This is a genomic window from Streptomyces sp. NPDC085944 (genome assembly GCF_040686295.1).
Lineage (GTDB): Bacteria > Actinomycetota > Actinomycetes > Streptomycetales > Streptomycetaceae > Streptomyces > Streptomyces salinarius.
Genome location: NZ_JBFBJX010000027.1, coordinates 1 through 57671, shown reverse-complemented (window position 1 = coordinate 57671; position 57671 = coordinate 1). Strand labels below are relative to the sequence as shown.

The 57671-nt window shown below is 72.0% G+C and carries 34 protein-coding genes and 4 pseudogenes (1 of these 38 running past the window's edge); 23 read left to right on the top strand and 15 right to left on the bottom strand.

Features of this window, described 5'->3' with window-relative positions:
• The 8 genes and pseudogenes from AB0P07_RS34130 to AB0P07_RS34095 form a co-directional block, all read left to right on the top strand.
• Window positions 1-398, top strand: partial view of an aminotransferase class III-fold pyridoxal phosphate-dependent enzyme gene (locus AB0P07_RS34130; RefSeq protein ID WP_365557664.1) — the end only. 922 nt of this gene lie to the left of the window's left edge; 398 of the gene's 1320 nt are visible here — the last part of the coding sequence; its start codon lies beyond the left edge, outside the window; it ends in the stop codon at window positions 396-398.
• Entirely contained in the window at window positions 398-1792 is a 1395-nt protein-coding gene (locus tag AB0P07_RS34125) for an amidase family protein (protein WP_365557662.1), read from the top strand. Before AB0P07_RS34130 ends, AB0P07_RS34125 begins: the two co-directional genes overlap by 1 nt.
• A 53-nt stretch (window positions 1793-1845) precedes the next feature.
• On the top strand, window positions 1846-2679 hold the full coding sequence (locus tag AB0P07_RS34120) for an arylamine N-acetyltransferase (protein ID WP_365557660.1): 834 nt from the start codon (window positions 1846-1848) through the stop codon (window positions 2677-2679).
• Between the two features lie 4 nt (window positions 2680-2683).
• A complete protein-coding gene (locus tag AB0P07_RS34115; RefSeq protein ID WP_365557657.1) occupies window positions 2684-3961 on the top strand; it encodes a pyridoxal phosphate-dependent aminotransferase in 1278 nt (425 codons plus the stop codon).
• Window positions 3962-4225: 264 nt separating this feature from the next.
• Window positions 4226-4438: pseudogene (locus tag AB0P07_RS34110) on the top strand (transposase family protein); the annotation flags it as partial.
• 156 nt (window positions 4439-4594) lie between these two features.
• Window positions 4595-5810: pseudogene (locus AB0P07_RS34105) on the top strand (IS256 family transposase).
• Between the two features lie 42 nt (window positions 5811-5852).
• Window positions 5853-6185 (top strand): annotated as a pseudogene (locus tag AB0P07_RS34100) (DUF1877 family protein); the annotation flags it as partial.
• Window positions 6186-6188: 3 nt separating this feature from the next.
• Window positions 6189-6545 carry a hypothetical protein gene (locus AB0P07_RS34095; protein WP_365557655.1) on the top strand — a complete coding sequence of 119 codons (357 nt, stop codon included), beginning with the start codon at window positions 6189-6191 and terminating at the stop codon, window positions 6543-6545.
• Here the strand turns inward: AB0P07_RS34095 and AB0P07_RS34090 are convergent.
• On the bottom strand, window positions 6535-8040 hold the full coding sequence (locus AB0P07_RS34090; protein WP_365557653.1) for an FAD-dependent monooxygenase: 1506 nt from the start codon (window positions 8038-8040) through the stop codon (window positions 6535-6537). The genes AB0P07_RS34095 and AB0P07_RS34090 overlap by 11 nt on opposite strands.
• A gap of 76 nt (window positions 8041-8116) precedes the next feature.
• Window positions 8117-8728 (bottom strand): TetR family transcriptional regulator, encoded by a 612-nt coding sequence (locus AB0P07_RS34085; RefSeq protein ID WP_365557650.1) that lies wholly within the window; start codon window positions 8726-8728, stop codon window positions 8117-8119.
• 308 nt (window positions 8729-9036) lie between these two features.
• On the opposite strand from AB0P07_RS34085, the gene AB0P07_RS34080 reads away from it, so the two are divergent.
• The 3 genes and pseudogenes from AB0P07_RS34080 (at window position 9037) to AB0P07_RS34070 (ending at window position 12765) form a co-directional block, all read left to right on the top strand.
• Window positions 9037-9186 (top strand): hypothetical protein, encoded by a 150-nt coding sequence (locus tag AB0P07_RS34080; RefSeq protein WP_365557647.1) that lies wholly within the window; start codon window positions 9037-9039, stop codon window positions 9184-9186.
• A 121-nt stretch (window positions 9187-9307) separates the two neighbouring features.
• Window positions 9308-9536: pseudogene (locus tag AB0P07_RS34075) on the top strand (RICIN domain-containing protein); the annotation flags it as partial.
• Window positions 9537-9630: 94 nt separating this feature from the next.
• Entirely contained in the window at window positions 9631-12765 is a 3135-nt protein-coding gene (locus tag AB0P07_RS34070) for a discoidin domain-containing protein (protein ID WP_365557644.1), read from the top strand.
• A 53-nt stretch (window positions 12766-12818) separates the two neighbouring features.
• Here AB0P07_RS34070 and AB0P07_RS34065 read toward each other — a convergent pair whose 3' ends face one another.
• Entirely contained in the window at window positions 12819-13982 is a 1164-nt protein-coding gene (locus tag AB0P07_RS34065; protein ID WP_365557641.1) for a saccharopine dehydrogenase NADP-binding domain-containing protein, read from the bottom strand.
• A 54-nt stretch (window positions 13983-14036) separates the two neighbouring features.
• On the opposite strand from AB0P07_RS34065, the gene AB0P07_RS34060 reads away from it, so the two are divergent.
• The gene (locus tag AB0P07_RS34060) at window positions 14037-14603 is read left to right on the top strand and encodes a helix-turn-helix domain-containing protein (protein WP_365557638.1); all 567 of its coding nucleotides are present in this window, start codon (window positions 14037-14039) and stop codon (window positions 14601-14603) included.
• Between the two features lie 291 nt (window positions 14604-14894).
• Here AB0P07_RS34060 and AB0P07_RS34055 read toward each other — a convergent pair whose 3' ends face one another.
• On the bottom strand, window positions 14895-15746 hold the full coding sequence (locus AB0P07_RS34055) for a helix-turn-helix transcriptional regulator (protein ID WP_365557636.1): 852 nt from the start codon (window positions 15744-15746) through the stop codon (window positions 14895-14897).
• Between the two features lie 85 nt (window positions 15747-15831).
• On the opposite strand from AB0P07_RS34055, the gene AB0P07_RS34050 reads away from it, so the two are divergent.
• Window positions 15832-16626, top strand: coding sequence for an SDR family oxidoreductase (locus tag AB0P07_RS34050; RefSeq protein ID WP_365557633.1), 795 nt, complete (start codon window positions 15832-15834; stop codon window positions 16624-16626).
• 687 nt (window positions 16627-17313) lie between these two features.
• Here AB0P07_RS34050 and AB0P07_RS34045 read toward each other — a convergent pair.
• From AB0P07_RS34045 to AB0P07_RS34035, 3 genes are all read right to left on the bottom strand, one after another.
• Window positions 17314-20100: an AAA family ATPase gene (locus tag AB0P07_RS34045; protein WP_365557630.1), complete on the bottom strand. Its 2787-nt coding sequence runs from the start codon at window positions 20098-20100 to the stop codon at window positions 17314-17316.
• A 568-nt stretch (window positions 20101-20668) separates the two neighbouring features.
• Window positions 20669-21085, bottom strand: coding sequence for a molybdopterin-dependent oxidoreductase (locus AB0P07_RS34040; protein WP_365557627.1), 417 nt, complete (start codon window positions 21083-21085; stop codon window positions 20669-20671).
• Window positions 21086-21201: 116 nt separating this feature from the next.
• Complete coding sequence (locus tag AB0P07_RS34035) at window positions 21202-22179, bottom strand: alpha/beta hydrolase (protein ID WP_365557624.1); 978 nt, start codon at window positions 22177-22179, stop codon at window positions 21202-21204.
• 1157 nt (window positions 22180-23336) lie between these two features.
• Between AB0P07_RS34035 and AB0P07_RS34030 the strand changes: the two genes are divergently transcribed.
• Window positions 23337-25331: a hypothetical protein gene (locus tag AB0P07_RS34030; protein ID WP_365557621.1), complete on the top strand. Its 1995-nt coding sequence runs from the start codon at window positions 23337-23339 to the stop codon at window positions 25329-25331.
• A 93-nt stretch (window positions 25332-25424) separates the two neighbouring features.
• Here the strand turns inward: AB0P07_RS34030 and AB0P07_RS34025 are convergent, their stop codons facing one another.
• On the bottom strand, window positions 25425-25559 hold the full coding sequence (locus AB0P07_RS34025; protein WP_365557619.1) for a hypothetical protein: 135 nt from the start codon (window positions 25557-25559) through the stop codon (window positions 25425-25427).
• A 440-nt stretch (window positions 25560-25999) separates the two neighbouring features.
• Between AB0P07_RS34025 and AB0P07_RS34020 the strand changes: the two genes are divergently transcribed.
• From AB0P07_RS34020 to AB0P07_RS34010, 3 genes are all read left to right on the top strand, one after another.
• A complete protein-coding gene (locus AB0P07_RS34020) occupies window positions 26000-26215 on the top strand; it encodes a hypothetical protein (RefSeq protein ID WP_365557617.1) in 216 nt (71 codons plus the stop codon).
• A gap of 395 nt (window positions 26216-26610) precedes the next feature.
• Window positions 26611-28389, top strand: coding sequence for a GAF domain-containing SpoIIE family protein phosphatase (locus AB0P07_RS34015; RefSeq protein WP_365557615.1), 1779 nt, complete (start codon window positions 26611-26613; stop codon window positions 28387-28389).
• Window positions 28386-28856: a response regulator gene (locus tag AB0P07_RS34010; protein WP_365557612.1), complete on the top strand. Its 471-nt coding sequence runs from the start codon at window positions 28386-28388 to the stop codon at window positions 28854-28856. Before AB0P07_RS34015 ends, AB0P07_RS34010 begins: the two co-directional genes overlap by 4 nt.
• Here the strand turns inward: AB0P07_RS34010 and AB0P07_RS34005 are convergent.
• The 5 genes from AB0P07_RS34005 to AB0P07_RS33985 form a co-directional block, all read right to left on the bottom strand.
• Window positions 28814-31123 carry an ATP-binding protein gene (locus AB0P07_RS34005; RefSeq protein ID WP_365557610.1) on the bottom strand — a complete coding sequence of 770 codons (2310 nt, stop codon included), beginning with the start codon at window positions 31121-31123 and terminating at the stop codon, window positions 28814-28816. The genes AB0P07_RS34010 and AB0P07_RS34005 overlap by 43 nt on opposite strands.
• 187 nt (window positions 31124-31310) lie before the next feature.
• Window positions 31311-32408, bottom strand: coding sequence for a PP2C family protein-serine/threonine phosphatase (locus AB0P07_RS34000; protein WP_365557607.1), 1098 nt, complete (start codon window positions 32406-32408; stop codon window positions 31311-31313).
• A 958-nt stretch (window positions 32409-33366) separates the two neighbouring features.
• Entirely contained in the window at window positions 33367-33888 is a 522-nt protein-coding gene (locus AB0P07_RS33995) for a hypothetical protein (RefSeq protein ID WP_365557605.1), read from the bottom strand.
• Window positions 33889-34070: 182 nt separating this feature from the next.
• Window positions 34071-34946 carry an ABC transporter permease gene (locus AB0P07_RS33990; RefSeq protein WP_365557602.1) on the bottom strand — a complete coding sequence of 292 codons (876 nt, stop codon included), beginning with the start codon at window positions 34944-34946 and terminating at the stop codon, window positions 34071-34073.
• Entirely contained in the window at window positions 34943-35557 is a 615-nt protein-coding gene (locus AB0P07_RS33985; RefSeq protein WP_365557600.1) for an ABC transporter ATP-binding protein, read from the bottom strand. Before AB0P07_RS33985 ends, AB0P07_RS33990 begins: the two co-directional genes overlap by 4 nt.
• A 260-nt stretch (window positions 35558-35817) precedes the next feature.
• Between AB0P07_RS33985 and AB0P07_RS33980 the strand changes: the two genes are divergently transcribed.
• Window positions 35818-37179, top strand: a complete 1362-nt coding sequence (locus tag AB0P07_RS33980; protein WP_365557597.1) for an NAD(P)-binding domain-containing protein — start codon at window positions 35818-35820, stop codon at window positions 37177-37179.
• Window positions 37180-37267: 88 nt separating this feature from the next.
• Here AB0P07_RS33980 and AB0P07_RS33975 read toward each other — a convergent pair whose 3' ends face one another.
• Window positions 37268-38611, bottom strand: coding sequence for a hypothetical protein (locus AB0P07_RS33975; protein WP_365557695.1), 1344 nt, complete (start codon window positions 38609-38611; stop codon window positions 37268-37270).
• Window positions 38612-39393: 782 nt separating this feature from the next.
• On the opposite strand from AB0P07_RS33975, the gene AB0P07_RS33970 reads away from it, so the two are divergent.
• The 5 genes from AB0P07_RS33970 (at window position 39394) to AB0P07_RS33950 (ending at window position 55928) form a co-directional block, all read left to right on the top strand.
• Window positions 39394-40602: an SDR family oxidoreductase gene (locus AB0P07_RS33970; protein WP_365557595.1), complete on the top strand. Its 1209-nt coding sequence runs from the start codon at window positions 39394-39396 to the stop codon at window positions 40600-40602.
• Between the two features lie 67 nt (window positions 40603-40669).
• Window positions 40670-42253, top strand: a complete 1584-nt coding sequence (locus tag AB0P07_RS33965; RefSeq protein ID WP_365557592.1) for a PfaD family polyunsaturated fatty acid/polyketide biosynthesis protein — start codon at window positions 40670-40672, stop codon at window positions 42251-42253.
• A 53-nt stretch (window positions 42254-42306) separates the two neighbouring features.
• Window positions 42307-48516 (top strand): SDR family oxidoreductase, encoded by a 6210-nt coding sequence (locus tag AB0P07_RS33960; RefSeq protein ID WP_365557589.1) that lies wholly within the window; start codon window positions 42307-42309, stop codon window positions 48514-48516.
• A 46-nt stretch (window positions 48517-48562) separates the two neighbouring features.
• Complete coding sequence (locus AB0P07_RS33955) at window positions 48563-55291, top strand: beta-ketoacyl synthase N-terminal-like domain-containing protein (RefSeq protein WP_365557586.1); 6729 nt, start codon at window positions 48563-48565, stop codon at window positions 55289-55291.
• A gap of 322 nt (window positions 55292-55613) precedes the next feature.
• Complete coding sequence (locus AB0P07_RS33950) at window positions 55614-55928, top strand: hypothetical protein (RefSeq protein ID WP_365557583.1); 315 nt, start codon at window positions 55614-55616, stop codon at window positions 55926-55928.
• A gap of 252 nt (window positions 55929-56180) precedes the next feature.
• On the opposite strand, the gene AB0P07_RS33945 is transcribed toward AB0P07_RS33950, so the two are convergent.
• On the bottom strand, window positions 56181-57383 hold the full coding sequence (locus tag AB0P07_RS33945) for an IS110 family transposase (protein WP_365557581.1): 1203 nt from the start codon (window positions 57381-57383) through the stop codon (window positions 56181-56183).
• Window positions 57384-57671: the final 288 nt, after the last annotated feature.

Below are 57671 nucleotides of genomic sequence, written 5' to 3'. Positions count from 1 at the left end.
GCCTCGGTGCACGACTCCGCCGCGGCCTCGACACAGCCGCCCGTCGCGCCGGGGTCTTGGGACGGAGCGTCGGCGAGGGAGGCATGAGTTACTTCCACTTCGGAGCCAGGCCGCCCGAGAACGCCGCCGATACAGCGGCCGCCCGCCAGGGCAGGAGCCGGCTGCGAGCACTCGTACATCTGCACCTTCTCAACGAGGGGTTCCTGACGGCCCGACACGGACTGATGTGCCAGCACATCGTGACGACACCCTCGGTGGTGGACGCGTTCGTCGAGGCGTTCGCCTCGACGCTGCGACTCCTGCGTCCCTACCTGGCCGAGAACCACCCCGAACTTCTCACCGATGCCCCGACGGTTGCGGCCGCGGCGGCACCCACTTTGACCGTCGAGGACACCTGATGACGGCATCGCACCTGTGGACACTGAGTCAAGCGCGCGCCGCCCTCGGCAGAGGAGCGATCGACGCCGTCGAGTACAGCGCGCGGCTGACAGAGCGCAAGACCCGGCTGGCCGGACTGTGCGCATTCGTGGGTGACGCCGCGGCACGGCCGCGCGCCACGCCGCCTGCGGCCGGGCCACTGGGCGGCATGCCTCTCGCCGTCAAGGACAACATCGACGTGGCGGGCGTCCCCACGACGGCGTGCACCCCCGCCCTGCGCCACCACACACCGGAACGTGACTCCGCCGTGTGGGGGCGCTGCGCCGAGGCCGGTGCGGTGCTGATGGGGAAGACGACCCTGCATGAACTGGCCTACGGAGTGACCGGCGCGCACCCCTGCGGACTCACTGCGCGCAACCCGGTGGCCCCTGACAGGCTCGCGGGCGGGAGCAGCTCCGGCACCGCGGCGGCCGTGGCTGCCGGCGTCGTCCCGGCCGGACTGGGTACGGACACCGGGGGGTCCATCCGCATCCCGGCAGCCCTCTGCGGAGTCGTCGGGTTCCGCCCCAGCACGGGTCGCTACCCGCATCAGGGGGTCGTCCGCATCTCGCCCACTCGGGACACTGTTGGTGTCATGGCCCGCAGCGTGGAGGACGTTCAACTGCTGGACGCGGTCCTCAGCGGTGTCCCCCCGCTGCCCGACCCACCTCCTTCGGCGCCGCCGGTCCTCGCGCTGCCCCGGACGACAGCCTGGACGGAGCTCGACCCGGAGGTGGCCCGCGTGATGCGGGCGGCGTGCGACTCTCTGCGGGCCGCCGGGTGGTCCCTGCGGGAACTGCCGGAACCGGTGTACGACACGGGCGAGCTCATGGAAGCCGCCACCGCGGTCCCGCTTGCGGATACTCCGGCGGCCTTGACTGCGTACCTGCGCCACCATGGTTCCCCACTGACGGGTGAGGCGGTGATCGAGGAGATCGCCTCGCCGGACGTACGGGCCCTCCTGACGCCGCTCCTCACTGGTCATGTGGTCGGGCCCGACCAGTACCACGCGGCGCGACACGTGGCCCGTCGCACGGCCGCCTCCGCTCTGCGCGCGCTCCGGCTCAGCGAGGCGTCGGCGTTCATGTCCCCCACCACGATCACGCCTGCACCTCCCCTCGGGACCGGTCGATGGATGGTGTGCGGGGATCGCCGCGTCCCGACCTTCACCACGTACATCCGCAACACCGCTGCCGCCGCTGTCTGGGGGTGGCCCTCGCTGACGCTGCCGGCCGGGTACACCTCACGCGGTCTCCCCGTCGGGCTGCTGCTGGACGCACCGCGCCACCATGACCGGCAGCTGCTGGCTCTCGGCCGCCGGTGCGCGCGGCACCTGCCGCCTTTTCCCCGTCCTCCGGAACCGGAGATCACATGACGCACATCTCTTCGCACCACACCGTGCCCGCTTCAACATGGGGCGCCGAGCGGTTGGAGTTCGGCGCCTACGCCCGTCGCGTAGGGCTGCCCGGTCTCGGGTCTGCCACCGAGGCCGGACGGAGCTGTCCGACCTCACACGACCTGCGTGAACTGCACCGTGCTCACTTGGCCGCGATTCCCTTCGACAACATCGACCTCGTGCTGGGCACACCCGTGAGCCTGGAACCCGAGGCAATCGTCGACAAACTGTGCCGGCGCCCACGCGGAGGCTGCTGTCACGAGCACAACCTGCTGTTCGGCCTCGTGCTTGAGAGCCTGGGACTACCCGTCGAGCGCCTGGCGGCCCGCGTCCTGCTCGGCGGCACGGGTCCCCGCCCCCGCACCCACATGCTGCTCAAGACGCGGATCGGAACGGAGGAGTGGCTCTGCGACGTCGGCTTCGGCTCCGACGGCTTCCTCGAGCCCCTGCCGGCCAGGAACGAGGCGGAGGTGACACAGTACGGCCGACGCTTCCGGGTCAAGGCTCACGATCACTTTGTCTGGAGCATCGACGTCCTGACGCGAGGCGAGTGGGTGCGGCTCTACGAGTTCACTCACGAACCACGACCGCCGATGGACTTCACCGTCGCCCACCACTTCCTCAGCACGCACCCAAGGTCGATGCTGCGCAGGGCTCCGCTCCTGCAACGGCTCAGGCCCGGCTCCTGTTTCCACCTTCACGGCGACCGTCTCCGCCGCGTCACACCGTCGGGGCAGGTCACCGAGCGGGTGACCGAAGCGTCCCTCCCCGGTGTCCTCGACGAATTCGGCATCGTGCTGAGCCCTGCCGAGCTTACGAGGCTGACCTCATGGTTCACCCCGCCCGCAGCGACGGAAATGCGATAACGGCGTGGAACCCACACGATCGGTCCTGGACAGCGGGGCTCTTCCCAACGACCACGAGGACGCCCGTCTCATCCGGCTGTACGAGGAGCAGGGTGGAGAGGTCCGGGACCTCATCTACCTGAGCCTGGGTGAGACGTGGACGGCCGTCGCCCCGGGGCTGGCGGCGTCACTCGCCGAACCGCTGCCCGCCCACGCACACGGCTACACCCTGTCTCCCTACGGTCTGCCGACCCTGCGCGACGGCCTGCGCGCCTACATAACTCGCACCCATCAGCTGCCCGGAACCGGGGCTGCTCCGTACGACGTGGCCGTCAGCCAGAGCGGCACACGGGCGGCCATGTCCGACTTCGGCCGCCTGCTGCTCAGCGACGGCGCGACCTCCGACGGCGCACCGACGGCTCTCGCCCCCGCACCCGGGTGGGACTACAGCGGCGTGCTGACCCCGCTCGGCTACCAAATGCGCTTCTACACGCTCGACCCGGCCCAAGGCTGGCAGCCCGACCCCGAGGAGGTCGCGTCCCTGCTGAGGTGTGCGGGACGCGGCTGCCTACTCGTCCTCAACCCTCAGCACAACCCGACGGGCACCAACTGGGCTGCTGACAGAGTCGAAAGCATCATCGGCGCGGCTGCTGCGCACCATGCGGCCGTTTTGCTGGACGACGCCTACTACGCTCTCCACACGCCTGGTGAACAGCCCACCAACGCTCTGCGGATCCTGGTGGAGGAGATGCCGCGAACCAGCGCTCCCTGGCTCGCCACCAGAACGCTGGGCAAACAGTTCCACTGCAACGGCTGGGGACTGGGTGCCCTCACCTCCCGGCCGGACGTCCTGGCCGACTTGGCCCGCTTCACGCAGGAGCGTTCCTACGGCTGTGCGCTGCCTCTGCAGGCCGCCATGGCGGCCTGGCTGAGGAAGGAGGAAGCGGACGCGTTCCTCAGGGGACTGCGGCGCGGATACGCCGCGGCTCGACAGCAGGTCGCCGACCGGCTCCGTCGCGACCTGGGGTTTCCGCCTGACGCCGTGCACGTCGGGACGTGCAGCGCCTACCTCAGGTTCCGGGTACCGGCTCGCTTCGTGCGCGACGGTTCGGAAGCACACTACCGCCGACTGTGCGTGGCCACCGGGGTGCTGCCGGGAGCGGGCAGCATGACCGTCCCTCCGAACACACCATCCGGCCGACTCGGCCCACCCAGCGCCTACGTCCGCCTGTTCCTGGGGCAGCCCGGACCCGTCCTCGACGAAGCGCTGGACCGGCTCGCCCGCGCGGGACTCGGCTGGTGAGAACTCCTGGCGGCCGCGGTGGCCGCTTGCGCCATCCCTGCCGGGGAGGGCGGGTCGTCCGCGTGCTTCAGCAGTCTCGGCGTACACGGTCGTCCCGGCCTCGCGGAGACCTCACTTCTCGATGTCCCGGTGTCGGAGCCGAAGGCGTTGACCAGGTCGTCGAGGGACTGTAAAGTGTTCGGCTCTGTTCCGTGGTCGGTGGTGACGGTGAGTGCCTGCCTGTGATCATCGAGCGTGCATGATGCGAACCCGCCTGCAGGAGCGGTGTTTTCGGGGTTGTCGGCGTTGGTCATCGAGGATGTGGCGGACGGTGGCGAGACAGTCCGGGTCTCGGCTCGGACTCGGGATGTTCCCGTTCCCTGTCCGGTGTGCGGCGTGGTGACGGGGCGGGTCCCCGGGTATCACGGCCGGACGGTGCGGAATGTGCCGGTCGACGGCCGGCAGGTCGTGGTCCGGGTGAGGATACGGCGGCTGATGGCGTCCTGCCGGGTGGTGTAGGAGATGTTCGTGGTTGAGTGCGCGGGTTCTGCTCCCTTGGGTGCACCGACTGCCGGTGTCTGCTCCCTGCTCAACTGACAGGCCACCGTGCAACTGTCCGGATTGAAGGGGCAGTTCGACCCCAGGGGGTGCACGGTGGCCTTGTCCCAGCGTGACCTACTTCGCCTGCATGAGTCACTACGTTCGGCTGCTGGTCTTGAACTCGTCCGCGAGGTCGCCGAGAGGCTGCTGCAGGAACTGATCGAGGCCGAGGTCACCACGAAGATCGGCGCCGAGTGGGGCGAACACACCGACACTCGCACCACCTGGCGCAACGGGCACCGTGAGAAGACAGTGACCACACAGGCCGGTGACCTGGAACTCGCCATCCCGAAACTGCGGGCTGGAAGCTTCTTCCCCAGCCTCCTCGAGCGCCGCCGGCGCACCGACCAGGCTCTCTACGTGGTCATCACGGAGGCGTACGTCCACGGCGTCTCCACCCGCTCCGTCGACGACCTGGTCAAAGCCCTCGGTTCGGACACCGGGATATCGAAGAGTGAGGTCTCCCGGATCTGCGCCGAGCTCGACGAACAGCTGGACGCCTTCCGCACCCGGCCGTTGGATCACATCCGGTTCCCCTACCTGTTCCTCGACGCCACCTACGTCAAGGCCCGCGTCGACCACCGCATCGTCTCCCAGGCCGTCGTCATCGCCACCGGCGTCACCCAGGACGGCGGCCGCGAAGTCGTCGGCGCCAGGGCGGCGACAGCGAGACCGAAGCCTTCTGGGCCCAGTTCCTGCGTTCCTTGCGAGACCGCGGCCTGAGTGGCGTCCGCCTGGTCATCTCCGACAGCCACAGCGGTCTGGTCAAAGCGATCCGCAAGGTCACGGCGCCGCCCGGCAGCGCTGCCGGGTCCACTTCGTCCGCAACGTCTTCGCCGTGATCCCGAAAGGCTCGGCGGAGATGGTCGCCGCGACGATCCGCACCGTCTTCGCCCCGCCCACCGCGGACGCCGTCCGCACCCGGCTCGACACCGTCCACGACATGCTCGGCCGCCAGTTCCCCAAAGTCAGAGAGATGCTGCAGGAGGCCAAGGAAGATCTCACCGCGTTCGCGGACTTCCCCCACCAGCACTGGAAGAAGATCCAGTCCACGAACCCACTGGAGCAGCTGAACCGGGAGATCAAACGCCGCACCCGCGTCGTCCAGGTCTTCCCCAACCCGCCCGCCGTCCTCCGCCTCGCGACCGCGGTCCTCGCCGAACTCCACGACGAATGGATCGCCTTCCCCCGCCGCTACCTCTCCAACGAGAGCATGGACGCCCTCTGTCCCGACGACACGATCCTCCTACCCGCCACGTCAGACGACTGATCGCCTACACCACGACAAGGGACATGACCGAGCTGGGATGCTGTCCACGACCTCCATGCCGCCGCCGATGCCCTCTGTACGGACGACGACGAGCCTTGGAATCCGCCGATCTACGGCGGCCGCCCGGTACCCCACAGCGCTGATGCCGATCCCTCCGATCCCCCGCTGATGCTTCTGGAGCCGCCCGGGGTGTCACAGGCCGCGCAGTTCCTTACGGCTGTCTCCTTCGACGAGCTGTGCAGCGTCGTCGACGCAAGGTTCAGTGCCCTCGGCTGGACCAAGCAGGAACACCTCGAACATCACAGGGACCTCCAAGAGTTCTACGGGCAGGCGGCTTCGGCAGGCCACGCGGTGGTCAAAGCGGTATGGGCGTGAGATGTGGCGGCCTGCTGTTCACAGCCATTCGTTGATGACCGCGACCAGCACGGTCGCCTCCTAGCGACGCAGGTCAGCAGCAAGTCGCTGCTTGCCGACGTCGCGAACCTCACAGCGCGCAAAGGGACACTGGCCGCGCACATCGCCCGGCTCGAACGGCGCCTGTCCGAGGTACTGGGCCAGGCGGCTCAGGACGCATCCGGCCTTTGTGCCCCGGCCGACATCAAGATGCTCACATGCCGGACCACCGGGTCGGAGCAGCAGATTCTCGATCTGCGCGGCGAACTCGCCGCACGGGACGAGGACCTTGCAGCCTCCCGAGCTGCGAACCGCGAGCCGATGGCCCAGGTCAACCGCTGACCTGCTCCGGCTCACGGTCGCCGCTCAGCGGCGTGCCGAACCACTGGTGCAGTGCGGCTCGCAGACCGCTGGCGTCTTTCGGCTCGTGTCCGGTCCACGCTATGTGGGAGTCGGGGCGCAGCAGCAGGCCGGTCACGCTCGTGCTCTCTGCCGTGCCGCTTATGACATCGACCCGGTCGTGCCAGGGCTTCGCGGCCTCGGTGAAGTCGCCGCACAGGTCCAGCAGCAAAGGCCGGGCGGTGGCGGTCAGGTCGGCCAGCCGACGGGTGCCTGCGCCGGTGTGGATCACGAGGTCGGGCGCGAAGTCCTCGGTGGTGCCGGCGAGCAGGTGGGCGATGCGTTCCGTGCCGCCGGGTGAGGCGAGCAGCTCGCCGAAGACGGTTCGCAGGGCACTGACTTCCGGCCCGGGGCGCATCAGTGCCGACTGGGACAGGGTCGAGGCAACGACGTGTTCTGCGACAGGTCGGCGTTCCTCGTCGTAGGTGTCGAGCAGACCCTCGGGGGCCCACCCTCGCACTGTGGCGGCCAGCTTCCAACCGAGGTTGACCGCGTCCTGCAGGCCGAGGTTGAGTCCCGGGCCGCCGATTGCCGAGTGCACGTGGGCCGCGTCGCCCAGCAGCAGTACCCGCCCGTCCCGGTAGCGGTCTGCCAGTCGGGTGTTTCCGCCGACAAGTCGTCGAAGCAGGTGTGGTCCCTCTCCTTGCGGCGGACCCAGCGGGACGGGCACACCTAGCACGCGTTCGGCGCTTGCCATCATCTCCTGGAAAGTCATCGGGGTGGTGTGCTCGTCCGGCCTGCCGGTTTCGGTGGTGTTGAGGACTGGCACACGGCCGGGCAGCAGGCCCCACGTGATCGTGCCGCGTTCCGTGCGCACGTACAGCAAGGGTGGCAAGCTCCCGTAGCCGGGAACGTGCAGGCTGCCGTCCGGGCCCAGGTATTCGTCCGCCACGGACACGTTGGCCGAGCGGGTGACGAAGTCGTCGGTGGTCACGCCGGGGAAGCCGATGCCGGACAGGCGTCGCACCAGGCTGTGCCCCCCGTCAGCCCCTACCAGGTAACGGGCGGTGAGAGCCTCACCGTCGGCAAGGGTGATCCGGACGAAGTCGTTGTCCTGGTGCAGATCGGCCACCTCCTGCCCCCTGCGGAGGTCGACGCCAAGCTCCACGGCGCGTTCGGTGAGAACCTTTTCGATCTGCTCCTGCGGCGCCGGGAGCAGGCTCACGGGGTTGTCGTCGAGTCCTGTGAGGTCCAACGTGAAAGCGCCGAACATGTAGCGGGGCGCGGGGCGGGGCGGTTCGCTGGATCCGCTGATGCGTGCGTAGAGACCACGTCGGTCGAGCATGCGCACCACCTGACCGACCAGGCCGTTCGCCCGGGGCTCGGTCTTCGGGCCGGCGAGACGCTCCAGCACAACCGGACGCACCCCAACCAGTGCCAGCTCGCAGGCGAGCATCAGCCCGTTCGGACCGCCACCGACAATGACTACATCAATCATGGCATTTCTCCTTGTTTGCGGAATGACGGCGCAGAGGCTGCAAGCAGCAGCCCGCGTTCAGGCGGGAAGGAGGGGACTACGGAGTGGGAAGCCCGGTGGCCACCATGCGCAGAGCCCGGGGCAGCAGAACATCCATCGACTCGCCGGTGCCGCCTTGCACGAACAGTTCGAGGGCGACATTGTTCGCAGCCATCACGCTCGCGGCCACCAGGCGAGGGTAGAGCTCGGACCCTGGGTCCGTGCCTGTACGGTCAGCGATCGCTGCGGCAAGCTCCTTCTCCGCAATCTTGCTCGCCCGCAGCATCTCGGCCTCCAGCGCGGGCTCGGCCAGCATCACCCTCAGACCGGCCGCCCACTCATCGGGCTCCTGAGGTGGCATGTGCTCCACCTCGGGGCCGGGCTCCAGCTGCCGCAGTGCCGCCCGAGTGATCGCCTCCCACAAGGGCTCATCGGGCGGTCCCTGACGCAACTCGGCCGCGAGCCGCAAGGAGCGCTCGAGGTAGCGGAACGCAATCGCTTCGGCCTTGCTGGAGAAGTAGTTGTTGTAGGTGCGCGGAGACACCCCGACCGCCGCGGCGATGTCTTCCACCTTGACCGCACTCAACCCGTGCTCGACGGTGAGCCGGACTGCGGCCCAGCTCAGCGCTGCGCGCGTGGCTTCCTTCTTCCGTTCCCGAAGACCACTCATGCCCTCCACGTTAACAGAAAATGCGTGGTGCGCAATTTTTCGCGGCACGCAATTTTCTGGAATCTGTCGACTCCTCCTGGATGAGGCAGTGGCCGCCCCAATGTGCCGGCAGGCCCTCGAGCGGCATCCAGCCACCTCTGCGACGACACCTGTCGCACATCAGACACAGGAGGGTTCACGCCTCTGACCGGAAAAGCCTGGCGTCGTCCGCATCCAATTGCCCCTCGAACCCGAGCAACGCGTCGTGACGGCCGCAGGCGAGCCGACCGGCCCAGCCCTTGGAGGAGCAGTGAGCAACAACGAGCAGCTTGCCCAGCAGCAAGGTGCCGGTGCCTCAGCAGCAGGCGCCCGGGCCGCGCGGGGACTTCGCAAGGAAGGACGCCCGGGCCGCGATCGGCGACGCGTACTGCGGAGCGACCCGCACCGCGATGGCCCATCTCCTGGAGGGCGACTCGTGACGCGGCACAGCGGCGGGAAACCTCCGCCGGGCCACCACGGTTGGGCGGACATGACGGCGAGCCCGACCGATGAGCACGGCGACTGGCTGTGCCTGGGGCGCGGCGGGACGCGGCGGGACGCGGCAAGGTACCGGGTGTCCTGGACGTGTCCACGGCCGACGGCGCCACCGTGCTGCAGCGGGCGGACAACGCACCGCGGATCCGCCCTGGACTCTCCTCGACCAGGGCGACGGCACCTGCACGATCCGCAACACCCACAGCGGAAGGCTCCTCGCCGTGCGGAACCACTCCCCCGCGGTCGGCACCTTCGTCGTACAGGCGCGGACGACGGCACGGCCGACAACCGCTGACGCACCCTGCGGTGAACGGCCATTGACACGCGTGTGCGAGTCGTTCCAGGATGACCCTCGTTGACAACGTTGTCGCCTGGCGAAGAGGACCATAATGGGCCCCGTTTCCCTCCCTGTAGGCCGCAGGCTCCTCCTGCAACTCCTCGGCGCGACCGGCGCCGCAGCCGCTCTGCAGCCGGCGCTGGGGTCCCCTTCGGCCGCCGCGGCCGCGTCCGGAGCCGCCCGGAGCGTCGACCCGCCGGACGGTGTCGCCGCTACGTACCACCGTGTGCTGCTGCGGCACACCCGCTGGTCCGAGACGCAGTGGGACGAGGCCAAGGGGGCGTACAGCGACCGGAACTTCGGGTTCGCCGTCGTCCTCGGACACGCCGTGCTGCTGACCCACGGGACCTTCGACGAGGACGCGGCCGGCATCGACCGGGAGACGCTCAGGCGTCGCACCCTGGCAACCCTGCGTCACTGCGCCGCCTCCAACCGCCTGACCGGCGGCACCCAGTGGGGCCGCACCCTGTTCTTCGACACCACCTTCCAGTCGTACTTCGTCCTCGCCGCGCACCTGCTGTGGGACGAGCTCGACGCCGCCACCCGCTCCGCGGTCGACACCATCACCCGCGAACAGGCGGCCTACACCCACTCCCTGGGCACGGGCGACGACCCGTACTCCGGCTCCTGGACCCCGAACGGGCTCACGGGCGGGTACGTCGGCGACACCAAGCTGGAGGAGATGGGGCTCTACGCGCAGACCCTCGCGCCGGCGCTGGCCTGGGCCCCGGACGACCGGCGCCGCTCCGAGTGGGCAGCCGACTACGGCACCTGGTCGCGCAACGAGGGCGGCCTGCCGCCCGCCGACCTGGCCAACCCCGCGCGGGTGGACGGGGTGCCGGTCTCGCACAACACCGCGCACAACACGTACGACACCTTCATCGTCGAGAACCACGGCTCCTTCGGCCCGCACTACCAGGAGGAGATGTGGCGCACCTCCGGGCGCAACGCGGCACACTTCCTCGCCGCTGGGCAGCCGCTGCCCGAGGTGCTGACCAGGCAGCCCAACGCGGAGCCGCTGTGGCGGACCCTGCTGGGCGTCATGTCGGACGCGGGCGAGCCGCTGATGCCGATGGTGGACGACCGCGAGCACCTGTACGGCAGGGATGTCATACCGCTGGCCTTCCTGTCGCGGGTCGCGGGAGACCGGGCGGCGGCGCGCGCGGAGACGGAGCTGGCCGCACGCCTGGAGGCGTACCAGGCGTACCCGCCCGAGTACCGGCTGGCGAAGTTCTCGGGCGAGCCCAAGTACGAGCCGGAGGCGCGCGCGGAGCTGGCCATCAGCTATCTGCTGCACGTGTGGCCGCAGGCGGGGCCGCGGGTACGTCCCCTGTCGCGCGAGGAGTTGTTCGCGTACGCGTCGGGGGTCACCGACTTCGGGACCGGCCCCGGTCTGGTGTCCCACCAGTCGCCCGCGGCCTGGGCGGGCGCGGTGACGAAGCCCGGGTTCGTGAAGTTCGCCTGGCAGCCGGCGCACGACGACTGGCTGTTCCGGCTCGGCGGCGCCACCCCGATGTTCCTGCCCTCGACCGCCGCGGAGGTCACCGGCAGGACGGTGCGCGTACACACGGCGCTGCGGGACGGCTTCGACGGCAGCGCCACGGTACTGCGCCTCGGCGAGGGCTTCGCCGGGTACGCCACACTCCCCACGGGCGCCGTGGTCTACGCCTGCGAGGGGCCGGGCGCGGCCGCGTCGCGGCTGGAGGTGCACAACCTCACCATGCCCGGGGTGGCGGGCCTCGACGGCAGCCGCACCTACCGGTTCGCGGAGGGCTCGGCCACGGTCCGCGCGCGGGACACCACGCCCTCGGCCGCGGGGCGTGTCGACGAACTGGCCTTCCCCGGCACGACGGTGCGGCACCTGCGCATGCTGGGCGTCCAGCCCGACCCGGCGTACGGGTACTCGCTGTACGCGGTCGAGGCGCGGGACGGGGCCGAGGGGCCCGACCTCGCGCGGGGCGGGACGGCGACGGCCTCCTCGCAGTCGTCCGGCATGGGGCCGGAGCTGGCCGTGGACGGCGACGGCGGAAGCCGCTGGGCGGTCTCGCGCGAGGACCGCGGGCGGGCGGACAGCTGGTGGGCCGTCGACCTCGGCGCCGAGCGCGTGCTGGACCGGGTCACGCTGCGCTGGGAGGCGGCCGCCGGCCGCTCCTACCGGGTGCAGGGTTCGCCGGACGGCGAGCGATGGACCGATCTGGCGACCGGCCCGGCCCCCTCACTGCGCAGCGGCGGCGGCTGGCTCGACGTCGACGGCCGCGCCGGGCTCGTCGTCCGCGGCGGGGGCGAGCACAGGATGGCGGTGTACGGCGACGCGATCGTCCCGGCCGAAGGGGCCCGGGAGCCGCTGGTGATCGAGGGGCACTGCGGTGTGTGCGCCGAGGACCTGAGTGCGCTGGCCCGTCGCGCCACGCCCACCGCCGTGGACAGCCGGGTCCGTGCGGCGCGGGTGGACGGGTACCTCAGCCTGTTCAACCTGTCGGCGCAGGAGGTGGAGACCCGGGTCTCGGTGCCGCAGCAGGGCGGGAGCCGGGAGGTCTACGAGGGTGAGCAGACGGTGACCCGGGAGGGCATCGACTACGGTGCGCGGCTGGACGCGGCGTCGGCCTCGCTGCTCGCGCCGCGCTTCACCCTCAGCGCGCTGTCCGGCCGCTCCCTGCCCTCCGGGCTGCGGGTCCGGGTGGCCGACGGGGCGACCCTGATCCTGTCCGGCGCCGACTGTCGGCTGCGGATCGAGGCCCAGGGCCGCGGTGCCGGGGCGACCGTGCGGGGCGGGCGGGAGACGCGGGTGACGCTGCGCGGGGCACAGGCCTTCCCGCACCACGACCACGCCCTGGGTCGGAACACCTTCCCGACCAATCCCCTGCCGCCGGGGATGTCCGGTCCCGGCGCCGCCGTGGACGGCGACCCGGACACGGCCTGGCGCCCCGGGCGCGACGGCCGCATGGTGGTCGACCTGGGGACGCGCACCGGTGTGCGGTGGGTGGAGGCGCGGTGGAGGACCGGCGCGGCGCCGGCGGCCCGCGTGGAGTTCAGCACCGACGGGGTGCACTACCAGCAGGCCGGCACCCTGGACGGCCGTGGACGCGTGCGCCGGCTCACCCGGGCGGGCTCGGCCCGGTACGTCGCGGTGACGGTGCAGGGTGCGCCGCACGCACACGAGGGGCTGGTCCGGCTCTCCGTGGGCTGAGGCGGTCCCGCAGGGGCCTGCCCGGCCTGCCCGGGACGGGGAACCGGTGGGCGTCAGTCCAGTACGAAGGTGCCGCCGGCGCTGGTCGCGACGTCTGGCCCCAGGGCGCCGGCCGGCGTCCATGCCCCGGGCCGGCCGGCGCCGCGGGCCAGCAGTTCGGTGACGGTGGCGGTGACGTCGGCGGTGAAGTCCATGCCCTCGTCGGCCCGGAGCCATCCCTCGCGCCGGGTGCCGTCGGCCCATTCCACTACGGCGTGTCCCCAGGAGTGTTCGCGCGGTCGGGGGGCTGCCTTGACGGTGACGCGTCCGAGCCGGGCGACGGCGAGGTGTCGCAGCGCCGGGACGGACAGCAGGCGGCCCAGCGGTGGGACCACGGCACGCAGCAGCGGCGTGCTCGGTGCGAGGGAGGACGTCGCGGTGACGAACGGTGCCCCGCTGGCCGCCCGGGCCGCGACGAGCTCGCCGGAGGCGACACCCGCGGACCTGGCCGACGTCCCGTCGGGGAAGGTGAGCCGCTGCGGGTCGGCACCGAGGCGCGAGGCCACCAGCCGCCCGTCGGCGTAGCGGCGTCCGCCGGCGGTGAGGGCGTCCACGATGCTGGCCGCCAGGGCGGCACCGAGGGCTCCGGCCTCGACGGCCACCGAGGCCGCGGAGTCGATCCGCACCCGGTGCGGCACGGACCGCTCCTCGCACAGTTTCGCCACGACCGCCTCCGTCGCGAGCACTCCGAATCCGGCGCCGGTGACCAAGGTGCTGCCGGCCCGCTTCGCGTCCTCGTGCAGGGCGAGGAGTCCCTCCACGGCGACCACGTCGTTGGCCTGGTCGACGTAGTGGCCGCCGACCGACATGCAGGCGCGGGCGATCACCGGCGCCGTGGTGGCGTAGGCGCCCATCGCGTTCACCACGCCCCGCGGGCGCTGCCGCAGGACCTCCTCCGCGATCCGCTCGGCCGAGTCGGCGACGACGGTCTTCGCGTCCGCGGCGAGGCCGGCTGCGGCGCCGGCGGCAGCCATCCGCTCCCGGCTGCGCCCGACCGGCACGACCGTCAGGCCCCGCGCGGCCAGTCGCCCGGTCACGCCCCGGCCCACCCGGCCGGTGGCCCCGACGATCCACACCTCGTCGTCCGTCCTGTACCCGCTGGTCTCGGTCATGTCCATGCCCCTGTCTGCTCCGGGCGGCACCGGGGCGGACGCTCCGGCGATGACACACAGTGCCATGACTGCAGGCTAACACTGACGACACGGTGAGACATCACCTGTTAGAGTCGGACCATGGCAAGGTGGGACCCGGGCGCGGAGCAGCGCCTGAAGCGGTCGGCTCTGGAGCTGTACCTGGAGCGCGGCTACGACGACGTGACCGTGACCGACATCGCCGAGCGGGCCGGGCTCACCCGGCGCTCCTACTTCCGTTACTTCCCGGACAAGCGGGAGGTCCTGTTCGGCGGCTCGGAACTCCTGCCCCCGGCGCTCGCGGAGGCCGTCCTGGCGGCGGAACCCGATGCGGCTCCGCTCACCGCCGTCCTCGATGCGATGTCCCGTGTCGGCACCGAACTGGTGGCGCAGGTACACGACTCGGCGGAGCGGCGGACGGTCATCGACGCCAGCCCCGAGTTGCAGGAGCGTGAACGGACCAAGGCGGCCGCGATCACCCGGGCGGTCCGCGACGCCCTCGTCCAGCGGGGGGTGGAGACCGACACGGCCGAACTCGTCGCACAGGTCGCCACGGTGGCCTTCGACATCGCCTTCCGACGCTGGATCGACGCCGGGGGACGCATCGGTTTCGACAGCTGCCTGGACATGGTGACCGATCGGCTGCGGGCCGCCCTCGCCGGGACGTGAGCCACTCCGGATCAGCCCAGCAGGCAGGTGAGTTCGTCCGCGCGACGGTGGTCCTTCGGCCGCACGAGAGCACGGGAGGTCCAGACGCTGTTGGCGGTCTGCAGCACGGGGAAGGGGCACCGTGGCCAGAGCCCGTCGCAGGCGGGCCGCGTCCGCCCGTCCACGGGCCACCGCCGCGTGAAGTCCCCCGTGACCGCGACGGTGTTCGCCCATCAACGACAGCTCGGCCAGGACACCGAACCCAGTGATCAAGTCCGAGGCACCGTTCGGTGCCGGATGCTGAAGATCAAGCTAGTGCAGATAGTCGCTCGCCCGGGTGCCGAGGACGTTCAAGAGAGCCAGCGTCTGTGCGCCGGGGGATCCCGGCGGGGCGCTGTAGAGGACGAGATGCTGGTCGCGGTCGGTGAGGGTGAGGGTGTCGCAGTCGACGGTGACGTCGCCGACGACGGGGTGGTGGAAGGTCTTGGTGAGCGTCGGTACGGGCTGTACGTCGTGGCGGTCCCAGAGCCGGGCGAAGTCGGCGCTGGTGTCTCGGAGTTCGTCGACGAGGCCGGTGACTGCGGGATCGGTGGGGTAGCGGGCGAGGGCGGTGTGGAGCTGCATGACGACGTTCGCCCGGAAGTCGGCGGCGTCGGAGATTCCGTAGAGCGTCTCATCGGTGTATTGCGGTCCGGGGAAGGCCCGGCGCGCGAGGTTGCGCTCGTAGGGGGTGAGCGGGGCGAAGTCCTCCGTGAGGGCGGCCGCGAGATCGTTCCAGGCAAGGACCTCGCAGGCGGCGGACATCACAAAACCAGCTGTCTGCGGCATTCGGTCGAGGAGCGCGAGGATGCTGGGGCGGACGTCGCGCCGGTGCAGTGCGGTGCAGTTCGGCGCGGTGCCGGCGAGTACGTGGAGGTGGCCGGACTCCGCGTCAGTGAGCCGCAGGGCGTCGGCGATCGCTGCCAGGACGTCGCCCGAGGGGCGCGGCGCCCTGCCCTGTTCGAGGCGGATGTAGTACTCGGTGGAGATGTGCGCGAGGACGGCCACTTCCTCGCGGCGCAGACCTGGGGTGCGGCGTCGCGGGCCGGCGGGGAGGCCTACGTCGTGCGGGCGGAGCCGTTCGCGGCGGCTGCGGAGGAATGCCCCGAGTTCCTGTTTGTCCATAGGGCCAGTGTGCGTGCCGCCCGGCGACGGATCGTAGTACTGGTTGTGCCTGTATCCGGTCGGCGGCCGGCCGGACGCTGTTGCCATGCCGAACAACACGAACACCCCTGAGATCGCTCCCGTCGGCCTGCTCACCGGCAAGGTCGTCTTCATCACCGGCGCCAGCCGTGGCATCGGGGCGGCCGCGGCCCGGCTCTTCGCCTCCGAGGGCGCCGCCGTCGTGCTCGCCGCCCGCAGCACCGACGCCCTGGAGACCCTCGTGAAGGAGATCCGCGCCGACGGCGGTACCGCCGACGCCGTCACCCTGGACCTCGCCGACGGCGCGAGCATCCGCGCCGCCGTCGCCCAGGTCGAAGAGCTGCACGGACGGCTGGACGGCGCCTTCAACAACGGCGCGGTCCCCCAGCAGCAGTTCGGGCCGGTCCACACCACCAGCGACGAGGACATCGACGAGCAGTTCGCCGTGAACTTCCGCGCGCACTGGACCGCCATGAACGCCGAGGCCGCTCTCATGCGGCAGGGCGGCGGCGGGGCGATCGTCAACACCTCCAGCATCGGCAGCCGCCGCGCGAACCCGGCCCTGCCCGCCTACGGCGCCATGAAGCGCGCGCTCAACAGCCTCACCGAGACCGCCGCGGTGAACTGGGCCGGTGACCGTATACGGGTCAACGCCATCACCCCCGGCGGCACCTCCACCGAGATGATCGACACCTGGGAGGCGGCGACCCCCGGCATCGTCGAGCAGATGACCAAGTCGATACCGCTCGGCCGGATGGCGGAGCCCCGGCAGATCGCCGAGGCGGCAGCATGGCTGCTCAGCGACCGCGCCTCGTACGTGACCGGCGCGAGCCTGCCGGTCGACGGCGGCGCCGGCGCCTGACCAGGACAGCCCGACGCCACCCGCCGAGGCCCACCCGCACGGCCCCGAGCCGTCACTCCACAAGGACCGCCCGGCAACCTCAGTACGCGCTGCGCCACACGGACCTGCGCCCCAGCCCCCGGGCCGGGCACTGCAGGACGGCAGCTGTACGCCCCTCAGTGGCGAACCTGGTCTACGGCTGGGTCTCGACGGACCAGCATCGACCGCCCGGCAGACCCTCACCCTGGACCAGATACGCATCCGGCCGCCCGCCTCGACGAACTGACCACGGAAGGCGCGGACGACATCGTCCAACTCGCCCCCGACCAGGACGCCGCCGCGGCCGCGCTCGCCGAAGCCGCCGCAGAGGCCGACGTGGTCCTCGACCATGTATGGGGACCGCCCACCGAACTCGCCATGCGTGCCGTCCTTGAGGCGCGTACTCAGCACACCCGCCTGCACGACTGGGTGCAGATCGGCGGCATGGGCGGAGACACCATCACGCTGTCCGGACACGCCATGCGCTCCAACGCATCGCGCGTCCTGGGCAGCGGCATCGGAGCGGTCTCCATGAACGTCTTGCAGCGGGAGTCCACCGAGCTCGTCGCCGCGATCGCCGAGGCATGGCCGTACGCCCGCACCCCTTCCCGCTCGACCAGGTCGAGGCAGCCTGGGCCCACCGGGACGCATCCGGCGAACGCACCGTCATCATCCTGTAACACAGCGGTATGAGCCGCGTGCCTCCGGCGCGGGCGGCCCGCCGATGGCCTCCTGTCGGCCTTGGACACCCGCCCCCGACAGGGTGCCTTCGAGCACGTCCCGGAGTTGTGACCGGGCGGTGATGCCCAGCTTGGGAAACACACGGTAGAGGTGAGAGCCGACGGTGCGCGGCGAGAGGAACAGCTTCTCGCCGATCTCACGATTCGTCAGTCCTCGGGCTGCCAGCCGCACGATCCGCTGCTGCTGGGGGCTGAGTTCGGCGAAGGCACTGGGCACGACGCTGCTGGCTTCGATGCCGGCGGCGCGCAGCTCTGTCTGTGCCCGCTCGATCCACGGCCGCGCTCCCAGCCGCTGGAAGGTTGCGAGGGCGGCGCTCAGCAGCGGGCGGGCCTCGGTGATGCGGCGCTGCCGCCGGAGCCACTCCCCGTAGTCAAGTCGTGTCTGCGCCCGTTCGAACGGCCACTGCTCACCTGTGGCGTCCGCGAGCGCCGCCTGGAAGTACGGCTCCGCGAGCTCGGCATCCGCCAACAGGGCGCGGCCCCGGGCGATCAGCGCGGCTACCCGCGCCGACGTGCCCGTCCCCAGGCGTCGCGCCGACCGCTCCAGCAACTCCGTGACGTCCCCCCGCCGCCCTCGGCGGACGGCCGCCGCGGCGAGTTCGGCCAGGACGGTGTAGGAGACGTGGTAGTGGACCGGATCGCCGTCGTCGGTGAAGGCGGAGCGGAACTGCGTGTACGCGGTGTCGTAGTCGCCCTCGGCCACGGCCGCCATCCCCAGAGCCCGACGTGCGAAGACCGCGACGGAGCGGCTCTCCAGCGGATCGACGAGGGCCAGCGCCTGCTCGGCGAGCCGGCGTGCGGCGGCCGTGTCACCGAGCAGGCTGAGCACCGTGGAGTCGAGTGCGCGAGCACACGCCTCGGCGTGGTGAAGTCCGGCCGACGATGCCATGGCGGCGATGTCGGCCGCCACCGACCGGGCCTCGGCCCACCGGCCCTGCTCCACATAGGTCCAGCCAGCAGCGCACCCCAGTCCGTCCGGGAGCGGTCCATGGGCCCGCCACCGATCGAACGCCTCGTCGAAGGTCCTGGCGGCCAGCGGGGTCTGGTCGAGGAGCCAGGAGACGATGGCGAGCATGGTCAGGCGCTTGGCGTCGTCCTTGGCCTCGGCGATGAGCCCGGGCAGCAGCGGCCCCAGGGATGCTCCCGCGCCGCTGGGGTCGGAGACGGCCAGCACCCAGGCGTGCATCGCTGCCCTGGCGTCATCGTCGGGCAGGTGGGAGAGCAGGCCCTGGATCTCCCGCTGCTGGAACTCCTCACCCGAGTAGTAGCGGACCACGGCCGCCGCGGCGAGCGCGTCCAGTACGCGAGGCGACCGGGCCGCCGCCGCCTCGCGGGCGACGCGCAGGAGCATGGTGAAGGCCGCCGTGTGGTGCTTGCCCATGGCCATGAGCTGCCCGGAGGCCAGCGAGGCCTCGCCTGTCAGTGCCGGGTCGACGGTGGACTCGCGGACCTCTGCGGCAAGGCGTTCCACCCAGCCGAGCTGACCGGTGAAGACAGCTGCGGCGGCGGCTTCCGTCAGGAGTCGCGCCCGGTCCTCGCCGCGTGGGCTCAGTTCCGCGGCGCGCTCCAGAGCTGCGGCTGCGGCCGCATAGCCACCCCGACGCCGGGCTCGGTCGGCCGTCTGTTGCAGAGCGGCCGACACCTCCTGATCGGGGCGCAGGGTTGCGGCGGCGAGATGCCAGGCTCGGCGGTCGGGCTCCTCACGCAGCAGCTCCACGAGATCGAGGTGTGCCCGGCGGCGTTCCTCGAAGGACGCGGCATGGTAGACGGCCGAGCGGATGAGCGGGTTGCGGAAGACCACCCTGGGTCCCTCCTGGCGTACGAGACCGGCCTGCTCCGCGGGCACCAACGCCTTGTCATCCGCCTCGGGGAGTCCCATGGAGGCCGCCGGCGCATCCGTCGCACCGGCGGCAGCGAGCAGCAGCAGGGTGCGGCGGGTCGGTTCCGGCAGGTCGGCCGCGTGCTCCGCGAAAATCCGCTTCAGCCGGTCGGTGAGCGGCAGTGGGCCCTCAATGCTGCTGCCCTCGAGTTGCCGGACCGCGGCGACGCGGGCGAGTTCCGCCAGAGCCAGCGGGTTGCCGACCGCCTCCTCAAGAATCCGCACGCGTATGCGGCCGCTGGGCGGCGTCGGTTGCTGGTCGAGCAGTCTGTTCGCCGCCTCGATGCTCAGTGGGCCGATCTCGAGGCGCTCGTATCCCCTGTCGAACCCGGGCAGCGCAGCTGCGGTGCGGACTCCCACCAGCAGCGTGACGGGTTCGCTGTCCATGCGTCGCGCCACGAAGGAGAGAACGTCCAGTGTTCCGCGGTCGATCCACTGGGCGTCGTCGACCACCACCAGCAGCGGGTCCGTTTCCGCCAGATCCGACAGCAAGGTCAGGACCGCCAATCCGACGAGCATGGCGTCGGGCGTCTCGGCACGGTCGTCGAGCCCCAGAACGGCTCGGAGCGCGGAGCGCTGCCGCGACGGCAGGCTCTCCGTTACGCCGAGCACCGGACGAAGCAGCTGATAGAGACCGGCGAACCCGAGGTGCGTCTCGGATTCGCTGCCCACCGTCCGCAGCACTCTGCGGCCCGAGCTTCGCGCGCGGTCCACCGCGAGGTCGAGCAGCATGCTTTTTCCGGCACCAGGCTCGCCCGTGATGATCAACACGTCACTGTGGGACCGGTCGGCGCCAACACGCCGGATGATTTCCGCGGTCTCGGTTTCTCGGCTCACCACCGCCGGAGCGGAATCCCGCGTCGAGCGCTGATCCCCACGATCCCTTCCATTGTTTCGCACGGATGCTCCAGGGAATTGAGAATTTCCCAGATATTAGCGCGCCCGAATCGCGACAGTGCCCGCAGCTACGGTGTCACCGGACTCGGGCCTTGTTGAGTCAAGCAAAACACAGGCATGACCCGAGATATTCCGCCGTCGCCCGTCGGTTCGCCACAGACCGGCCGCCCGGCCCGTCCGGACGGGCTCCCGGCCGGGGCATCGAGGTCGCCGCGGGGAGAACCGGCAGGCGCACGCCCACTCCGCCCGCAGGCGAGCGGCACCGATGCAGTCATGTGACGCATACCGCAGCCGGGTGACCGGATCCAGAATCGTGATGCGCGCACGGTCGTGCCTTGCCCGGGTCTGCGGGGCAGACACGACCGGCGCCGACGGTGGCGCGCTTCTGCGCAGGGGACCACCGAAGCCGCACATCTTCGGCAGGAAAGGTCGTTCTCATGGTCACCGATGGCTTGTGGCTGGTGGGACTCGGGGTCCGCACGCCTTGCGGTCGGCTGGCACGCCACTTCTACGTGGTCGATGGCGCAGCCGATGCGGAGCACGCGCGCGAGGCAGCCTTTGCGAGAGCCCGTGTCATCCCGTCGAAGGACTGGGCGATGACGAATTCGGCTGCACTGGCGACCGCGCCGATGAGGGAGTCGAGACAGACGCCCTGCCACCGGGTGTCGAATTTCGTCCATCGTGTGACGCAGTGGTTGTCGACAACGGGCTGCTCCTGCGGCAGGGCGAGGATGTCCTCCCAGGTCCAGCTGTGGCTCTCGCCGGTCTCGCTGGTGACGGTGAAGGACCAGTTGTCCGTGGGCACCTGTGGGGTCCGCCCCGCCGACAGTACGGGAAAGGACTCGGTGGGGTACTGGCCCGGCGGCAGCCGCTCGAGGATGCTGCGGTTGCCGCGGCCGTGGAACCCGGGCGACAGACTGGCCATCGCCGTCTCCTCCTTCTCCGCGGGGCCTGGGGTGATGCAGCTGCCCCTTGGGGGGACGGGCATGCCGCCCCATCAAGCTGTCGTGGCTGGGCTCATCGACCAGGAGCCTGGTGGGCTCAGCTGTCGTGCAGTGCGGTGCGCAGGGCGTCGACGGCGAGCTTGCGGGCGACGTTCGCGGCGCGGGTGTCGCGCAGGCTGTCCAGGAGCAGGAAGTCGTGGACCATTCCCGCGACGCGGACGGCAGTGACGTCGACGCCGGCTTCGCGGAGCTTGTTGGCGTACTTCTCGCCCTCGTCGCGCAGGACGTCGGCCTCGTCGGTGATGACCAGGGTGGTGGGCAGGCCCTTGAGCTGGTCCAGGCTGGACTGCAGCGGCGAGGCGTAGTGCTGCTTCCGCTCGGCGGGGTCGCTGGTGTACGCGTCCCAGAACCACTTCATGCCGTCCCGGGTGAGGTAGTAGCCCTCGGCGAACTGCTGGTAGGACGGGGTGTCGAAGTCGGCGTCGGTGACCGGGTAGAGCAGGACCTGGGCCTTCAGGTCGAGGCCGTCCTCACGCTCCTTGTTCATCAGTGCGAAAACCGCGGACATGCATCCGCCGACCGACTCGCCGGTCACCGCCACCCGGGAGGTGTCCATGCCGTGGTCGGCACCGTTCTTGCGCACCCACTGGCCCACGGCGTAGTTCTGCTCGATCTGCGTGGGGTACTTCGCCTCCGGTGCCCGGTCGTACACCGGAAAGACTCCGACCGCGTTCGCTCCGACCACCAGTTCGCGGAAGAGACGGTCATGTGTCTTGTCGTCACCGAAGACCCAGCCCGCCCCGTGGATGTAGACGACCACGGGCAGGGCCCCCGTGGCGCCCTTGGCGCGGATGACCCGGGTACGCACCGTGCCCCACTCGCCCGCGTCGACGTCGACCCATTCCTCGTCGACCTCGGGCCGTTCCACGCCCTCGCCACTCTGCAGACCGGCAAGAATGTCACGGCCCTGCTCCGGCGGGACCTCGTAGATCCGCGGGTGCGGGTCCGTCGCCTCGGCCAGCTCCTTGGCCGCAGGCTCGAGGAAGGGGGTGACGGGCGGGGGAAGCTGCGTCATGCGGACTCCAGTGTGTGTGGGCGCCTCACATCGAGGCGCGGACCCCGAGCTCCGCACTCCATGTTCGCCGGGGCAGGCGGAGACGCAAGTCGACCAAGGCAAACGCCATCGAGCACCGATCCCTAGGCACTCGCGGCTCCCCCGGCCGGCTGAGCCCCGCCCGGCCGACCTGGTAAGGCCGCTCTACGTCCACCGCTTGCACGTTGCGGCTCTGATCCGCCCACACAAGCCCCGCTCACGAAGCTGTGGTGCGGGACCCGCATCGGGGGGTGTGTCCCGCGTCCCCGGCCGCGCCTGCCTGCGAAGGGTGCAGAAGGTGCGAGGTACAGGGGGAGATCGAGGGCATTCCGGAGCCGAGACAGCCGACCCCGGGTACCTGGCCGGGGTCGGCGGCTATTGCCTGTCCGTCCGTCTCTTGGTCATGTCTTCTGGTCATTCTGCAGGCCGGAATGCGCGGCTCGTGGCTGGTCTGGCCGGGAGGGATCGGTCCGGTCAGTGTTCGCTGTTGCCGTATCCGTCGTCCCCGCGGCCGTAGCCGTTGTCATTCGTGGGGTGAGGGGAGGGCGAGGGGATGCGCCGTGTTCCTTGTTGGTGAGGGTGCGGGTGACTGCGTCTCCTGCTTACCTCACTCACCCAGGCGTCCCTCTACTGGTTCACCGGCACGATCTCCACCTCCTTCCGCCCGTACTACGAGTACGCGCACCGGCTGACCCGGCGTGCACGGCGGGTGGAGGTGCCCACCGCCCCGCCCTGTTTCCCGCCGATCTCTCCCAACCACCACGGAGCTGGGCCGAGCGCACCTACCACCTCACTCGCTACACGCACATGCCCCGCGCTGGGCGCTTCGCCGCCCACGAGGAACCCGCCCTGCTCGCCGAGGACATCACGGCGTTCTTCCGCGACCTCCGTTCATCCCACCCGCAGAACGGCGGCGACACGCGTCCGACCGGCTTCGGACAGCGGCGCCTGCTGTGTGCGGCGCAGTCGTTGGAGACGGCCCGCTTCACAGCGGCCCCGCACGCCGACGTCCCCCTCGCCGGGGCCTCGGGAGGGTTTACGGCCGGGCAGGACACGAGGCCGCTGTGTGACCATCCGGCGATTCACTCGTTTGAGTCCGCAGCAGGAGCAGCTTTCGCGTCCGTGAAGGGCATCGCCACATGTCGCTCAGTCGGTACCGCAGCCCGGTCGCCGTGTCCCGCATCCGTGTCCAGCGAACGGAAGCAGTGCTGGTGGAGCAGTACGGCTCCCTCGTGCGCCTCGCCTACTTGGTGCTGCCGGCCACGATCGGCAGGCATCGCCGCCTCCTGATGGCTCACACACTGGTGCAGCGGTCCCTTGCGAAAGTACCCAGGGCGGCGTGGCGGAGGTCGAGGATCCCCGCTCCGCGTGAAGCGGCTGAAGGGGCGACCGACTGCCTCCGGGACGAGCTGCGCGTCGTGGTGCTGCGCGGCGCGCTCGACGTCGCGGGGGGCCGGGGAGGGCGGCTGCGCCGGTGTACGGCACTCCTGGGGTCGCCCTTGCCGATCGTCGTCGGACTGCGTCTCCTGCCTCTGTCGGGCGGCCCCGAGGATCCGACGACGGGACGGCACCTGGCACAGGAGCCGCCCACCAGCCGGGCCGCGTTCGTCCTGCGCTACCTGGACGGGCTGCCGGAAGACACCGTGGTTGGGGTGCTGCGGGCCGCTTCGGCCCGGAACCCGGCCGAAGCACTGCGCCGGGCGGCGCGACTGCGGGACGACGTGGGCGCGACAGTGGCGGGCGACGGTGTTCCGGCACGCCCCGGTGAGTGGGACGCCTGCACGGTGCGGGCCCAGCCGACGGACCTGTTGCACCGCAGGCTCCGGACGCGGCTGGCCGGTGCGGCCCTGCTCGCCGGTCTGGCCGCGGTGACCGCATGCATCGTCGTGGACACCGTCTCGGCGCGGCCCGAGCCCGTGCGGCAGCAGACGTCCGTATCCGCCCTGCAGCACGTGCGCCGAACGCCGCCCGGGGCATGGGCGGACACATCTCGTGTCGACTTCACCGCCTGGCCCGCCCGAGGCGAACGGAGAAGCGATGACGCACTGGTGGAGCGGGCGGTGGCGGCCTGGGCACGCCCGACGGGTTCCCTGGCGCGCGTGGCCACCGCACCCGGAACGGCGGGCGATCCACTGTCCGGTTCCCCCCAACTGCTGTACGCGGGGGAAGTGGAGGGGCGGGCCGTGGTCGTTCTGTACGACGGACGCCGTCTGGCCCGGTACACGGAGCCGAGCCGCCAGGGGCGAGGAGCTGCGGCCCTGTCGCTGGCTCGGGTCGACGACGCGGACGTCACCACCGCGGCGGCCATCACCGTGTCGAGGAGCGGAGCATCCGCACGGTACCTGCTCGCTCCGTGGATCGCGGAAGCGGGAAGCCGGGACCTGCTGCGTCCCGACGAAGCCGCACGCACCGTCAACGTCTCCGCGGACGGCTTGACCGAACGCGTGCCCGGAGTTCCGGCGGGTTCCTCCTGCGACCGACGGCCGGTGCTCCAACTGCGCTCCTCGCCGAGCATCGTGGAGGACCACTCCTTCCTTCTCGCCGATCTCGGTGGCCTTTCCCCCACGCACCTCACCTACACTCCCCTGCCCGGCTCTCACACGGCCGCGGCACGCCAGCCCAGAGAGGCGACCGGCAGCGCTGCCCTCACCGCCTGGTCGCGGACGGCCTGTGGTCTCGGTGACCGAGACCGGAGCGCGATCCGCGCGGTGAACCTCTGGGACTTCGCCGAGCAGCGCCTTCCGGAGGGCAGCGGGTCGGCCGTGTGGTCGTGTTCACGTTCCGTCACCTGGCGCGGAGGCAGCGACGTGGCCGTGGTTCTGCGCACGCGGCACGGGGGCGCCACCTTGCTCGCGGCTCGGGAATCCGACTCGGCGGCGTGCAGCCGATTCGGGCAACACGTCGTCGCCCAGGCCCATTGGCGCTCACCCCGAGGGGACTGGTACATCCTGGCTGCCGGCAGCCGTGCCGTGAGGGGACTGGACATCACGGGCGACGTGACGGCCGGAACCGACGGCCGGACGCTGGCGGAGCCGGCCCCGCGGACGGCCGAGACCTGGGTGTCCGGTCGCCTCGCGTCCGGCGACACGCTGCCGGCCCTCCCTCCGCCACCAGCCCACCCGGACCGGTCATGATAGGGCGAAGGATCGACGGGGGCCCACGGACGTGGCGACGTTGGCCCGGCATGTTGGTGCGTGCTGCGGCGACCGACCGCACGACGTCGCCCGTCAGGTGAGTACCCCGAGGGCGAGCGCCACGGCGATGGTCAGGACGGAGGCCGGGAGCATCACCGCCCGCAGACGGTTCAGTGGGTTCCCGACTCCGCAGGCATCTGTGCAGCCCTCTTCGACGTTCTCTTTCACGCGGCGCAGGTTCCCGTCCTGCGCCCGCGGAACCAGGCTTGACCGATCCGTGGTCGTACCGCTGCTCCGTCGTGACGTCCCGACCGAGGGGGAGGCGCGCCGTGCCGTGCAGGCTCGGTTGTGGATGGGGTCCGCCCCTGGCCGGGGGAGCCCGTTCGGCATGGGCCAGGGGCGGTGAGGGGCACGGGGAGCACCCTCGATCACGCTTCCTTGCGACCCCTGCTGGGGGATGCAGGCACAGCTCCTTTAACCCGTGTGAGTGACAACTCCTGCTCCCCGTCCTGGACGCTCGTACCGCCCGCGCCTGCCGCTGGGCTTTGTCCGTCGGTCCCCGCCAGGGGCGGGGGTACAGGGCATGTTGCGCTCGTACGGGGGCATGCGCATCGGAAGACAGTCAACCGACCGGGTGGCTGTGCCGTCCCGTGTGCAGAGGTGTCGCGATGACGCATGCCCTGGTGCTGAAGACATTCCCCGCCGGTTCGCCCCGCGGCTCCTGGCCCGCCGAGGAGTTCGCGGCCCGCCTGCGCGAGCACGGTCGGGGCGCCGAGGTCGTCATGGATCTCACCGCGGATGCCTTCCTCGTCGTCGAGGCCTCTCCCCGCGCCCGCTCGGACACCTCCGGGCACGAGGCACCGGCCCTGGGGGCCGTGGCCTGACGCGCAGCCGCCAGCGCCTTTCGGATGCTCGGGCACCAGGGTGGCGTCCGTGAAGCACACACGCTCCGGACCGGCATCCGACCGGCCGCTTGCGTCCGACGGGCCACCTCGTCCGGACCGGGCCGGTGGCGTGGAGCAGCCGTCGCGCGTCGGTCCGGGACATAATGCCGAGGTGCGCAGGAGAAGGCAGTCGTCTCCGCGAGCGTCCGAGCCTCCGGCACTCTTGTGCGCCAGAGGTCCGGTCCAAGAGGCGCTCGCATCCAGCGAGGACGCGCACGGAGTCCCACGTCGGCGTACGGACAGATGCGGACGTCCTCCGTGCGGCCGCACCGCCATCCGCTGCCAGCCGAACCTGCGGCCGGCCGCAGTCAGCGTATGACAGCGAAGAGGAACGTGTGAACGATCGCAGTCGAGAGGCGTCCGAGGCTCAGTCGCCGTGGTGGCGTCAGCTGCATCAGCTCTGGCTCGCGGCCGTGCGCGCACACGACGTCACGACGCTCGCCGCGCTCATCTACTCCGCTTTGTCCGAGACACCCGGGGCCGTCGCGGTCGTCGGCGCGCGGTGGCAGGCGCACGAGGTGAACTACCTGCGCCGGTTGAGCAGGGGGTCCCGGGAGGCGGTCACCTGGTACCCGACGGCAGCCGACTGGCCCGGGGGGTCGGTGCCGCCTCCCGTCCTGGCCGCCGACGAGCGGCCCCGGGCACGCCGACGCGCCGTGGCGCATGTTCCACCGCTCGTGGCCCCCTCCCTGGGTGAGGCCGGTGCGGTCGCCGTCGTGGAGTGCGTCTTCCCTCTGGGGCCCGATGACACGGCGGGGCTCTGGGTGGGCCTGGACCGGGTACGGCCCGACGAGGAGGAACGGTTCCTCTGCGACCAGTTGGTGCAGGTCGCGGACGTCCTCATGGCGAGCAGCCGGCGCATCCGCGAGGAGATGCGCCATGAGCGGCGCCAGGCGCGCGACGCCTTCCTCGCCGAGGCCTCGCTCCAGATGGACGAGAGCCTGGAGGTGGAGGAGACACTGCGCCGGGTGGCGCGTCTGGCGGTGCCCGCGGTGGCCGAGGGCTGTGTGGTGCACCTCTTCAGACAGGACGGTGGGCTGAGATCCGTTGCCACCGCACATGTGGCGGCCGACGCGCAGACATGGCTCGGTGAGGTGGCCGCGCACGACGCGTGGTTCGCCACGGAACTGCAGAAGGTCGCCGTGCGCTCCCGTGGACAGGTGCTGGCGGGCGATGACCTCAGGGGCGGACCCTTCGGGCCGGACGCCGTGGGTGAGGGGACGGCGATCCGCGCGGTCAGCGTCAGTCCGCTGCGAGCCCGGGGCCGGGCCCTGGGCACACTGACCTTCCTCTACCACCGCGACGACACGAGTCTGGCGGATCTGCCGACCCTCACGGACCTGGCCGGCCGGGCCGCGCTCGCCATCGACACGGCCACTCTCTACGCGCAACGTCGGCAGCATGTCGAAACCCTGCAGCACCAGTTGCTCCCCCGTGCGCTGCCCGAGCCACCCGGAGTGGTGCTGAGCGCCGCCTACGAGGTCGGCGACCCCAGTCTGGACGTCGGAGGGGACTTCTACGACGCGGTGGTCGCCGACGGGCGCATCTCGCTGTTCATCGGCGACGTCTGCGGCCGCGGGGCCGAGGCAGCGGCGTACACCGCGCTGGCCCGGCACACTCTGCGGACGCTGCTGTTGGACGGCATGTCGCCGGGCAGGGCCCTGGCACGGTTGAACACGGCGCTGGTCGAGGAGGGCGCCACACGCTTCGTCACCGCCCTGGTGACAACCCTCGTTCCGGGTGCGCGGGGAGGCTGGGACGCCGAGATCGCCGGAGCCGGACACCCGTGGCCACTGGTCAGACGCACCGATGGAGTCGTGGACGAGCTACCGGCCCACGGCCTCCTGCTGGGTGTCGTGCCGGGAGCCGTGTACGTGCCGCACCACGTCCGACTCAACGACGGCGAGGACCTGGTGCTGTTCACCGACGGCCTCACGGAGGCAAGAGCATCGGACGGCACCTGTTTCGAGGATCTCTTGCCCGACTCCGTGCGCGAGCTCGGGCCGGTGGACGAGCAGTCGGCACGGCGGCTCGTCAGGGCCGCTTCGGACTTCCGCGAGATGGGCGACGACGACACCGCAGTACTGATCGCTCACCTGAAAGGACGATCGTGACCCAGGCACACGCACCGAGGAGGAGGCTGGACAACAGCTGGGTCCTGGTGGTGGAGGATTCCCAGGAGGACGCCGAGGCGATCGAACGCGCCCTCGCCAGCAGCCATCCCCAGCTCCGTCTGGAGTTCCTCGACCGGGGCGACGGCTTGGTGGACCGCCTGCTGGGCGAGGACCCGATGCCCGGAATCCTGCTGTTGGACCTGAACATGCCCGGCCTGGGCGGTCACGCCGTGCTCCAGGCAGTGCGCGCACGTCCGGAGTTGGCGGAGGTCACCGTGGTGGTGTTCACCTCCTCGACCGCTCCTTCGGAGGTCGACGCCGCCTATGCGGCCGGAGCGGACAGCTACATCTACAAGCCGCTCAACTTCCACCTGTTCAAGACTGTCCTCAAGGGGGCGCTCGACTACTGGCTGGGCACCAAGGGTCAGCCGCCCGCGCCCGGCGGCTCCGCGCCCAGCGTGAAGTAGAAGGCCGAGCCCTCCCCCGGCGTGCTGGTCAGCCAGAGCCGGCCTCCGTGGCGTTCGACGATCCGCTTGACCACCGCCAGCCCGACGCCCGTGCCACCGCCGCGCTCCTGCGGACCGTGCAGTCGGCGAAAGAGAGCGAAGACCTCCGCCTGCCTGTCATACGGGATGCCGATGCCGTTGTCGCGAACGACCACGGCCGGCGTGACCCGCGCCTCCCCGGGGGGCGTGGCGTCCTCCACCCCCACCTCCACCATGCGGTCGGGCCGGTCGGCCGCGTACTTCGCGGCGTTGACCAGCAGGTTGAGCAGAACTTCGAAGAGCCGGTCCGGATCAGCGTGGATCCGCGGAAGACGCCCCGGCCGTACGAGGCGCACTCCTTCTTCCTCGAGACGGGCTCCGGCCACCTCAAGGACCGCGTCCAAGACGTCGTCGAGGGCGACATCCTCCCGGCGGAGTCCGGCACGACCCATCCGCGCGTAGTGGAGCATTGAGTTCAGCAGGTCGTCCATGCGGGCGGCGAGCCGGCGCGTCGTCTCCAGGCGCCGCACACTCGTGCCGTCGAGACTCTCCCCGGCGTCCTCCAGGGTGAAGGTGGCGGCGTTGGCGATGCCGCGCAGCGGCTCCTTGAGGTCGTGGGCTGCCGCATGCGCGAAGGAGTCGAGGTCCAGGTTGGTCATCCGCAACTCATCGTTGAGCTGGTCCAACTCGTCGGCGTGGCGCAGCACGAGTTCGGTGAGCAGGCCGCCCATACCCCTCGCAGCCGCGTGTTCGCGGGCACTCCAGGGCAGGCTGCGGCCCCGGATCATGGAGCGGTAGGCGGCGCCCGAACCTCGCGGCGTCAATCGCTCGCCCTGCGGCCCGACGAGGACGGGGTGAGCGGGATCCGCGGCCCATTCGCGTGGCGTCGGACGCTCCTGCCGGACCCAAGCCAGGTAGTCACCGCCGTGTCCGATGGGCAGGAGCAGGACGCCTGCAGGACAGCTGTCGCAGGCCGGGGCGGTGCCCGCCTCGGCGAGCAGTTCCGGCAGCCGGTCGGTGGCCCACAGCCCGTCGGGCATCGCGCGGACGGCGTAGGGGGCCAGTGCCCGCACTACGTCCTCCGGCACGCGCAGGCCTCCGGAGGACACCCGGCCTGCGCGCACCAGCAGCACGCCGTCGGCGTCGACCAGCTTGCGGATCGCGGCCTCGTGCCGCAGCAGCGAGGCGTCGACATCCTCTTCGAGCAGTCCGGCAATCACGGCCACGTCCTGGCTTGAGCGTTCCAGGGCATCGGCGCGCTCCCGTTCCGCGATGGCCGCCAGTTGCATGGAGAACGCGGTGCCGAACAGTTCGCATGCCGACCGCACCTCCGGTGCCAGACCACGTGGCTCGGCGCCGTGGCAGGCGATCAGGCCCCAGAGGCGTCCCTCACGCAGCAGGGACACGGACATGGAGGAGCGCACCCCGATGTTGCGCAGGTATTCCAGGTGGAAGCCGGACACCGTGCGCAGTGCGGCACCGGACAGATCGAGGGGGGCGCCTGTGGCCAGACGGTCCGCGGGACGCAGCCGAGCCGTAGGATCGTCGACGTCCCGGATGACGCGGATCCAGTTCTCCTCGTACAGGCGCCGGGCCTGGGGCGGGATGTCGGTGGCGGGGAACCACAGGCCGAGCCAGGGCTCCCAGCCTTCGCGCACGTCCTCGGCTACCACTTCGCCGGGACCGTCGGTGCCCTCGAAACGGTAGACGACGACCCGATCGTAACCGGTCAGCCGCCGTACCTCGCCGACCGCGGCACGGCAACAGTCGATCACCGTTTCGGCGGAGCGCAGGCGGCGCAGAGCCCGGCGGATCTCCTGGTAGAAGGCGGCGAACTGGTGGACGGCGGACTCGTCGCGCGGCTCGAACTCCAGGATCACCAGACCTTCGCGGCGGTGGACCGAGAGATCGAAGCCAGCCCGGTGACCGGCGGTGCCGGCCAGAACGGGGAGCGTCACCGCGTTGGGGTCCCCCTCTTCCAGCACCGCCAGCACCTCCGCCCAGTCGGCGTCCGCCAGTACGGTGGTGACGTGACTGCCGACAAGGTCGTCGGCCGCCAGAAAGGTGCCGGTGTTGTCGGCGGCAGTGTCCACGAGCCCGCTCTCCGGATCCACTGCAAGCAGGGTGCCGTGCGACTGGACGCCACCGAGGTGGTGAATCCTCTCCCGTACGCACTCCGAGAGGTCGAACGCCGTACCGGCCGAGGCCTCGGCCGACCTGACCCGCTCCGACATCCACTCGTCCGTCATGGTTCGATCATGCCTCACCGCCGCGCCCACCGGGCCGGCTGCGGCACGTCGGTGCCGGGTGAGGACAGCCGGACGTACCGAACATGCGCGCCTACGCGGATGGCACCCGCGGCTGCCCCGGGCCGCTCCGCACCGTGCACGACCACCGGCACCACACGTCACACCACCCTTCCGGAAGGCCGACTGCTCAGATCAGCTGCCCTCTTACCGACTCCTTGCCTCCGACGGGGGCGGCCTGTAAAGCGATGGCGACGAGGTCGTCGCCCAGAGTGGGCGCCCATCGAGCAACGTCCTCCTCGATGAAGGTGACAAGACGGGTGGGGGAAACCGGCCCGGCGCTGTCGGCGCAGTGGTCCTGGATGCGTTCGCGCAGCGGATAGAACGTACCGGAGCTGTCGCGCGCCTCGGTAACCCCGTCGGAGTAGGCGATCAGGATGTCACCGGGGTCCAGGGTGTGCGTCGCGGTGTGCGGGGGCGAGGTCAGCAGGTCGCTCATGCCCAGCGGCAGGCTGTGGTCGCTCTCCACGACGGTCGCCGTGCCGCGCCGGATGATGAGCAGCGGCTGATGCCCCCGGTCCAGCACTCGTACGGCGCGCGCGTCGGCGTAGAATTCGAGCAGGACGGCCGTGACGAAGACCTCGTCCGCGGGCCCGGCGGCCTTCCCGGGCGTGTGGACCGGCCGGCCGTTGCCCACCGGCTCCGGCGCAGGGCTGTCGCGGTCCAGTTGCAGGGCCACGTCGATCCGCTCGGCCACCTGACTCAGCGACGGATGGATCAGCGCCGCCTCCTGGAACGAGGAGATCACCGTGGCCACCGTCTGCGTCGCTGTGATGCCCTTGCCCTTGACGTCCCCGACGATCACCCGGATGCCGAACGGTGTGGGGCGGACACTGTAGAGGTCCCCTCCGATGAGCGCCTCGTTGTCCGCTGCCCGGTAGAAGCCGGCCAGGAGCAACGGGCCGATCCGGGCGGGCAGCGGGCGCAGCAGGGCCAGTTGCACGGCCTCGGCGACCGCCTGGACGTGCCGGAAACGGTTCTCGGTCCGTCGGCGCACCACACACAGCGAAGCGGACAGCACAGTGACGGTGACCAGGACGGTCAGGGCCACGATGGTCATGGGACCGATGTGGTCCTCGACCGACTCGGTGACCACCAGCAGCACGCATCCGGCGGCGCCGATGGCGAGGACACCCGACGGCGGGTACGTGAAGAGGGCCAGGACCACCGAGGCCGCCAGCAGCGAGCCGAAGAAGTAGCGCGACGGCGTCGCCTGGTCGAGCACCATGGTCGCGACGACGAGTGCGGGCGGGACCCAACGGAGCCACCGGGGCGGCCAGGGGTGCTGCTCGTCCCGCTGTCTGTGCTCCGCCGCAGCCCGCCCCGCACCCACACTGCCACCCCGCTTCTGACGAGCTCCCGGTCCAAGGCTTCGGTGAGCATCATGCACGAGTGGGCACGACCTGCGCGGCACCAACCCACCGCGCGGCGGCTCTCCGCGGAGCGCGGGGCGTGCCTGACGCTCGAGGGCCGTCGGGGGGGGGCCGGACAGTTTCGGCCGGAACTCCAGGCCCCCCGTTTCGGAGAAGTCACCCGGATGCCGAGCCGGTGGACGGTCGAACGGACCTGCGGCCGACTGATGCTCCCCCGCCGTCTCACCGGCGAGAACGCCCGCTCCGGGCGGGGCCCGGCACCACGGAACGGTAACCGGCTTCCGGTTGCGACAGCCGGGGCCCTTTGCGGCGCCTCTTCCTATGTGTGCCGCAGCAATCTAGCCGGAAGAGACGTTGCAAGAACCGGCCGGGTTGCTCCGTCGGGCCACCCGGACCGGGTCGCCGGTACCCCGAACGTGGCACGACGACGTACGCACGGGGCATGCGCGGCACTCCGCGCCTGTTCAGAGGACGCATGTCACCCAGGCGCTGTTTCTCGGATCTTCCGACGTGAGCGATGTGTCCGGGGTCAGGCCGGTTTCGGGCGCAGGTACACACGTCGAGGTCGAACCAGTGGGCGATGTCCGGCTGCAGCTCCGTGATGGCGCGTATTCTCGCCCCCCCCCCAGTCGTGCCTGGTCGGACCGCGGTCGTCGCCATCGCTCCGGAAGGTGGCGACGACGCCATAGAAGTCGAGGGCGATCACTCGGGCGCCGGTCCAGGTCGCTTGCGCCCAAGGCCCGCGTTCCAGCACCGAGTGCCGCTGCTGCGGACCTTGGGCCTGCACCGAGCCGGATGAGAGGCGCCGCCCAGCTACCAGCCGGCCTTCACCGCGTTGTAGGCCGTACGACAGTCGGCGTTGGTGGCATCCGCGGCCAGCTTCTCCATGGAGTCGCGCCAGACCGTCTTGGCCACCCTCTCCATCTCCCCGGTCTCGGCCGGGACATTGGGGGCGTACTTCTTGATCGTCGACAGTGCGGACCTGGCGAACTTGTTGCACACGGGTCCGGCGGCGTTCCGGTAGCGGCTGTCCAGGTCGGTCGCGACCGCCTGGCCATTCCGGGTGGCCCAGCTGTTCCAGGCCGCGCACGCCACCTCGGTGAACACTGCCTGGTCGGCCTCGCTCAGCCCCAACACCTGGGCGGTCATGGCTTTCTTGACCTTGTCCGGGACCGTGAAGTCCACGACGGGGAACTTGTCGAGTGTTTCGAGCAGCGCTTCCTGACACGCGGGCGGCAGCGGAGCGGCCTGTGCGGTGGCGGGGACGGCCGGCGTGGAGACGCAGACCAGCGCCGCGGTGAGGACGGCGCGGCGGGCGGTACGCGAGACAGACATGGGGCGGTGCTCCTTGCACTGGTGAACGGGTCGTTCCGGGCACCGGTCCAGCGCCCGACGGCTACAGAACGATCACCGCCTGCCGAGGTCACGGGCGTATCGGCGGGACAGGGCGCCCACGGAGTCGACGGCCGTCGTGCGACGGACGGAGTCCCCCGAGCGGCCCCGGGACAGCCGGGCGGTCAGGCGGGTCCCACCCTTTCCGGCGTCGGGCCGGACTCCGCCGGGGGCCGGTGAGTGCCGGGGCCCTCGGTCGCTCCAGCGCCGCGGTTCGCCGGAAGCGATGGCTTCCTGTGCCGCACGAGCGCGTTTCGGGTACGTCGGCGGAAGACCAGGAATCCCGCCGCCGACGCGCCGGTGAGCCAGAGGCACTGGGTCAGGAGCGCCCGGCCGCCCGACGCGTCGGAGAAGGCGGCGGACATGCTGGCCTGGACCGCCCCGTACGTCGGCAGGAAGCGCACGACGGCACTGTCGGAGCCGGAGCTGGAGAGGGGGTTCTGCAGGGCGACGTCGAGGACGCTGATCATCAGGATGGCGAACATCCCTTCGACCTCGCGCCGGAGTACCGACCCGAAGACCACGCCGAGCGCGCCGTAGGTGAGGGCGGCGCCGAACAGCGCGGCGGTGAGCAGCAGGGGCTGTCGCGGCGTCCAGGCGAACCCGGCCACGGCGGTGGCGTACACGGAGATCGCGACGCAGACCAGCGTGAGCGCGGACAGTTTGGCGAGGACGAGGTGGTACCGGGGGTAGCCCGCCATCGCCAGCCGGCGGTCGAAGGCTCCCCCGGTGAACGTGGCCGCGAACATCATGAACCCCGCGATGAGGGTGACCGCGTTCAGCGCGCCGGTGATCTGAGTGAGGTGGTTGCCGGGCGGGGAGAGCACCTCGCCGGTCGCCCGGAGCCGGAAGGGGGCGGGCCGATCGGGAATGGTCACATAGGCGAGGGCGATCCACACCGGGATGTACACGACCACCAGCAGCATCGCGAACCGGTTGCGGGCGTGTCCGATCAGCGCGTACCGCGACGCCGTGACGAACAGGGACAGGTGCCGCCTCACGCCGCGGCCTCCGCAGGCCGGTCCTGAACGTGCAGGCGCCCGCCCTCCAGGCGCCAGAGCAGGTCCAGCCGGTCGATGTCGTACGCGAGGTGCGAGACGACCAGCACCGAACGCCCGGCGTCGCGCAGCCTGGTCGCCAGTTCCCAAAAGCGCAGGTAGGTCTCCCAGTCGAAGCCCTGGTAGGGCTCGTCCAGGAGGAGTACGTCCGGGTCGTGCATGAGCGCCAGGGTCAGGTTGAGCTTCTGCCGCGAGCCGCCGCTGAGCCGGCCCGCGCGCTGGTCGAGGTACTCGGTGAAGGCCAGTGTCTCCATCACTTCCTCGGCCCGTTCGAGCCCGGTGAGCCCGAACGCGCTCCGGAAGAAGTCGAGATGCTGGCGGACGGTGAAGGAGTCGTCCAGCACCACGGTCTGCGGACAGTAGCCGAACCTGCCGCTGTGGTGCACGGCCCCCCGGTCCGGACGGAGTTCACCGGAAAGGATCTTCAGCAGGGTCGTCTTGCCCGCACCGTTCTCGCCGACGATCCCGGCCAGGGTGCCGGGCTTCAACCGGAGGCCGACCCCACGCAGGACGGCGTGCTGCCGGTAGGAGTGGTGCACATCGTGGACGTCCATCGCTTCCCTCCGTCGTACCTGCCCCGCGGACCGCGAAACCGGTCCGCGCGTGCCCAACGAGTCGGCCGGGCGGGGGAAACGGCAACCGGGAGAGCGGCGGCCCCCCTACCGGTGTCAACCTGACGCCCGCACGTCACGCGTGCGGCGGGAAGCCTGGCCGAAACCGCCTCGGTCGCAGTGGCGGCGGTTACCGTGACCGGGCTCCCGGAGGGTCGTACCCATCTGATGTGAAAGGCCGGTCAGCCATGCGGAGAACGTGCGTGATCGGAGCCGGCCCGTCCGGCCTGGCCGCGAGCAGAGTCCTCGCCTCGCGCGGCATCCCGTTCGACTGCTTGGAGGCCGGCTCGGGCATCGGCGGGCTCTGGCGCTACGGCAACGACAACGGCATGTCGGGGGTGTACGCGTCGCTGCACGCGAACATCTCCAAGGAGAGCATGTCCTTTTCCTCACTGCCGATGCCGGAGCACTACCCGGTCTTCCCGCACCACACCCAGGTCCTCGCCTACCTGGAGAGCTACGCGGAGATCTTCGGACTGCACGGTCACATCGGGCTGCGTACGGAGGTCACTTCCGTACGTCCTGCGGAGGGCGGCGGCTGGGAAGTCGCCCGCCGGAGCCGAGGAGCTGCGGAGGCGGTGACCGATCGGTACACCGAGGTGCTGGTGGCCAACGGGCACCATTGGGACCCGCGTCTTCCGGACCCCGCTGTGCCCGGGGCCGGGCTGTTCGAGGGCTCCGCCGTCCACGCGCACGCCTACCGCTCCCCCGAGCCGTACGCCGGGCAGCGGGTGCTCGTCGTCGGGATGGGCAACTCCGGGTGCGAGATCGCGGCGGAGATCTCCCGTTCGGCGGCGCGGACGTTCCTCTCCGCCCGCACCGTGGCGCACGTGTTCCCGAAGATGCTGCTCGGGCGGCCCGCGGACCACTGGGCGGTGAGCAGGGCGGCCGCTCTGCCCCGCTTCCTCAAAAACCCGGCGATGGCACTCCTGCTGCGGCTGGCCCGTGGGGCCCCCGCGCTGTACGGGCTCCCCGAACCGGTGCGGCGGCCTCTCGCCGCCCACCCCTCCACGTCGGACGAACTCCTCGTCCAGCTGGCCCGGGGCGCGGTCACCGCGAAGCCCGGCATCCGCTCCTTCGGCAGGGACTCGGCGTCTTTCACGGACGGCAGCCGCGAGACCGTGGACGCCGTGGTGTACGCCACCGGGTACTCGCTGTCCTTCCCCTTCCTGGACCCCGCCGTCTTCGCCGCACCGGACGGCCGCACCGAGCTGTATCTGCGCACGGTGCCGCCCCGGCTTCCCGGGCTCTTCTTCATGGGGCTGGCACAACCGGCGGGAGCGGCGTTCCCGTTGCTCGAACCGCAGGCCGAATGGATCGCCGACCTGATCGAAGGGGAGGTCCTTCTGCCCACGCCCGCGGAGATGATCCGGTCGATCGCCCGTGCGCGGGAACGGCACGACAAGGTCTACGCGCCGACCTACCGGCACGGGATCGAGATCGACATCCGCGCCTACCGTCGCGCCCTTCGACGGGAGCTCCGGGCGGGCAGGCGCCGAGCGCTCCGGGCTGCCGCTCGCCGCCCCGACGCGCCTTCTCCCGCTCCGGTCTCCGACGCAGTGTGACCAGCCCTCCCATGGCAGTACGGGGGCGGGGCCGGCCACGTGCGGGCACGGGGCAGCAGGCCCGTGCCCGCGCCCGCACACCCGCTCATCATCGCCGCACGCTCTCCTCCAGCTCTCGCACGGCCTGTTCCCACAGCTCCGGCAGCAGCTCGCCCAGCGGCAGGGCGCGGTCCGCGACGAAGGAGACCTCCGCCCAGTCGCCGAAGAACGACAGCCCCACTCCGCAGAGGTGTCCCGGCACGAGGAGCGGCAGCAGCGCCGTCCCCGTCACCCGGGTCTTCCCCAGGCCCCCTTTTTCGGCGAGCGGCATGGACGTGGCCATGACGTTGGTGACACGAGGGGACAGCATCCTGCGCAGGTACCACGCGGTGGGACGGTCCGGCATGTAGCGGACCAGGTCCTGAACGGCCTGTCGCCAGGTGTCGCCCCTCAGCTTCCGGGTCACTGCCATGATCTGGTCGAGCCGTCGCAGCGGCGCCTCCTCGTCCGGAGAGCCGTCCGGGCGGCCCGGGGTGGGGCCAACCGGCAGGTCGACCGGAAGGGCGAAGCAGCGGTTGCCCCAGGCCTGCTCCTCCTCGGCCCGCCGCGCGTCGACGGGCAGCACGGCCGTCACCCGGGGCAGTGGCACGCCGGAGCGGGCCGCCCACACCGACAACGCCCCGGCCAGCGCGGCGAGATGCACGTCGTGGGCCGAGCCACCGCGTCCGGCGCCGATCTGCCGCAGGGTGTCCACGGGGACGCGCCCCCGCCACAGCCGCCGCTCACCGGTAGGGGCGAAGGCCGGGTCCGGTCGGTGACCGCGCACGGCGAAGGTGCGCGCCAGGAACCTCGTGGCCAGCGCGGCGGCCGCGCCGAACCGCCGGGGCACGCCGACCACGCCGCTCCCGCCCGGCAGTGGACGCGCTGATGGCTCCCCGTCGCCCAGCATCGCGCGGAACGTCGTGGCGGCGGCCGAGCCGTCCTGGCAGGCGTGGAGGAAGCGGTAGCAGAGGGCGTAGGCGTCGGGTTCGTGGCCGTGGATCAGCCAGACCCCCCAGTAGGCGCCGGGCGCGAACGGGGCGTTGAGGGCGCTGTGCAGGGCGGCGTCCCAGTCGGCGGGCCCGTCGGCCACCACCTCGTGCACATGCCGGTCGACGGGGAAGTCCTCGGACGGCTGCCACCCGGGCCGCCTGCCCCCCGTCACCCGGCTGGTGAGCAGCGGCAGTTCACCGAGCCGGAACGCCACGTACGCACGGAGATCGGCCAGGCTCGGGGGCGGGCCGCTGAGATACGCGACGCCGCCCGCGTCCCAGCGGACCTCGGGGCGGCGGCGCTCCAGGTCGAGGAACGCGCGGTCGACCGCGTGGGTGGGATGACGGGGCGGGGGGACGGAACGCTTCGACCGGCCGGACCCCGTAGAGGGGTCCGCGGACGCGGTGGGCGGGGCGGACACGGTGGACTGCTCGGAATCGGGCATGCGGGTGCGGGCTCCCGTTCGGGCCGAGGCGGTCGCGACGACCACCGGTGGTGGGACAGCGGTACGGCAGCGCGCGAAGTGCGGGGACTCCGGCGGCCGGGCGCCCCATCCATACGAGCCGGTCGCGCTGCCGGGACCGGCGGCTCACCAGGATGACCCGCGACCGGGACAGCGTCGGCCGGCTGCGGCGGCCCGTCCCGGCTCCGCGGGCGGGTACCCGACGGTTCCGCGACGGTCGCCGCCCACCCGCTCTCCGCGCCTCGCGCCCTCGTTTTCCCGTGCCGCGGCGGGGCCCCGATGCCCGGCGAGCGCGGCCGTGTCCCGGGGCGCGGCCCGCGAGGGTGTCATCCTGGGGTACCGCGACGAGTTCCCTCGAAAGAGGGACCGGACCGAGCGGCGTGCGCCGGCGCCACCCGTGGTCGAGCAACATCCTCCGTTCGGGTGGCCAGGGCGGATCAATGGGTGTGTTCCGCCCGCCGTCTGCCATTGTGTGCAAGGCGCCGGAGATCACCGGGGTTCGAAGGCCTGGCGAGCCCCGTCCGGGACGGGCGTCGGGAGAGCCGGGGGCGCCGGCAGCACGGATCGGCGGGACGATCCGGACCGTGCGCGGCGCGACCGCCGACGACGTCCCGCGCAGCGGGACGGTCGACGCCGTGCCGCTCGTATCCGCTTCCGGTCCGCCGCACCGCCGGTGCTCCGCCTCCGCAGGCCCCGCACGGCGGGGGACCGCCCTTCTCACCGCTCTGGGAGCCACGCTCGTGCACGTCGCACTCACCGGCGCCACCGGATTCCTCGGACTGCGCCTGCTACGTCGTCTGCTCGACACGCACGCGTGGGTGACGGTCCTGGCCCACGCCGGTTCGGGCGACGCGCTGCACCGCATCACCCGTTCCCTCGAACTGACGGGTGCGCCGAGCGCGTTCCTCGCCCGACTGCCAAAGCGGCTGAGGGTGGTGGAGACCGATCTGGCGCTGCCCCGGCTGGGCCTGTCCGCACGGGCGTTCCGAGAGCTGGCCGACAGCCTCGGCGCGATCTGGCACAGCGCGGGAAGCATCCATCTGGAAGGGGACCTTTCCGAGCTGCGACGGACCAATGTCGAGGGCACCCGCCACGTCCTGGAGTTGGCGGCCGCCGGGCGCGCGGAACCGGTTGTGCGCCATGTGAGCACCGCGTTCGTGGCCGGCGCGCGGCGCACCGGGGTGGCGTACGAGGACGAACTGGACGACGGCGCCGGTTTCGAGAACGCCTACGAACAGTCCAAGTACGAGGCGGAGCTGCTGGTTCACGCCTGGTCCCGCGAGCACGGGCGACCGGTCTTGGTGCTGCGGCCGAGCATCCTCGTCACGGACGTGCCACCGCACCCGGAGCTGCCTTCGCACCCCCTGCAGGTCGTCGAGCGCATCCTGCGCGACGCGCGACGGGCCGCCTTCGCCGCACCACCGACCGCCACGAGCCCTCCCACCGGGGCTCCGGACGGTCCTTCCCGCGGCGCTCCCGGGCCGCCGGGCACCGGGGCCCGGCCCCGGGTACGGACGGTGGGGCACCCGCACGGGCGGCTGAACCTGCTGCCGGTGGAGCACGCGGCCGACGTCATGGTCCGCCTGTCCGAACTGCCGTCCTCACACAGGGTCGACACGTACCACGTCGTCCACGACCGCGACGTACCCGTGCCCACCGTCGTCGCCCTGCTGGAACGGCTCGTCCCCCTCTCGATCGACCTGGTCGACGCCAAGCCGGAGGACCCTTCGGCGCTGGAGACCATGATCGACTTCTACCCGGGCATCACGGCCTACCTCACCCACCGGCGGCGGTTCGACGACACCCGGGTGAGGACCCTGCTCGGTCCGGCGGCGGTCTGCGCTCCGGTCGGTCTCGATCGGCTGTGGTCCGGACTGGCCCCGAGGAGCGCGGCGCTCCCCCGGCCCCCGGACACCCCACCCGCCCCTGCGCCCACACCGTGCGCCTGAGTTTCCCGTACGTCGCAGACGGCGTACGCCCGACCAGCAACAACCGTCCCGTCCCGTTGGAGCCTCCGTGTCCGTTCTCGCCGCTCCCCGCGCCCCTGCCGTGCGTCCGCCGGTCTTCTCCCCCGGGGGGATCGCCGACCGTGTCCGGCTGATCCGGGAACCGGTGCACGTCGTCAGCGGGCCGGACGGCCGGGAGCTGGGCCTTGCGACCGGGGCACCGCCCGCCGGTCCGGTGCTCGGCACGCTGCCGCCGCTGTACCCCGAGTGGCTCGGCGGCCGAACCTTCTGCGAGGCGCACGGCGTCCGCTTTCCCTATGTGGCGGGGGAGATGGCGAACGGCATCGCGACCACCGGCATGGTCGCGGCGATGGCGCGGGCGGAGATGATCGGCTTCTTCGGTGCGGGCGGCCTGCCCCTCCCGGAGGTCGAGCGGGCTGTGCACTCCCTGGCGCAGGAGCTGGGGTCCCGCACGAACTGGGGAGTCAATCTCATCCACTCACCGGCCGAACCGGAGCTGGAGTGGCGGGTCGCGGAGCTCCTGGTGCGCTGCGGTGTCTCCCGGATCTCGGTGTCGGCGTTCATGGAGCTGACCCCTGCGGTCGTCCTGTGCTCGGCGCAGGGCCTGCGCCGGGGACCGGACGGCGACGTCGTCCGGCGTACGCGGCTGCTCGCGAAGCTCTCCCGTCCGGAGGTGGCCGAGAGGTTCCTCTCCCCCGCCCCGACCGCTCTGCTGGACCTTCTTGTCGCGCGGGGCAGCCTGACCCGCGAGGAGGCGGCTCTGGCGGCCCTGGTGCCGGTGGCCGAGGACATCACCGTCGAGGCGGACAGCGGCGGGCACACCGACAACCGGCCGTTGTCGGTCCTGCTGCCGCGGATCGCCGCCCTGCGCGACACGGTCTGCCGGCGGTTCGGGTACCGGCGGCCGGTCCGCCTCGGTGCGGCCGGGGGCCTCGGCACCCCGGACGCGGTGGCCGCCGCCTTCGCTCTCGGCGCGTCCTACGTCGTCACCGGTTCGGTGAACCAGACGGCGGTCGAGGCCGGTCTGTCCGACGAGGCCAAGGCGATGCTCTGTGACGCGGACGTCGCCGATGTCGCCATGGCGCCGTCGGCCGACATGTTCGAGCTGGGCGTGAAGCTGCAAGTGCTGTCGCGGGGCACGATGTTCGCCCGGCGGGCCGGCCGCCTGTACACGGCCTACCGTGACCACGGCTCGCTGGAGGAGATCCCGCCCGCGCTGCGTACCGCCATCGAACGCGACGTGCTGGGCGCCCCGTTCGAAGAGGTCTGGCAGCGCACGCGTGCCTTCTGGGAGGAGCGCGATCCGGCGCAAACCATCCGTGCGGAGGCCGACCCCCGGCACCGCATGGCCCTGGTGTTCCGCTGGTACCTGGGCAGTTCCAGCCGGTGGGCGATCACCGGGGAGAGCGCGCGGCGGGCCGACTACCAGATCTGGTGCGGACCGGCGATGGGCGCGTTCAACCGGTGGGCGGCCGGCAGCTTCCTGGCAAAACCGCCCCACCGGTCCGTGACGCAGATCGCCCTCAACCTGCTGGAAGGGGCCGCGACACTCACCCGCGCCCATCAACTGCGCACGTACGGCGTTCCGTTGACCTCCGAGGCGTTCACCTACACGCCGCGCGAGCTGGCATGACAGGCCGCGCCGCCGCAGCATCGTCCGCCGCCGCCCGACTCCGAGGAGAGACCATGTCCGGCTCCACCCCCCGCCAGGTCCCCATCGCCGTGGTCGGCGTCGGGGCTCTGGTTCCGGGCGCCACGGACGCGGCCGGCTACTGGCGGGTCGTGACCGGCGGCCACGACCTGATCACCGAGGTCCCCGCCTCCCGCTGGCGGGTGGAGGACCACTACGATCCGGACCCGGCCGCCCCCGACAAGACGTACGCCCGCCGCGGCGCCTTCCTTCCCGAGGTGGACTTCGACCCGATGGCCTACGGGGTGCCGCCCGCCAATCTGCCGGCCACGGACACCTCCCAGCTGCTCGCCCTCATGGTCGCCGACCAGGTGCTGAGGGACGCCGGCGGGACGTCCGGGATCGACCGGGACCGGACCGGCGTCGTCCTCGGGGCGGCCGCCCTCGAACTGCTGCCGCACATGTACGGGCGCTCCCAGCGCCCCGCGTGGCTGGCGGGGCTGCGGGAGAGCGGGCTCGACGAGGCCGAGGCACAGGCTGTGTGCGACCGCATCGCCGCCCGCTTCGAGCCGTGGCGCGAGTCGACCTTCCCGGGACTGCTGGGCAACGTCGTCGCGGGACGGATCGCCAACCGGTTCGATCTGCACGGCGTCAACCACACCACCGACGCCGCCTGTGCCAGCTCGCTGGCCGCCCTGTCGACGGCGGTCGCGGAACTGTCCCTGCGCCGGGCGGACCTGGTCGTCAGCGGCGGCGTGGACACCGGGAACGACATCGGCATGTTCCTGTGCTTCTCCAAGACGCCCGCCCTCTCGCCCAGCGGCGACTGCCGCCCGTTCTCGGAGGCGGCGGACGGCACGATGCTCGGTGAGGCGGTCGTGATGTACGCCCTGAAGCGTTTGTCCGACGCAGAGCGCGACGGCGACCGGGTCTACGCCGTGATCAGGGGAATCGGCACCTCGTCGGACGGCCGGAGCACAGCGGTCTACGCCCCGCTGCCCGAGGGCCAGGAACGGGCCCTGCGACGCGCGTACGAGGAGGCCGGCTACCCGCCGGAGACCGTGGAGCTGGTCGAGGCGCACGGCACCGGCACGAAGGCCGGGGACACCGCGGAACTGGCCGCGCTCAACGCGGTGTTCGGCGCCCCGGGACGTCCTGACGGCCAGTGGTGCGCGATCGGCTCGGTGAAGTCGCAGATCGGGCACACCAAGTGCGCGGCGGGTGCGGCGGGGCTGCTCAAGGCAGTGATGGCCCTCCACCACAAGGTGCTCCCGCCCACAGCCAAGGTCGAACGGCCGAACCCGGCGGCCGCCGCCCCTCATGGCCCCTTCTACGTGAACACTCAGGCCCGGCCGTGGGTGCGGCCGGCAGGTCATCCGCGCCGGGCGGCGGTGTCGAGTTTCGGCTTCGGCGGCAGCAACTTCCACGTCACACTGGAGGAATACACGCCGTCGACCGTGCCCACCCCCTCGTCGGGCACGCACGCAGACACCACTGCGCGCCCCGCGCCGAAGAACACGGGCCGCCCTGCTCTGCGCCACCGCACGGCGTCGAGCGAGCTGGTCCTGTTCGCCGCCGCCTCACCGTCCGCCCTGGAGGAACAACTATCCGAGGACGGACGGCCCCTGACCGCGCTGGCGAGGGAGAGCCACGCCGCGTTCTCGCCCACCGCCCGGGTGCGGCTGGCCGTCGTCGCCACCGACACCGATGACCTGCGGAGGAAGTTCGCGCAGGCGCTCGCGCACATCCGGCGGCGCCCCGAGGCGTCGTTCTCGGCCCCTTCCGGAATCCGGTACGCGTACGGAGAGCCCGCGCACGGCCGCATCGGCTTCCTGTTCCCCGGGCAGGGCTCCCAGTACGTCGGGATGGGGGCCGAGCTCGCGATGCTGGCCCCGGCCGCACAGGCCGTGTGGGACAGGCTGGGCTCCACCCGCTTCGACGGAAGGCCGCTGCACCGGGCCGTGTTCCCGCCGCCCGCCTTCACCGAGGAGGAGCGCGCCGCCCGAGCGGCCCTGCTGAACACCACCGAGTGGGCTCAGCCGGCGCTGGCGGTGCACGCGCTCGCGCTGCTGGCGGTGGTGCGGGAACTGGGGCTGCGGCCGGACTGCGTGGCCGGCCACAGTTTCGGCGAACTGGTGGCACTGCACTGCGCGGGCGCCCTGGACGCGGAGTCGCTGGTCGGGCTGGCGCGTCGCCGCGGCGAGCTGATGCGGGAGGCGGCGGCCACCCCGGGCGCGATGCTGGCGGTGGCGGCGGACCGCGTACGCGTGGCGGAGGTACTGGCCGGCGGTGGCTTCGAAGACATCTGGCCGGCCAACCACAACTCGCCCCGTCAGACGGTGCTCTCAGGTTCGGCGGCGGCGGTCGAAAGGGCGCGGAGTGCCTTCTCGGCCGCGGGGATCGCCTCCCGCGGACTGTCCGCGCCGACCGCCTTCCACAGCCCGCTGGTCGCCCCGGCCGTCGAGCCGCTCGCCGCCCACCTGCGGACGGTGACGGTCTCGGAACCCCGCATCGAGGTCTACGGCAACACGGACGCGGCGCCCTACCCCTCCAGCCCGGACGCGGTGCGCCGCCGGGTCGCCGGTCATCTCGCCTCGCCAGTCCTCTTCCAGGACCAGATCGAGGCGATGTACGCGGCGGGGGTGCGAACCTTCGTGGAGGTCGGCGCGGGCGCCACGCTCACGGGCCTGGTCGGGCAGATCCTCGGCGACCGTGAGCACGCTGCCGTGCCCCTCGACCGGCCTGCCGGGGCGGGCGCCGACGCCTTCCACGCCGCGCTCGGTGAACTCGCCGTACGGGGCGTTCCCCTCGACCTCGTCCCCCTCTGGACCCCCTACGCATCACCCGGAACACCAGCGAAGGAGCGCGAGCCCCGAATGACCGTGAAGATCAGTGGAGCCAACTACGGTCAGCTCCCGCCCTCCGGAACCCCGCACGTCGAACCGACGCCCGCCCCGGAACACGGGCCGCGTCCCGACGCCGTACCGGCTGTCGCCGCCCCCGCACCGGCGGTCACTCTGCCCTCGCCGCCCCCCGGCGACGTGCCACCGCCACCGGTATACGTGCCGGCTGCCGCGTCCTCGCAGCAGGGGCCCGGGCCGTCGCACCCTGCGGTGGCGCCGGCTGACACCCGCCCGGTCATCGGCGACGAGCGGCAGCTCGCCGTCGAGAGCATCCACCGGCAGACCGCCGAGACCCACCTCGCCTGTCAACGGCTGCTGACGGACAGCCATATGGCCTTCCTGAGGATGACCGAGACGACCCTGGCCGCGCTGCTCGGTGCGCCGGTCCCGGGCGCGGTCCCGGACATGACAGCACCCGCTCCGCTGCCGCTCCCCCGCTCCGCCGGCCCGCTCGACGTACCGGCCGCCGTGGCGCCCCCGGTGGCGGCGCCGGCTCCCGCGACGGTCGTCGGGGCCGCGACGCCGTATCCCGTACCGGAGGCGAGCGCCCCTCAGGCGCGCGACGCGGTGCGCCCCTCGGTACCGGAGCCGGCACCACCGGCCGAAGCACCGGCACGGGACGCGTCGGCGCCGGACCAATCGGGGTCGGAGCCTGCTCCCTCGGAGCTGTCTTCCTCCGAGCTGTCTTCCTCCGAGCTGGAGGAGTTGCTCCTGTCGGTGGTGGCCGACCTCACCGGCTATCCGACCGCCATGCTGCACGTGGACATGGATCTGGAGGCGGACCTGGGCGTCGACTCCATCAAGCGTGTCGAGATTCTGTCGGCCGTGCGCCGCCGGGTGGGCGACGTGGCGGTCGGGGACCCCGGACTGCTCGGCAAGCTCCGTACCCTGCGCGAGATCACCGCGGCACTCGCCTCCGGCGCCCGGACCGCCGGGCCCGCGCCGGAGCCGGACGTCCCTGGCGTGCCCGCGCCCCGCGCGGACGCGTTGGAGCCCTCCCCGGCAAAGGATCGCGAGGCCGCCCCGTTCTCCACGAACGTCGATGTCCCGACCGCACGGGGCGACGGATCCGGGCGGTCCGCCGATGCCGCGGCGGCGGACGGGGGGACGCCCTTGACCCGGCTGGTGCCGCGCATGGTGGAGTCCCCGGCGTCCGGGCTGGCCACGGCGGGGCTGTTGGACGGGCCGGTCGTGGTGAGCGGCGAGGACGTGGCGGGGTGCCCGGTCGTCGGCCTCGTGGCCCGGAAGCTGGCGGAGCGCGGTGTGGACGCCACCGCTGTGGCGGAGGTACCCGAAGGGGCGCGCGGCGTCATCCACATCGGCGGCCTGTCCGCGCACGGCACACCGGACGAGGCCCGGGAGGTCCACCGCTCGGCGCTCCGCGCGGCGCGCGCGCTGGCACCGCGGGCGGCCGGGGGCGGCGGCCTGTTCGTCACCGTCCAGGACACCGGCGGCGACTTCGGGCTCGGCGGACACGCGCCCGGCCGTGCGTGGCTGGGCGGGACGGCCGGACTGGCGAGGACCGCCGCGAAGGAGTGGCCGGACATCCACGTGAGGGTCCTCGACTGCGAGCAAGGCGGGCGGGACGACGAAGAGGTAGCCGACGCGATCGTGTGCGAACTGCTCGAAGGCGGAGCCGACGCGGAGGTCGGCCTTCGTGCGGACGGCACCCGCGCCCTGCTGCGGATGGTGCCCGCGCCGCTCGCACCCGGCGGCGCCCCGCGCATCGGCGAGAACTCCGTGATCGTGGCCGCCGGCGGTGCCCGCGGGGTGACCGCCGCCGCGCTGCTCGGCCTGGCCAGGACCCACCGGCCGCGGATCGTCCTGCTCGGAAGGACGGAGGCGGCCGCCGAGCCCGCCGGCCTGGCATCGGCCACCGACGAACGGGCCCTCACCCGACTCCTCGCGGAGCGGGCCCGGGACGATGCGGAGGGGTCCTCGCCCGCCCGGATCACGGAGGAGGCCCGGAGGATCCTCGCCGCGCGCGAAGTACGGGCGACGCTGGCCGGACTGGAGGCCGCCGGTTCGCCGGCCCAGTACGTCAGGGTGGATGTCCGGGACGCCGACGCCCTCACCGCGGCGCTGCGCGAGGTGCGCGCGACGTGGGGGCCGGTGACCGGCATCGTGCACGGGGCCGGCGTGCTCGCCGACAGGCGGATCGCGGACAAGACCGACGAGCAGGCCGAGCTGGTCATGGCCACGAAGGTGGACGGCCTGCGGGCGCTGCTGACGGCGACGGCGGACGATCCCCTGGACACGATTCTGCTGTTCTCCTCGGTGGCCGCCGTGTTCGGCAACGCGGGCCAGAGCGACTACGCCATGGCCAATGAGGTCCTCCAGCAGGTCGCGTCGGCCGAGCAGGCTCGCCGCCCCGACTGCCTGGTGCGCTGCGTGGCCTGGGGTCCCTGGCAGGGCGGCATGGTCACCCCGGCCCTGGCCGCGCACTTCGGCCGGGCCGGGGTGCCGCTCATCCCCCCGGCCCAGGGCGCCGCGGCCTGCACCGCCGAACTGGACGGTGCGGCAGGCGAGGCCCGTGTCGTGCTGACGGCGGGCGACGGGCCGGCCGCCGCGGACGAGCGGTTGCGTGCACAGGTGCTGGTCAGCTCAGACACCCTGCCGCAGCTGGCCGACCACGCGCCCGCCGGTGTCCCGGTGCTGCCCGTGGCGCTGGTCCTGAACTGGTTCGCGGGCGCCGCGGCGGCCTGGCTGCCGACCGAGGGGCAGCTCGTCCTGCGTGATCTGCGGGTGTACCGGAAGTACGACCTGCCGGAGCTGGAAGGCGTGGGCCACCGGCTCACCGTGCTCGGCAGCCGGGGCGCGCCCGGCTCCCCGGCCGGGGTGGAGGCAGAGCTGCGGGGCGAGGAGGGTCCGGCGCATTTCCGTGCCGTCGTGGACACCTGCGACGGTGCGCCCGACGGGTCCTCCTGGGACACTCCGGCGGACCTGAAGCCGCTCGACGTGGCCGCGCCGTACCACGGGGGCGTCCTCTTCCACGGCCCCCGGTTCCACGCCCTGCGCGAAGTGCGCGGTGTGTCGGAGCACGGGGCGGAAGCAACGGTCGCGGGCCTGCGGTCCCTGGGCTGGCCGGGCGGGCACGGTCCGGTGGATCCGGCCGCCGTGGACGGCGCGCTCCAACTCGCGCTGCTCTGGGGCGAGAAGGTGCTCGGGGCGGCGACCCTGCCGATGGCCGTCGCGGAGTGCAGGGTGTACCGGCGGGGACCGGTGGACGACGCCGTGCGCTGTGTGGTGCGGGGACGGAAGGCCCACGACACCGGGGCACGCTGCGACGCCGCGCTGATCGGGCCCGGCGGGTCCGTCCTGCTGGAGCTGACCGGCGTCGAACTCGTCAGCCGCCCCTCCTGACCGGGCCTTTCCTTCCTGTCCGAACCCGCCGTGAAGTGAGACCCGCATGCGTTTCGAACCGATCGCCATCGTCGGCCGGGGCTGTGTCCTGCCCGGCGCACTGGACCCGGACGGGTTCTGGGAGAACGTCGCCGCCGGGCGTACGAGTCTGACGGCGGCCCCGGAAGGCCGGTGGCGGCTGCCGCGTCACCGGGTCATGGGCACGGTGGACGACCATCTCGACCGAACCTGGACCGACATCGGGGGGTACGTCGAGGGATTCGAATCCGTCTTCGACCCGGAAGGCTTCCTCCTCCCCCCGGAGCGGATCGCGACGCTGGATCCGCTCTTCCACTGGGTGCTCTACGGGGTACGGCAGGCGCTCACCGAGGCGGGCCGCACCACACCACTGCGGCGCGGCGGGCTGATCCTGGGCAACCTGTCGTACCCCACCCCCACCGGGGCGGCCTTCGCCGAACACGTCTGGCTGTCGGCGCAGCGCCCGGAGCTCCGCGAAGCGCTGCTGGCGGGTGGACGCCACCCCCGCCCCGATGCCCGCAACCGCTTCTCCTCCGGCCTCCCGGCCCTGCTCGCGGCCCGAGCGCTCGGGCTCGGGGCCGGGGCGTGGTCCCTCGACGCAGCCTGCGCCTCCTCGCTGTACGCGATCAAGCTGGCGTGCGACCGCCTGCACGACGGCACGGCCGACCTGATGGTGGCCGGTGCGGTCAGCCGGCCCGACCCTCTCTACCTGCACGTGGGGTTCTGCGGCCTGTCCGCGACGAGCCGTACGGGGCGCAGCCGCCCCTTCGACCGGGACGCCGACGGGCTGGTGCACGGCGAGGGAGCCGGGTTCGTCGCCCTGACGCGGCTCTCCGACGCCCGCGCGGCGGGGCTTCCCGTATTCGGCGTGATCCGCGGGGTGGGGCTGTCCAACGACGGGCGGGGGTCCGGTCTGATCAGCCCGTCCGAGGAGGGCCAGGTGCGGGCGATGCGCCTGGCGTACGAGGCGGCGGGCGTCGCTCCCGAGTCGGTGTCGCTCGTCGAGTGCCATGCGACGGGAACCCAGGTCGGCGACGCGGTGGAGGCACGGGGCATGGCCCGGGTCTTCGGGGTCGCCGACGACGTGCCGATCGGTTCGGCGAAGTCGAACATCGGGCATCTGCTGGCCTCGGCGGGCGTGGCGGGGCTGCTGAAGGTGCTGGGTGCGCTGCGCTCCGGGGTGCGCCCGGCGACGCTCGGCGCGCGTCGGCCGCTGGACGCCCTGTCGGGCACGCCGTTGCGCGTGCTGCAAACGGCGGAGCGGTGGGCGGGACCCCGCAGGGCGGCGGTCAGCGCGTTCGGGTTCGGCGGGACCAACGCCCACCTGCTCCTCGACGACCCGGACGACGCTCCCCCGCCCTCCGTGCCCCGGCCGGCGTACGGACCGCGGCCCACCGCGCGACGGGCCGCACCGGCGGACCGGGCACCGCAGGACCCGGTGCCGGGACCCGACGCGCCGGACACCCCGGCGGCGGCAGCCGACAGCGGCGCGCCGGACGACCGTACGCCCGGGGCATGCGCGGCACCCGTGGCGATCGTCGCCATCGGGGCGCGGGTCGGGGAGGGAACGTCGGTCGAGGACCTCCGCCAGGCGGTGCTGGGCGGTGAACGGCGCGGCCCGGTCGCGGAGATCGCCGTGCAGCTGACGGGCCTGTGCTTCCCCCCGCTGGCCCTGGAGCGGACCGTACGCCATCAGCTCCTGGTGCTGGAGGCCGCCCGGGAGGCCGCCCGAACGGTGAACCTGCCCCGGGAGCGGACCATGGTGGTCATCGGTACCGGCGTGGATCCGGAGGTGGCCCGGGCGGGCGCGCGCTGGCGAATTGCCCACTGGCTGGAGGAATCGGGGGTGCCCGTCACCGCGGCGTCGGCGGACCTCGCCCGGGACGCCTTCACCCCGCCCATGACGGCGGAGGGGGTGGTGGGCAGCATGCCGAACCTGGCGGCGAACCGCATCAGCACCCAACTGGACCTGGCGGGACCGAGTTTCACGGTGTCCGCCGAGGAGGCGTCCGGGCTGGTGGCGCTGGCGGCCGCGGCCCGCGCCCTGCGGTCGGGGGAGGTCGACGCCGCGCTCGTCGGCGCCACCGACCTGTCCTGCGAAGCAGTCCACCGGGCCGCCGTGCGGGAGTCCGCTCCCGGCGTGGAGCCCGGTGACGCGGCGGTCGTCCTGGTCCTCAAGCCGCTGGACGCCGCCCGCCGGGACGGGGACACCGTCGTCGCCGTGCTGGACGAGGAAGCCGGCGACGAACCCGACATGGTCATCGGCGACGGCCCGGACGCCGGATTCGATCCGGCGTCCGCCTTCGGGCGCGCCCATGCGGCATCCGGGCTGGTGTCCGTCGCCGTCGCGGCACTCTCGCTCCAGCACCGCGCGGTCCCCCGCCCCGACGCGCCCGCCGACACGGCGGCCGTCACCCACACCGCGCGGGCCGTCACCGTACCGGCGGAGGGGCCGGCCATGAGCGTCCGGCTGCGCGCCGGGGACCCCCGGCCGTGGCTGCCGGGGCCCGCCCCGCGCCTGCGCGTCTTCTCCGGGGCGGACCGCGCTCAGGTGCTGGCCGCGCTGGAGGCGGGGACCGAGTCCTCGGCGGGCCCGGCCCGGCTGGCTCTCGTGGCGGACGGCGGCACCGCCTGGGCGGAGCGCCGCGAAGCGGCCCGTCGCTGGCTGGCTCAGGGCGGGGCCCGCCCGGCGGATGTCCTGTACCGGGACGCGCCGGTCGGCGGCGAGACCGCCTTCGTGTACACCAACGGCTCGGCCGCGTACCCCGGGATGGGCCACGCGCTGACGCTGGCGTGTCCGTCGCTGGGCGAGAGCGTCCGGGCGGGGCACCGGGCGATCGGGACGCGGCTGCGCTCCGGGAGGGGGCCCGGCGTACTCGACCAGATCTGGTCCGTCGCCGAACTGGCGGTCTTCCACACCGTGTTCAGCCGTGAGGTGCTGGGCCTGCGACCGGACGCCGCGATCGGCTACTCCTCGGGCGAGTCGACGGCGCTGGTCGCGCTGGGCGCGTGGCCGGACGCCTCGGGGCTGTACGAGGCGACGCGGGAGAGCGGGCTGTTCACCACGGAGCTCACGGGTGAGCTGCGGGCGGTGCGGCGCTACTGGCGGCAGCGCGGCATCGGCGGCGACCGCTGGTCGAGCTATCTGGTCGCCGCGCCGCTGGAGGCCGTCCGCGCGGAGCTCGCCGGGGAGCGGGCGGTGCATCTGATGGCGGTGAACGCGCCGGGGGTCTGCGTCGTCGGCGGCGAGTCCCGGGCGTGCGCGGCCGTGGTCACCCGGCTGGGCGTGGACCGGGCGATCGAGCTGGACTACGACATGGCCGCCCACGCCCCGGAGTTGGCGGAGGTCCGCGAGGTGTGGCGGGAGGCCCACCGCCGCCCCACGGTCGAGGTGCCGGGGGTCCGGTTCTACAGCGGGGCCACCGGTCGGGCGTACCGTCCGACGACCGAGCGGGCCGCCGAAGCGCTCACCGCTCAGGGACTGGGCACGATCGACTTCGCGGCGACGATCGAGCGGGCGTGGGCGGACGGTGTCCGCGTCTTCGTGGAGCACGGGCCCCGGAAGCTGTGCACCGGCTGGATCAAACGGGTCCTCGAGGGCCGGGAGTTCGTGGCCGTCGCACTGGACACCCCGGACGACGCCGGACTGCGGAACCTGTGCCTGGCCGTCGGCGAACTCGTGGTGGCCGGGGTGCCGGTGCGGGCCGAGGCGTTGACCGCCCGGCTCGCCGAGGCCGCCACCGGCCTCCCAGCCCCCGGCCCCACCGTCACCGTTGCCGTACCCGCCACGCCCTGCCTGCCGCTCCTGGAGCCCGCCGTGACCGTTCTGCCCCGGGCCCCCGAGCTGGCGCCGGTGCCGGCGGAGCGGCCCGCTCCCGCGGAACGGCCCGGTGCCCCGGTTGCCGTCGCATCCGCCGCCGAGGTCGGGCCGGTGGCCCGGCTGTCCGACCCGGCGTCCCCGGCATTGGGGTCGCCGGCGGTCGCGGGCACGATCGCCCGGCAGAGCCGGCGGGCCGCCCTGGTGCACGAGCAGATCATGGCCGCGCACGCGGAGGCCCACCGGCGGTTCCTGCACGTGTCCGCGCTCGCCGCTACGGCGCTGACGGCGGGCGGCAGGGCGGACGCCGGACGCGCGGCAACTTCCCTGCCCCCGGCAGGCGCTGCCTCCGTACCGCCGTCCGCCGCCCTCCCCGTACGACTGCCGGGCGCCCCGCCCGCCCCCATGCGGCCGCCGGGCCCGGTATCGGCCCCGCGCCCCGGCACGGCTCCGGCTCCGGCTCCGGTCCCTGTCCCGGGGGTGAAGCCGGTGTTCGACCGGGCCCAGTTGGAGTACCTCGCCTCCGGGGAGATCTCCACGCTGTTCGGTCCGCGCTTCGCCGAGCAGGACCGGTACGCGGTGCAGACCCGGATGCCCGGACCACCCATGCTCTTCGCCGACCGGGTCACCGCCATCGACGCAGTGCCGGCGGCGCTCGTCCTGCCGGGGCCGGTCCGCACGGACGGGCGGATCTGGACGGAGACCGACGTCCTGACCGACAGCTGGTACCTGGACGCGACGGGACGCATGCCGGCCGGTGTGCTGATCGAGGCGGGACAGGCCGATCTGCTGCTGCTCAGCTGGCTGGGGGCGGACCTGCTCAACCGGGGCGAGCGCGCCTACCGCCTGCTCGGCTGCGAGGTGACGTTCCATGGCGGCCCGCCCCGCCCCGGCGACACCCTGTGCTTCGAGATCCATGTGGACGGCCACGCGGAGGCGGGCGGGGTCCGGCTGGCCTTCTTCCACTACGACTGCTACGTGGACGGTGAGGTGCGGCTCAGCGTCCGCGAGGGCCAAGCCGGGTTCTTCACCCCCGCAGAACTGGCCGCCGGTGGCGGGGTGCGCTGGGACCCGGCCGAGCACGCTCCCGGTGACGACCTTCCGTTCGACCCTCCGGCCGTACGCTGCGAGCGGACCCGCTTCGGCACGGACCGGGTGCGGGCCCTGGCGCTGGGATCGCCCGCGGAGTGCTTCGGGCAGGGCTGGGAGGCGACGGCAGCCCATGTGCGGACACCCCTGCTCGACGGGGAGCGGCTTCGCCTGCTGGACGAGGTCACCGTGTTCGACCCGGTCGGCGGGCCGTGGGGCCGGGGGTATCTGCGCGCCGAGACGGCGGTGTCCCCGGACGACTGGTTCTTCACCGGCCACTTCAAGAACGACCCCTGCATGCCGGGCACCCTGATGCTCCAGGGCGGTCTCCAGGCCATGGCCTTCTATCTGACGGCCTCGGGCCACACCGTCGACCGGGACGGCTGGCGTTTCGAACCGGTCGACACCCAGCCGTCCCGGACCAAGTGCCGGGGCCAGGCGACCCCGGAGTCGCGGAGGATCGTCTACGAGGTGTTCGTCCGGGGCGTCTCGGCCGGGCCGGTGCCGACGCTGCACGCCGATGTCCTCGGGTCGGTGGACGGCAGGAAGGCGTTCCTGGGGCGCGGCATGGCACTCCGGCTGGTGCCCGACTGGCCGTTGTCGCAGTGGCGGGGCTCGGGGCCGCCCGCCGTGCAGGAGGACGGAGCGCCGGTGCCGCCGCCACGGCTCGGCGGACTGTCCGGGCACCGGGAGGAGAAGGCGGTGGCCGTCGCGGCCGATGGGTTCCGCTTCGACTACGCGTCGTTGCTGGCATGCGCCTGGGGCAGGCCCAGCGAGGCGTTCGGCACCATGTACGAGCCCTTCGACGGCACCCGCAGGGTCGCCAGGCTCCCCGGGCCGCCCTACCACTTCATGAGCCGGATCGTCTCGGTGGACGGCGTCCAGGGCGGCATGCGGGAGGGCAGCGTCGTCGTCGCCGAGTACGACGTACCGGAACGGGCGTGGTACTTCGAGCAGAACCCCTCCCGGTGCATGCCGCTCGCGGTCCTCATGGAGGTCGCGCTGCAGCCCTGCGGGTGGCTGGCCTCGTACGCCGGCAGCGCGACGACCAGCGAGCAGGACCTGCTGTTCCGCAATCTGGACGGAGTGAAGACGGTCACCGGCGAGGTCACCGCCGGGACTCGCACGATCCGCACCCGGGCCGAACTGACCCGTGTCTCGCGCAGCGGGGACATGATCATCGAGTCGTTCCGGGTGGTGTGCACGGCCGACGACGCGCCACTCGCCGAACTCACCACGGTCTTCGGCTACTTCCCCCGGTCGGCGTTCGACGACCAGCAAGGGCTGCCGGTCCCGGCCGAGGAGCGCGCCCGTCTCGACGAGCCCTGCGACCGAGTGGTCGACCTGACCGCCCGGCCCGCCCGCTACTGCGCCGGGGAGCCGCGCCTGCCGGGCCGCATGCTGCTGATGCTGGACCGGGTCACGGGCTCCTGGCCGGAGGGCGGAAGCGCGGGGTTCGGCCGACTGCGGTCGGAGAAGGACGTGCGCCCGGACGCCTGGTTCTTCCGGGCCCATTTCTTCCAGGACCCGGTGCAGCCCGGCTCCCTGGGGGTCGAGGCCATGTGCCAGCTGCTCCAGTACCACCTGATCGAAGGCGGCGCGGCGGACGGGATCGTCCACCCCCGATTCGATCCGGTGCTGCCCGGCCGGGAGACGGTGTGGACGTACCGGGGCCAGATCACCCCCGCCAACCGGCTGATCCGGGTGGACATGGACATCGTGGAGTCCGGTACGGACGCAGGCGGGCCCTTTGCCGTCGCGGACGCGACGCTGTGGGGCGACGACACGTGCATCTACCGGGTACGGGGGCTGGGGATGCGGGTGGTGTCGGGCCCCCCGCCCGTGCGGTGATCTGCCCGGTCCTCCATCCCGAGGCCGGCCGCCGGGACCGTGCGACCGCCGTGCCTGCCCGGCGCGGGGCCGGCCCCGCGCCGGGCAGGTCGCCTGGTACCCAGTGAGAAATCGTTGCCCGAGCTGGTCGGTTTCGTTGTTCCGGGCCTGGTGTACGGGTTCCCACCTGGTCCGACCGGTTTGTGGTGGCGTACATGCTCGGCGAGCACCCGGAGCGGCTGCCACCGCGACCGTTCGGACACGTTCTACAGACAGCGTTCCGGTAGCCTCGTCCACTCCGCACACCAGTGCGGAGCTGGAGGTTCTTCGGGGGCGTGGGCTGGTGAAGGACGAGGAGGTCGTCGCGCGCTTCGACGGCCGGGGCCGGGTCGAGCTGCTGCTCGGCCGCCTGGAGAATGTCTTTCAGCGCAATATCGGACAGATCGCTCACGCGTTTGGCTACCGGCTGCTGTCCATCGAGATCATCGGCCGCGCCCGTATCCGCTATCTCTACGAACGCGACGACTCGCCGCCCGCGCGCCGCCGGGCCGAGTTGACCATCGCACGCCTACACGCGGGCGGCTCCGTCCTACCGGCGTCGGATCCGCCCCCGCCCCCGCCTCCTTCAGCCCCGCCACCGCTGCCGCCTTCCAGGTAGATACCCCCACGTCAGACGCCGGAGAGGGAACCGAACCGGAGTGCGGGAATTCAACGGCAGCCCCGCTCAGTGAACTGCTTCAGCGTGGCCACTGATGGGGTGACAGCGGTGGAGGCGCAAGGCATGAGGCACCCGCGCCGGTGAGGGAGGCGATCGGAGTCTCGACTTGTCAACGTAGGTGCCTTGTTGCTCCGCCATCCTGTCGTACTCGCCCTTCCGCACGCTCTGGTCGAGTGAGTCTCAATGATGGTGTCAAGCCGATTGGGGGGCCGGTGGGGCGGAGGTGAAGGGCCTCTTGTCACGGAGCATGGCCCATAAAACGTCGACTCGGCGGCGTGCAAGGGCGAGCAGTGCCTGGACGTGGATCAGTCCCTCGGCGCGTTTCTTGAGGTAGTAATCCCGGGAGGGTCCCGGGCGCATCATGGCGGTTTGAGCAGCCATGTAGAAGACGTGTCGCAGGCGGCGGTGGTAGCGCTTGGGCCGGTGGTGGTTACCGGTCCGGCGGCCGGAGTCGCGCGACACCGGGGCCAGTCCGGCATGTGCGGCCAGGCGGCCGGCGTCTGCGTAGCTGGACAGGTCTCCGACGATGGCGAGGAACTCTGCCCCGAGGATGGGGCCCATGCCTGGCAGGGATTCGATGATTTCGGCGCGCTCGTCGAGGTGGAAGGACTCGCGGATCTCCCGGTCGGTGTCTTTGATCCACTCGTCGAGCGCGAGGAGCTGGTGAGCGAGGTCGCACACGAGTTTGGCGGCTCGCTTTTCACCCGGCAGAGCAGTCACCTGGGACTGGGCTGCCTCGACCGCGCGGGTGGCGATCTCGGCTGCACTGCGGACCGCGCGCCGTGACAGCCGGTCCGCGAGCTGCTTGGCGCCGGTCCGTCGCAGGGCGTCCGGGGTCTGGTACTCGGTCAGCAGGACGACCGGTCCCTTGGCTGCTGAGTAGTCGAAGGCCCGCTCCAGAGCAGGGCAGATGCCCACCAGGGCATCGCGCAGGCGGTTGATCAGCCGTACCCGGTCGGCGATCAGGTCGGCTCGGTGGCCGGTGAGCAGCTGGAGATTGGCCACGGTCTCGTCCGGGAGGCTCAGGGGTGTGAAGTCCTGGCGCATACGCGCGGTGTCGGCGATGACCAGGGCGTCCTTCGCGTCGGTCTTCCCCTCGCCGCGGTAGGCCCCGGACATTCGATTGACCGTGCGGCCGGGCACATACACCACACTCTGGCCATGGGCAATCAACAGCGCAAGCAGCAGTGTTGAGGCCCGGCCGCAGATGTCCACCGCCCACCGCACCTCGTCGGCCATCTCGCACGCCGCCACGACCAGGGCCAGGATGTCGTCCTCACCGTTGACGACCTTCCTCGAAAGCACCTTCTCTCCGCTGGCGTTGACTCCGACCGCCCAGTGATGGGCCTTGCCGGCGTCGATGCCGACCCAGACCTGCTCGTGACGTTCCGTCACCGTCGTCGCTCCGTTCCTCAGGCTCCAGCACCCTTAAGGTCCGGGAACACTCCGCCGCCAAGCCCCTAACCAGCGATGACCGCAGTTCTCAATCAGCAGCCGGAGCGTCCCGGAGGACCGGGCGGCCACTCACTCCGAGCCACTAATGGCAGGTCACTATCAGCCACACCCAGTCCTCCCGGACCACCAGCATTCTTAGTGGGCGGTTCGTGAGTCTTTGAGTGGGTCTGCTGTCGCCTGATGGTGTGGCGGCGGGGCGGAATCTGCCGGTCCGCGGTTGGTGATCTG

Coding starts and splice junctions, on each gene's coding strand:
- AB0P07_RS34125 (WP_365557662.1), top strand. CDS start 398: ATGACGGCATCGCACCTGTGGACACTGAGTCAAGCGCGCGCCGCCCTC.
- AB0P07_RS34090 (WP_365557653.1), bottom strand. CDS start 8,040: ATGATTGATGTAGTCATTGTCGGTGGCGGTCCGAACGGGCTGATGCTC.
- AB0P07_RS34085 (WP_365557650.1), bottom strand. CDS start 8,728: ATGAGTGGTCTTCGGGAACGGAAGAAGGAAGCCACGCGCGCAGCGCTG.
- AB0P07_RS34070 (WP_365557644.1), top strand. CDS start 9,631: ATGGGCCCCGTTTCCCTCCCTGTAGGCCGCAGGCTCCTCCTGCAACTC.
- AB0P07_RS34065 (WP_365557641.1), bottom strand. CDS start 13,982: ATGGCACTGTGTGTCATCGCCGGAGCGTCCGCCCCGGTGCCGCCCGGA.
- AB0P07_RS34060 (WP_365557638.1), top strand. CDS start 14,037: ATGGCAAGGTGGGACCCGGGCGCGGAGCAGCGCCTGAAGCGGTCGGCT.
- AB0P07_RS34055 (WP_365557636.1), bottom strand. CDS start 15,746: ATGGACAAACAGGAACTCGGGGCATTCCTCCGCAGCCGCCGCGAACGG.
- AB0P07_RS34050 (WP_365557633.1), top strand. CDS start 15,832: ATGCCGAACAACACGAACACCCCTGAGATCGCTCCCGTCGGCCTGCTC.
- AB0P07_RS34040 (WP_365557627.1), bottom strand. CDS start 21,085: ATGGCCAGTCTGTCGCCCGGGTTCCACGGCCGCGGCAACCGCAGCATC.
- AB0P07_RS34035 (WP_365557624.1), bottom strand. CDS start 22,179: ATGACGCAGCTTCCCCCGCCCGTCACCCCCTTCCTCGAGCCTGCGGCC.
- AB0P07_RS34030 (WP_365557621.1), top strand. CDS start 23,337: ATGTCGCTCAGTCGGTACCGCAGCCCGGTCGCCGTGTCCCGCATCCGT.
- AB0P07_RS34020 (WP_365557617.1), top strand. CDS start 26,000: ATGACGCATGCCCTGGTGCTGAAGACATTCCCCGCCGGTTCGCCCCGC.
- AB0P07_RS34005 (WP_365557610.1), bottom strand. CDS start 31,123: ATGACGGACGAGTGGATGTCGGAGCGGGTCAGGTCGGCCGAGGCCTCG.
- AB0P07_RS34000 (WP_365557607.1), bottom strand. CDS start 32,408: ATGGTGCTCGACCAGGCGACGCCGTCGCGCTACTTCTTCGGCTCGCTG.
- AB0P07_RS33995 (WP_365557605.1), bottom strand. CDS start 33,888: ATGTCTGTCTCGCGTACCGCCCGCCGCGCCGTCCTCACCGCGGCGCTG.
- AB0P07_RS33985 (WP_365557600.1), bottom strand. CDS start 35,557: ATGGACGTCCACGATGTGCACCACTCCTACCGGCAGCACGCCGTCCTG.
- AB0P07_RS33960 (WP_365557589.1), top strand. CDS start 42,307: ATGTCCGGCTCCACCCCCCGCCAGGTCCCCATCGCCGTGGTCGGCGTC.
- AB0P07_RS33955 (WP_365557586.1), top strand. CDS start 48,563: ATGCGTTTCGAACCGATCGCCATCGTCGGCCGGGGCTGTGTCCTGCCC.